General features: G+C 71.2%; 46 protein-coding genes, 6 tRNA genes and 1 pseudogene (1 of these 53 only partly in view). 17 read left to right on the top strand and 36 right to left on the bottom strand.

Annotation, left to right across the window (positions count from 1 at the left end; genetic code table 11):
• The 3 genes in view from asnB to KUF83_RS03940 are tightly spaced (each overlapping or abutting the next) and all read right to left on the bottom strand, a layout consistent with a single transcriptional unit that may run on beyond the window.
• Positions 1 to 1,786, bottom strand: the 5' portion of a protein-coding gene (gene asnB, locus KUF83_RS03950; RefSeq protein WP_217453113.1) for an asparagine synthase (glutamine-hydrolyzing). 89 nt of this gene lie to the left of the window's left edge; only the first 1,786 of its 1,875 coding nucleotides appear in the window; its start codon is at positions 1,784 to 1,786; its stop codon lies beyond the left edge, outside the window.
• The gene (locus tag KUF83_RS03945) at positions 1,783 to 2,361 is read right to left on the bottom strand and encodes a hypothetical protein (RefSeq protein ID WP_217453112.1); all 579 of its coding nucleotides are present in this window, start codon (positions 2,359 to 2,361) and stop codon (positions 1,783 to 1,785) included. The genes asnB and KUF83_RS03945 overlap by 4 nt, the downstream gene beginning before the upstream one ends.
• Positions 2,358 to 2,807: a DUF1772 domain-containing protein gene (locus tag KUF83_RS03940; RefSeq protein WP_217453111.1), complete on the bottom strand. Its 450-nt coding sequence runs from the start codon at positions 2,805 to 2,807 to the stop codon at positions 2,358 to 2,360. The genes KUF83_RS03945 and KUF83_RS03940 overlap by 4 nt, the downstream gene beginning before the upstream one ends.
• 212 nt (positions 2,808 to 3,019) lie before the next feature.
• On the opposite strand from KUF83_RS03940, the gene KUF83_RS03935 reads away from it, so the two are divergent.
• A complete protein-coding gene (locus KUF83_RS03935; RefSeq protein WP_217453110.1) occupies positions 3,020 to 4,603 on the top strand; it encodes an FAD-dependent monooxygenase in 1,584 nt (527 codons plus the stop codon).
• Positions 4,604 to 4,767: 164 nt separating this feature from the next.
• On the opposite strand, the gene KUF83_RS03930 is transcribed toward KUF83_RS03935, so the two are convergent.
• From KUF83_RS03930 to KUF83_RS03900, 7 genes are all read right to left on the bottom strand, one after another.
• Positions 4,768 to 6,399 carry an FAD-dependent oxidoreductase gene (locus KUF83_RS03930; protein WP_217453109.1) on the bottom strand — a complete coding sequence of 544 codons (1,632 nt, stop codon included), beginning with the start codon at positions 6,397 to 6,399 and terminating at the stop codon, positions 4,768 to 4,770.
• Entirely contained in the window at positions 6,396 to 7,439 is a 1,044-nt protein-coding gene (locus tag KUF83_RS03925; protein WP_217453108.1) for a methyltransferase, read from the bottom strand. The genes KUF83_RS03930 and KUF83_RS03925 overlap by 4 nt, the downstream gene beginning before the upstream one ends.
• Before the next feature lie 238 nt (positions 7,440 to 7,677).
• Positions 7,678 to 9,276: an MDR family MFS transporter gene (locus tag KUF83_RS03920; RefSeq protein ID WP_217453107.1), complete on the bottom strand. Its 1,599-nt coding sequence runs from the start codon at positions 9,274 to 9,276 to the stop codon at positions 7,678 to 7,680.
• A 215-nt stretch (positions 9,277 to 9,491) separates the two neighbouring features.
• A complete protein-coding gene (locus tag KUF83_RS03915) occupies positions 9,492 to 10,469 on the bottom strand; it encodes an NADPH:quinone oxidoreductase family protein (protein ID WP_217453106.1) in 978 nt (325 codons plus the stop codon).
• Positions 10,470 to 10,634: 165 nt separating this feature from the next.
• Complete coding sequence (locus KUF83_RS03910; RefSeq protein ID WP_217453105.1) at positions 10,635 to 11,612, bottom strand: zinc-binding dehydrogenase; 978 nt, start codon at positions 11,610 to 11,612, stop codon at positions 10,635 to 10,637.
• Positions 11,613 to 11,867: 255 nt separating this feature from the next.
• On the bottom strand, positions 11,868 to 12,833 hold the full coding sequence (locus tag KUF83_RS03905) for a methyltransferase (RefSeq protein WP_217453104.1): 966 nt from the start codon (positions 12,831 to 12,833) through the stop codon (positions 11,868 to 11,870).
• Between the two features lie 102 nt (positions 12,834 to 12,935).
• Positions 12,936 to 14,456: an FAD-dependent monooxygenase gene (locus tag KUF83_RS03900; RefSeq protein WP_217453103.1), complete on the bottom strand. Its 1,521-nt coding sequence runs from the start codon at positions 14,454 to 14,456 to the stop codon at positions 12,936 to 12,938.
• Between the two features lie 117 nt (positions 14,457 to 14,573).
• Here KUF83_RS03900 and KUF83_RS03895 point away from each other — a divergent pair, with 117 nt between their 5' ends.
• Complete coding sequence (locus KUF83_RS03895) at positions 14,574 to 15,062, top strand: MarR family winged helix-turn-helix transcriptional regulator (protein WP_217453102.1); 489 nt, start codon at positions 14,574 to 14,576, stop codon at positions 15,060 to 15,062.
• 128 nt (positions 15,063 to 15,190) lie between these two features.
• On the opposite strand, the gene KUF83_RS03890 is transcribed toward KUF83_RS03895, so the two are convergent.
• From KUF83_RS03890 to KUF83_RS03855, 8 genes are all read right to left on the bottom strand, one after another.
• On the bottom strand, positions 15,191 to 16,846 hold the full coding sequence (locus KUF83_RS03890) for an FAD-dependent oxidoreductase (protein WP_217453101.1): 1,656 nt from the start codon (positions 16,844 to 16,846) through the stop codon (positions 15,191 to 15,193).
• An 85-nt stretch (positions 16,847 to 16,931) separates the two neighbouring features.
• Positions 16,932 to 17,804 (bottom strand): ester cyclase family protein, encoded by an 873-nt coding sequence (locus KUF83_RS03885; RefSeq protein WP_217453100.1) that lies wholly within the window; start codon positions 17,802 to 17,804, stop codon positions 16,932 to 16,934.
• A gap of 134 nt (positions 17,805 to 17,938) precedes the next feature.
• Positions 17,939 to 18,901 (bottom strand): GNAT family N-acetyltransferase, encoded by a 963-nt coding sequence (locus KUF83_RS03880; protein WP_217453099.1) that lies wholly within the window; start codon positions 18,899 to 18,901, stop codon positions 17,939 to 17,941.
• A 256-nt stretch (positions 18,902 to 19,157) separates the two neighbouring features.
• Positions 19,158 to 19,931, bottom strand: a complete 774-nt coding sequence (locus tag KUF83_RS03875; protein ID WP_217453098.1) for an SDR family NAD(P)-dependent oxidoreductase — start codon at positions 19,929 to 19,931, stop codon at positions 19,158 to 19,160.
• A complete protein-coding gene (locus KUF83_RS03870) occupies positions 19,928 to 21,379 on the bottom strand; it encodes an FAD-binding oxidoreductase (protein ID WP_217453097.1) in 1,452 nt (483 codons plus the stop codon). Before KUF83_RS03870 ends, KUF83_RS03875 begins: the two co-directional genes overlap by 4 nt.
• On the bottom strand, positions 21,379 to 21,747 hold the full coding sequence (locus KUF83_RS03865; RefSeq protein ID WP_217453096.1) for a hypothetical protein: 369 nt from the start codon (positions 21,745 to 21,747) through the stop codon (positions 21,379 to 21,381). The genes KUF83_RS03870 and KUF83_RS03865 overlap by 1 nt, the downstream gene beginning before the upstream one ends.
• Positions 21,747 to 22,064 carry a hypothetical protein gene (locus KUF83_RS03860; protein ID WP_217453095.1) on the bottom strand — a complete coding sequence of 106 codons (318 nt, stop codon included), beginning with the start codon at positions 22,062 to 22,064 and terminating at the stop codon, positions 21,747 to 21,749. Before KUF83_RS03860 ends, KUF83_RS03865 begins: the two co-directional genes overlap by 1 nt.
• Before the next feature lie 78 nt (positions 22,065 to 22,142).
• Complete coding sequence (locus KUF83_RS03855) at positions 22,143 to 22,670, bottom strand: class I SAM-dependent methyltransferase (protein WP_217453094.1); 528 nt, start codon at positions 22,668 to 22,670, stop codon at positions 22,143 to 22,145.
• Between the two features lie 390 nt (positions 22,671 to 23,060).
• On the opposite strand from KUF83_RS03855, the gene KUF83_RS03850 reads away from it, so the two are divergent.
• Positions 23,061 to 23,135, top strand: a tRNA-Asp gene (locus KUF83_RS03850).
• Between the two features lie 23 nt (positions 23,136 to 23,158).
• Positions 23,159 to 23,235: transfer RNA gene (locus tag KUF83_RS03845), tRNA-Phe, on the top strand.
• A 120-nt stretch (positions 23,236 to 23,355) separates the two neighbouring features.
• Here the strand turns inward: KUF83_RS03845 and KUF83_RS03840 are convergent.
• Positions 23,356 to 24,465 (bottom strand): ABC transporter permease, encoded by a 1,110-nt coding sequence (locus tag KUF83_RS03840; RefSeq protein ID WP_217453093.1) that lies wholly within the window; start codon positions 24,463 to 24,465, stop codon positions 23,356 to 23,358.
• Positions 24,466 to 24,578: 113 nt separating this feature from the next.
• Between KUF83_RS03840 and hrpA the strand changes: the two genes are divergently transcribed.
• The 3 genes from hrpA to KUF83_RS03825 all read left to right on the top strand — a co-directional run bounded on the left by hrpA (position 24,579) and on the right by KUF83_RS03825 (position 29,315).
• Entirely contained in the window at positions 24,579 to 28,580 is a 4,002-nt protein-coding gene (gene hrpA, locus KUF83_RS03835) for an ATP-dependent RNA helicase HrpA (protein WP_217453092.1), read from the top strand.
• Positions 28,581 to 28,673: 93 nt separating this feature from the next.
• A tRNA-Asp gene (locus tag KUF83_RS03830) sits at positions 28,674 to 28,748 on the top strand.
• 348 nt (positions 28,749 to 29,096) lie between these two features.
• Positions 29,097 to 29,315: a DUF6274 family protein gene (locus KUF83_RS03825; RefSeq protein WP_217453091.1), complete on the top strand. Its 219-nt coding sequence runs from the start codon at positions 29,097 to 29,099 to the stop codon at positions 29,313 to 29,315.
• Between the two features lie 463 nt (positions 29,316 to 29,778).
• Here KUF83_RS03825 and bldC read toward each other — a convergent pair whose 3' ends face one another.
• Together bldC and KUF83_RS03815 are read right to left on the bottom strand one after the other, a co-directional pair.
• Positions 29,779 to 29,985, bottom strand: coding sequence for a developmental transcriptional regulator BldC (gene bldC / locus KUF83_RS03820; RefSeq protein WP_027749187.1), 207 nt, complete (start codon positions 29,983 to 29,985; stop codon positions 29,779 to 29,781).
• Between the two features lie 489 nt (positions 29,986 to 30,474).
• Positions 30,475 to 31,341 (bottom strand): hypothetical protein, encoded by an 867-nt coding sequence (locus tag KUF83_RS03815; RefSeq protein WP_217453090.1) that lies wholly within the window; start codon positions 31,339 to 31,341, stop codon positions 30,475 to 30,477.
• 232 nt (positions 31,342 to 31,573) lie between these two features.
• On the opposite strand from KUF83_RS03815, the gene KUF83_RS03810 reads away from it, so the two are divergent.
• Together KUF83_RS03810 and KUF83_RS03805 are read left to right on the top strand one after the other, a co-directional pair.
• A complete protein-coding gene (locus tag KUF83_RS03810) occupies positions 31,574 to 32,668 on the top strand; it encodes a Glu/Leu/Phe/Val dehydrogenase dimerization domain-containing protein (protein WP_217453089.1) in 1,095 nt (364 codons plus the stop codon).
• 301 nt (positions 32,669 to 32,969) lie between these two features.
• Positions 32,970 to 33,221 carry a DUF3073 domain-containing protein gene (locus tag KUF83_RS03805; RefSeq protein ID WP_055613827.1) on the top strand — a complete coding sequence of 84 codons (252 nt, stop codon included), beginning with the start codon at positions 32,970 to 32,972 and terminating at the stop codon, positions 33,219 to 33,221.
• A gap of 317 nt (positions 33,222 to 33,538) precedes the next feature.
• Here the strand turns inward: KUF83_RS03805 and purM are convergent, their stop codons facing one another.
• From purM to purS, 10 genes are all read right to left on the bottom strand, one after another.
• Positions 33,539 to 34,609 (bottom strand): phosphoribosylformylglycinamidine cyclo-ligase, encoded by a 1,071-nt coding sequence (gene purM / locus KUF83_RS03800; protein WP_217453088.1) that lies wholly within the window; start codon positions 34,607 to 34,609, stop codon positions 33,539 to 33,541.
• A 52-nt stretch (positions 34,610 to 34,661) separates the two neighbouring features.
• Positions 34,662 to 36,188 carry an amidophosphoribosyltransferase gene (purF, locus tag KUF83_RS03795; protein ID WP_217453087.1) on the bottom strand — a complete coding sequence of 509 codons (1,527 nt, stop codon included), beginning with the start codon at positions 36,186 to 36,188 and terminating at the stop codon, positions 34,662 to 34,664.
• 83 nt (positions 36,189 to 36,271) lie between these two features.
• Entirely contained in the window at positions 36,272 to 37,129 is an 858-nt protein-coding gene (locus tag KUF83_RS03790) for an META domain-containing protein (protein WP_217453086.1), read from the bottom strand.
• A gap of 86 nt (positions 37,130 to 37,215) precedes the next feature.
• Positions 37,216 to 38,013 (bottom strand): maleylpyruvate isomerase family mycothiol-dependent enzyme, encoded by a 798-nt coding sequence (locus KUF83_RS03785; RefSeq protein WP_217453085.1) that lies wholly within the window; start codon positions 38,011 to 38,013, stop codon positions 37,216 to 37,218.
• A 10-nt stretch (positions 38,014 to 38,023) separates the two neighbouring features.
• Entirely contained in the window at positions 38,024 to 39,373 is a 1,350-nt protein-coding gene (locus tag KUF83_RS03780) for a hypothetical protein (protein WP_217453084.1), read from the bottom strand.
• Between the two features lie 163 nt (positions 39,374 to 39,536).
• Complete coding sequence (locus KUF83_RS03775; RefSeq protein WP_217453083.1) at positions 39,537 to 40,460, bottom strand: M23 family metallopeptidase; 924 nt, start codon at positions 40,458 to 40,460, stop codon at positions 39,537 to 39,539.
• Between the two features lie 33 nt (positions 40,461 to 40,493).
• Positions 40,494 to 40,985: a helix-turn-helix transcriptional regulator gene (locus KUF83_RS03770; protein WP_217453082.1), complete on the bottom strand. Its 492-nt coding sequence runs from the start codon at positions 40,983 to 40,985 to the stop codon at positions 40,494 to 40,496.
• 160 nt (positions 40,986 to 41,145) lie between these two features.
• A complete protein-coding gene (gene purL, locus KUF83_RS03765) occupies positions 41,146 to 43,422 on the bottom strand; it encodes a phosphoribosylformylglycinamidine synthase subunit PurL (protein WP_217453081.1) in 2,277 nt (758 codons plus the stop codon).
• A complete protein-coding gene (gene purQ, locus KUF83_RS03760) occupies positions 43,419 to 44,123 on the bottom strand; it encodes a phosphoribosylformylglycinamidine synthase subunit PurQ (protein ID WP_217453080.1) in 705 nt (234 codons plus the stop codon). Before purQ ends, purL begins: the two co-directional genes overlap by 4 nt.
• Positions 44,120 to 44,383, bottom strand: a complete 264-nt coding sequence (gene purS, locus KUF83_RS03755; protein ID WP_009313473.1) for a phosphoribosylformylglycinamidine synthase subunit PurS — start codon at positions 44,381 to 44,383, stop codon at positions 44,120 to 44,122. The genes purQ and purS overlap by 4 nt, the downstream gene beginning before the upstream one ends.
• Positions 44,384 to 44,743: 360 nt before the next feature.
• Between purS and KUF83_RS03750 the strand changes: the two genes are divergently transcribed.
• The 8 genes from KUF83_RS03750 (at position 44,744) to KUF83_RS03715 (ending at position 49,599) form a co-directional block, all read left to right on the top strand.
• A complete protein-coding gene (locus KUF83_RS03750) occupies positions 44,744 to 45,061 on the top strand; it encodes an Lsr2 family protein (protein WP_217453079.1) in 318 nt (105 codons plus the stop codon).
• 237 nt (positions 45,062 to 45,298) lie between these two features.
• Positions 45,299 to 45,370: transfer RNA gene (locus KUF83_RS03745), tRNA-Gly, on the top strand.
• Between the two features lie 79 nt (positions 45,371 to 45,449).
• Positions 45,450 to 45,525, top strand: a tRNA-Gly gene (locus KUF83_RS03740).
• Positions 45,526 to 45,701: 176 nt separating this feature from the next.
• On the top strand, positions 45,702 to 46,664 hold the full coding sequence (locus KUF83_RS03735) for an ABC transporter ATP-binding protein (protein WP_217453078.1): 963 nt from the start codon (positions 45,702 to 45,704) through the stop codon (positions 46,662 to 46,664).
• Positions 46,661 to 47,467 (top strand): ABC transporter permease, encoded by an 807-nt coding sequence (locus tag KUF83_RS03730; RefSeq protein WP_254643329.1) that lies wholly within the window; start codon positions 46,661 to 46,663, stop codon positions 47,465 to 47,467. Before KUF83_RS03735 ends, KUF83_RS03730 begins: the two co-directional genes overlap by 4 nt.
• A gap of 36 nt (positions 47,468 to 47,503) precedes the next feature.
• A complete protein-coding gene (locus KUF83_RS03725; RefSeq protein ID WP_217453077.1) occupies positions 47,504 to 48,886 on the top strand; it encodes a sensor histidine kinase in 1,383 nt (460 codons plus the stop codon).
• Positions 48,883 to 49,503: a response regulator transcription factor gene (locus tag KUF83_RS03720; RefSeq protein WP_217453076.1), complete on the top strand. Its 621-nt coding sequence runs from the start codon at positions 48,883 to 48,885 to the stop codon at positions 49,501 to 49,503. The genes KUF83_RS03725 and KUF83_RS03720 overlap by 4 nt, the downstream gene beginning before the upstream one ends.
• 23 nt (positions 49,504 to 49,526) lie before the next feature.
• Positions 49,527 to 49,599, top strand: a tRNA-Gly gene (locus KUF83_RS03715).
• A 65-nt stretch (positions 49,600 to 49,664) separates the two neighbouring features.
• Here KUF83_RS03715 and KUF83_RS03710 read toward each other — a convergent pair.
• The 5 genes and pseudogenes from KUF83_RS03710 to KUF83_RS03690 all read right to left on the bottom strand — a co-directional run.
• Positions 49,665 to 50,564 carry a phosphoribosylaminoimidazolesuccinocarboxamide synthase gene (locus KUF83_RS03710; protein WP_217453075.1) on the bottom strand — a complete coding sequence of 300 codons (900 nt, stop codon included), beginning with the start codon at positions 50,562 to 50,564 and terminating at the stop codon, positions 49,665 to 49,667.
• Positions 50,565 to 50,668: 104 nt separating this feature from the next.
• On the bottom strand, positions 50,669 to 52,189 hold the full coding sequence (locus KUF83_RS03705) for a N,N-dimethylformamidase beta subunit family domain-containing protein (RefSeq protein WP_217453074.1): 1,521 nt from the start codon (positions 52,187 to 52,189) through the stop codon (positions 50,669 to 50,671).
• A gap of 318 nt (positions 52,190 to 52,507) precedes the next feature.
• On the bottom strand, positions 52,508 to 54,490 hold the full coding sequence (locus KUF83_RS03700; RefSeq protein ID WP_217453073.1) for a hypothetical protein: 1,983 nt from the start codon (positions 54,488 to 54,490) through the stop codon (positions 52,508 to 52,510).
• A gap of 316 nt (positions 54,491 to 54,806) precedes the next feature.
• Complete coding sequence (gene purD, locus KUF83_RS03695; protein ID WP_217453072.1) at positions 54,807 to 56,066, bottom strand: phosphoribosylamine--glycine ligase; 1,260 nt, start codon at positions 56,064 to 56,066, stop codon at positions 54,807 to 54,809.
• 248 nt (positions 56,067 to 56,314) lie between these two features.
• Positions 56,315 to 57,135, bottom strand: a pseudogene (locus tag KUF83_RS03690) (DNA polymerase III subunit gamma and tau); the annotation flags it as partial.

Here is a 57,135-nt window from a genome sequence, read left to right as displayed (position 1 = left end):
CGCCACTGGGCGCCGCCGCCGCGCCCAACGCCGCACGGGTCGCCTCGGCGTCAAGCAGCGGGGCGACCAGGGCCGCCCGGTCCCGCGCCACCTCCTCGAAGCGTTGCCCCACGAACTCCCCGTACGCGGCTTCCTGGACCGTCGGATAGGCGCTCTTGGGCCGGTTGAGCACCCGCTCCGGCAGCAGGTCCGCGACGGCGGCCCGCAGCAGGCTCTTCTCCTGGCCGTTCACCCGCTTCAGCTCGGCCGGGACGTTGTAGACGTACTCGACCAGCGCCCGGTCGCAGAACGGCGGACGGAGCTGCACTCCGTGCGCCATGCTCATCCGGTCGGCCCGGTCCAGATGGGTCGGGGCCCAGCGGGTCAGCGCCAGATAGGTGACCTCACGAGCCCTGCGCTCGGCGGGTCCCTCCCCCGCCAGATGCGGGACCTCGGTGAGCGCGTCGCGGTAGTGCTGGTCGGCGTACTCCATGAAGGCCAGTTCCTTGCGGAGCGTACGGTCCACCAGTGAGCAGCCGAGACCGCCCGCGGCGGCGTCGTGCCCGCGCTCGAAGGAGACCCACGGGAAGGTCGTGGAGTTGCTGTGCCCCGGGTCGTACGCCCAGAAGTAGCCGTTGAACACCTCGTCGGCCGTCTCCCCGGAGAGCACCGCCGTGATGCCCGCGCCGCGCAGCGCCTTGAAGAACAGCAGCAGTGAGACGTCCATGTCCCCGAGCGGGGACGGTACGTCCTGGCTGTGCAGCGCGGCGGCGTGCGTCCGCGGGTCGGCGAGCGCCGCGGTCTCCAGCAGGATCTCGGTGTGCTCGGTGCCGATGTGTTCCGACGCGAGGGCCGCGTAAGGAGCGTCGGGGGTGGCACGCATCGTCGGATGCGGCTCGAAGTTCTCCGCGTATCCGGAGAAGTTCACCGAGAACGAACGGAGCCCGCCGTTGCCCGCCATCCGTGTCTCACGTGCCGCGAGCGCGGTCAGCGCGCTGGAGTCGATCCCTCCCGAGAGCATCGCGCCGACCGGCACGTCCGCACGCAGATGCGAGGCCACCGCCGCGGAGAGCAGTGTCCGCACCGTCTCGACGGTGGTCTCCGGGCTGTCGGTGTGCGGCCGGGCGGGCAGCGACCAGTGGCGCCGGTGCCCGGTGCCCGTCGCGCGCACGGTCAGCGCGTGGCCGGGCAGGACCTCGCACACTCCCCTGAAAACCCCGGTGCCCGGCTTGCGGCTGTGCGCGAACAGCTCCCGCAGCCCGTCGGCGTCGACGACCGGCCGCACCACCGGATGGGCCAGCAGCGCCTTGGGCTCGGAGCCGAAGAGCACCCCGGACGGGGTCAGGAAGTAGCACAGCGGCTTCACCCCCAACCGGTCGCGGACCAACAGCAGTTCCTGCCGCCGCACGTCCCACACGGCAACGGCGAACAGCCCCTCCAGCCGGGACGGGAACGCGGCACCCCACTCCAGGTAGGCGTGCAGCGCCACCTCCGCGTCGCCGTGTCCGGTGAACCGGTGCCCCTTGGCGGCCAGTTCCCGGCGCAGCTCCACATGGTTGGTGACCGCCCCGTCCAGGGTCAGCACGGCCACCGGGCGCCCGGACTCGGACTCCACGACGGCCGGCTGCGCGCCGTTCTCCGCGTCGAGCAGCGCGAGCCGCCGGTGGGCCAGCGCGGCATGCCCCTCGATCCACTCGCCCGAACCGTCGGGGCCGCGGTGCGCGAGCGCCGCCGCCATCGCCCGTACGGTGGGGCCCTCGGGCGTCAGGTCCCGCTCGAAGTCCACCCAGCCGGCGATTCCGCTCATCGTGGTGTCCTCTCGTTCGCTGCGTCTGATGCGTGACTGGTGTCCGGTGCGTGACTGGTGTCCGGTGCGTGGGCGTTGTCCGGTGCCGGGCCGTCGTGCGGTGCCGGGAGGTGGACGATCTCCACCAGGGAGAGCCCTTGGCGGGCGACGGCCTCCTGGAACTCACCGAGCCCCGGCGTGCCGTCACCGTGCACCGCGATGCCCAGCCGGCGCGGTGCCGCCTCCCCGTATCTGCGATACAGCTCCAGATAGCCGCGCGCGGTGCGCTCCGCGTCCGCGACCAGCGCGAAACGCACCGGTCGCCGCTCCCCGCGCCAGGTCAGCGCGCCCTCCGCGCCGCCCGCGAAGTTGTGCCGCCAGCCGCTGCCGGTCGCGACGACCAGCGCGTCACCGAGGGCGTGCACCCCGGCGGGGACGCTGTACGTGTGTCCGCTGCGCCGGCCCGTGAAGTGCAGCAGCGCGATCCGGGCGGCCACCGGTCCGGGGTCGGGGCTCGACAGCATCTCCCGCATCCGGGCGTCGGCCGCCGCGCGGTCCTTCTCGCCGGGCAGGTCACGGACGACGGCGGGGCTCATGACACCACCACCGCGGCGGCCGTCAGCGCGCAGCCGGTGACCGCCAGGCAGGTGCGCACCAGATGCCAGTCGCGCCAGGCCGGCCGCGGGTCCCGCCAGCCGGGACCCAGGTCCTCGGGCCGGGTCCGCTTGACCGTCCGGTTGATCGGCACGTTCCTGGTCTGGGACACCACGGCCACCCCGGCCATGCAGAGCGCGGCGACCGCGAACAGCGTCCGCGGACCACCCGACGCCCGGACCGCGAGCACCACGTCGGCGACCGTGGAGCCGGCGACGATGAACGGCATGATCCGGTCGTAGCGTCGGCCCAGCAGGATGTGCGTGGACACGTACCTCTCCGGCGTCATCGCGATCAGCGCGGGCATCACACTCACCGCGACCGCGAAGAGCACCCCCGCGACCAGGCCGGTGCCCGTCAGCACCAGCACACTCAAAGCCTCCACCACCGCTTCCGCCCTCCTTCGAGTCCGACTCCGCACTTCGGGCCTGGAACAGCTCGAACCTGTCAGGGGCACCTCGGACGGCACTCGAATCCACCTGGGAGCGGAAGGCCCCGCACCGTGCCCCGTTCGCCCGCGGTCCGAGCCCGGTTCGAGGACCGGGGTGTTGCATCGGCCCGCCGAAACCCGAAAGCGTTCCCACAACCCCAGGAGCCGGTATGGCGGACGAGACGACCGAAGTACTCATCGTGGGCGGCAGCATGGTGGGCCTCGCCCAGGCCCTGTTCCTCGCCCGGCAGGGCATCCGGCCCCTGCTGGTGGAGCGGCACGCGGAGATCTCGGCGCACCCCCGGGCCCAGGCCGCCAGTCCGCGCACCATGGAGCTGCTGCGCGCGCTCGGCCTGGAGGACGCCGTACGGGCCCGGGAGAACCCGCACGCCCAGTACGGCGACATCCTCCAGGCGGAGTCCCTCACCGGGGCCGAACTCGGGCGCTTCGACGGCCCGTTCCGCCACGACCCGAACGACGTGGGCACCACCGGCTGGACCCTGATCGGGCAGGACCGGCTCGAACCGGTGCTCCGGGACCGGGCCGAGGAGCTCGGCGCCGACCTGCGGTTCGCCACCGAGATGACGGAGTTCACCCAGGACGCTGAGGGTGTCACCGCCGTACTGCGCGACCTGGGCGACGGCACCGAGCGGACCGTGCGCGCCCGATACATGGTCGCTGCCGACGGCTCACGGGCGCCCGTCCGTACCTCGCTCGGCATCGGCCACCACGGGCAGGGGGTGTTCGGCCGACAGATGAACATCGTCTTCCACGCCGACCTCGACCAGTACGTCGCGGGGCGCGCCTTCTTTCTCTGCTTCGTCAGCAATCCGCAGGTCAAGGGCGTACTCGGCAAGCTCGGCGGCGCGGACTCCGACCGCTGGGTCCTCGCACCCAGCCTGCCTCCCGGCTCCGACCACCGCGTGTACGGGACGGAGGACTGCGTGGAACTGGTGCGGGCCGCCGTGGGAGTTCCCGACCTGCCGGTCGAGGTGGAGTCCGCGACGAGCTGGGAGATCGCCGCCTGGGTGGCCGACCGTTTCCGCTCCGGCCGGGTGCTGCTGGCCGGCGACTGCGCGCACGTCATGCCGCCCACCGGAGGGTTCGGCGGCAACATGGGCATCCAGGACGCGCACAACCTCGCGTGGAAACTCGCGCTGGTGCTGCGCGGGTCGGCGGGCCCCGAACTGCTGGACAGCTACGAACCGGAGCGGGCCCCGGTCGCCGAGTTCACCGTCGACCAGGGCGTCATCCGCTATCTGCAGCGCAGCGGCCTCGACGAGGCCGCCGCCGCCCGGCACCGCCCCGAGACCACCGTCCTCTTCGGCCATGTCTACCGGTCGGACGCCGTAATGCTCGAAGCCGGCAGCGACGAGGGCGCCGTGGTCGAGGACCCGACGGACCCCAGCGGACGGCCCGGCACCCGTGCACCGCACCTCCCGCTGGTCCGGCAGGGCAAGGAGGTGCCGCTGCACGACCTGCTGGACGGCGGCTTCTGGCTGCTCGCCGGACCCGGGGGCGCCCCGTGGCGGGCCGCCGCGAAGGCACTGGACCTCTCCTTCCACCGCGTCGGCGCGGAGGAACCGCCGGAGGTCACCGAACGCTTCCTCGCCCGGTACGGAGTCGAGGGCGGCGGCGCCGTACTGCTCCGCCCCGACGGCTTCATCGCCTGGCGGAGCACCGGTCCGCGGGACAACCCGGTCGAGGCGCTGACGGAGGTGCTCGACACCCTGCTGCGGCGCGCCGCGAGGTAGCGCCCGCCGCCGCACACGCCACGGCCGCGGTGCTCCTTAGAAGGAGCACCGCGGCCTTCCGCGTCCGGCGCGGCGGGATAGCCCGAGATGGGTACGGCGGACCGTGCCGCGGGTGAGCGGGGTCCGGCACACCCCCTCGGTGTGCCGGACCCCGCTCAGCCGCGTCAGCCCTGGGTCCGGTCCAGGATCGCCCGCAGCGCGGTGACCGCGGCCCGGTCGACCGGGCCGGAGCGGCCCGCGGTGGTGCGCCAGCCGACGAATCCGTCGGGCCGCACCAGAACGGCCCCGCCGGCCAGCAGGCCGTAGCGCCTGCGGAAGGATCCGTCCGGGTCCCACACCGTGGTTCCACGGCCGATGCGAACCGCCTTCAGGGCGACGCCCAGCTGCGCGGCCTCCCGTTCCACCGCCCCGGTCCACGGTCCCGCCGCCTCGTCGACGAGCAGGGTGAACCCGTCACCGAACAGGTCGATGACGGCCAGCGGGCCCTCGGGACCGTCGAGTTCCAGGTGCGGGGCCCGTGCTCCGGGCCGGGCACCGGGGTGCTCGGGGTCCTCGACGATCGCGTCGGGGGCGCCCTCCTCCGCGGTGAAGGCACCGGAGCGATAGCAGTAGCCGAAGGTCATGGTCGTCTCGTCCAGCAGTTCGGCGGCGACCTCCTGGTACTGCTTGCCCTCCCGCACCGCGAACCGCAGCATCGCCTGGCGGACGGTCTCCTCGGCCACCGGGCGGCGCTCGGCGTCGTAGCTCTCCAGCAGCCCCGGCCCCGCCGTGCCCGACAGCACCAGGGCCAGCTTCCAGGCCAGGTTGTACGCGTCCTGGATGCCGGTGCTGGCACCGAACGCACCGGTGGGGGGCATCACATGGGCGGCGTCACCGGCGACGAACACCCGCCGGGTCGCGAAGGTGTCCGCCACGCGCGCGGAGATGTCCCACGCCGGCATGTCCACGGACTCGATCTTCAGCGCGAGGTCGGGCACCCCGACCGCGGCCCGCACCAGGGCGGTGCAGCGGTCCTCGGTGAAGTCCTCGGCGCTCTGGCCCTGTTCGGGGGAGAAGGAGACGTTGATGACCCAGCGGCGGTCGTTGTCGATGGGGATGATCGTGCCGCGCACCTCGGGGTTGTTGACGTACGCGGCGATGATCCGGCGGCCGCGCAGCGCCTCGGTGAGGTCGGCCTCGAAGAAGAAGCTGACGAGGTTGGTGATGGTGCCCCGGCCGTGCGCCCCGATGCCCAGCATCTCGCGCAGCGGACTGCGGCTGCCGTCCGCCGCGATCACGTACTGGGCGTCGATCTCCGAACTGCCGCCGGTGGACAGGTCGGTGACGCGCACCAGTACCCCGCCCCCGTACTCCTCGACCGCGTCGACGCGCGTGTGGAAGCGGACGTCGACACCGGCCTCGACGGCGCGTTCCCGCAGGATCGGCTCCAGCTGGTTCTGGTCGATCAGCGTCCACTGGGTGGGACTGATCCGGCCGATGTCCTCGGGGGAGGCGTTCGGCATCCGCACGCGCTCCTTGCCCGCGAGGCTCTCGACGTGCACCAGATCGGTGTTGCCGGAGATGGGGGAACGCCCGGCCCGTACCCGCTCCTCCATCCCGACCGCGCGGTACAGCTCCATCGTCCGCGGGTTGATGGCGCGGGCCTTGGGGTGGGTGGAGGTGTCCGGATGGCGTTCGACCAGGGTGACCCGGACGCCGTGGTGGGCGAGGAAGACGGCCGCGGACAGTCCGGTCAGCCCGCCCCCGACGATGAGCACGGGCGTCCGGTGGCGCTCTGCCGCGCGGTCCTGCTTCATGCTGCCTCCTTGTGGGCGGTGACCAGGGTGTGAGTGCCGAGCAGGGGCTCCGCGGTGCCGTCGGTGAAGCCCGCATCGCGCAGCCAGGAGCGGCAGTCCGCCACCCGGTACTCGGAGCCGTCGGGGCTGACCAGCCTCATGTGGAGGCTGCTGAGGAGCCGCTCCGGGTCGCTGCGGTCGTCGTCGATCATCCGGTCGTAGACGAGCACCGTGCCGCCGGGCCGCACCGCCTCGAAGACCCGGCGGATCAGCTCGCGCCGCCGCCCGGTGTGGAAGCCGTGCAGGATGTGGCCGAGTACGACGACGTCGGCCGACGGGATCGGGTCGGTGAAGAAGTCACCGCCGGCGAAGGCGATCCGGTCGGCCAGGCCCAGACCCCCGACGTGCTCGGTGAACAGCGGCCGCGTCCGCTCCAGGTCGAAGCAGGTCGCCTCCAGGTGCGGATGCGCACCCACCAGCACGGCCGCGAGATTGCCGCGCGCACCGCCGAGGTCGACGAACGAGGAGTGGCGGCTCCAGTCGACGCGCCGGGCGAGTTCCGAGCCCATCCGGTCGCTGTACGCGTCGAGTCCGGCGAGGAACCGCTTCATCTTGGCGGGGTCCGTGTGCCGGCTGCCGACGAAGCCGCCCTTGTCGGGGTCCAGGTGCTGGGGCTCACCGGAGCGCAGCGCCTCGGTGAGCCGGCCCCAGGTCCCGTACAGCGTCTCGTTGGTGAGCTCGACGAAGCCACCGAGGTACGAGGAGGAGTCCGGCACCAGATAGGCCTGGGCCAGCGGGGAGTTGCGGTAGCGGTCCTCCGTGCGCTCCAGCAGCCCCAGACCGACCAGCGCGTCCAGGAAGTCCGGGGCCATCTGGTGGTGCATCCCGGTGTGCCGGGCCAGCTCGGCCGAGTCCGCGGGGCGGCCCTCGGCGAGCGCGCCGAACACTCCGAGGGTCACCGCGCTGTGCAGCACCTTGGCGGCGCAGTCGGCGATGGTCAGCCGGATCAGCGGGCCGGGATCGACCGCCGGAGCCGTCTGCGGGTCTTCGGTCGTTGTCACACGAGCCTCCTGGTCTGCCTCTGCCTGTCGTTCGGCATGCGTCCTGCGTGGTGCGCGCCGTGTCGTGCGTGCCGTGTCGTGCGCGCCGTGCACGCGTCCTTGTGCAGTGCCGACGATGTCCTCGGGACGTCGATTCGGGCTCGAAGGGCGCTGAAGCGACGCCGGGGGCGCGGAGGCCACACACCCGAGAGCCGCCCTCCCTTGCGGGAGGGCGGCTCTCGGGTGGGAGCGGGCCCGGTCAGCTCTTCTCGGCCGGACCGGCCTCCGGGGCGCCGGCGGTCTCGCCGGATTCCTCGTGGCCCCCATGGTCCCAGGAGCGCAGCGGAAGGTTCTTCATCGACAGGGCGGCCAGCAGCCCCAGGCAGAGGACCGGCACGGCGGTGAGGAACACCGGGGTGAGCGCGGCGGCGTACGCCTGCTCGACGGCGTGCCGCACCGGCTCGGCGAGCTTGTCCAGCGCCTCGCTCGATGCCAGTGCGTCGGGGTCCATGCCGCTCAGGGCGTCCGCGGGCACCCGGTCGGCGATCTCCTCGGTGAGCCGGTTGTAGAAGATCGAGGCGAACAACGAGATGCCCACGGTGGTGCCGAGCTGCCGCGCGAAGGACACGGTGGCGTGCACGGCGCCGATGTCGTCGCGGGGCGCGGTGTTCTGCGCGGCCATCGTGAGGACCTGCATGTTCAGGCCCGCCGCGATGCCGAAGACCAGCATGTAGGCGATGACCACGCCTCGGGGCGTCCCGGTGTCCATGGTGGACAGCAGCAGCGCCCCGGCGATGCCGATGACCATGCTGAGCACGGGATACCACTTGTACCGGCCGGTCTGGGTGATCGCCCTGCCGCTGACGACGGAGGAGGCGACCAGGCCGAACATCATGGGCAGCAGCACCACGCCGGACATGGTCGGGCTGGCACCGGTCACCACCTGGATGTACAGCGCCAGGAAGTTGACCGCTCCGAGGAAGACGATGCCGGCCGCGACGCTGACCAGCACGCTGACGCTGAAGGTGGAGTCGCGGAAGAGGTGCAGCGGAATGACGGGTTCGGCGGCCCGGCGCTCGGCGAACACGAACAGTACGGCGAGCAGCACCGCCGCGGCGGCCAGCCCGAGGATGCGCGGGTCCAGCCAGTCGTACTTCACCCCGCCCCAGCCGGCCGCCAGGGTGAGCGCGACGATCGCGGCGCTGAGCAGGGCGAATCCGGTGTAGTCGATGTGCGCGGCCCGGTTGGTGGCGGGCAGATGCAGACAGGTGGAGACCAGCACGAGGATCACGACGCCCACGGGCAGGTTGATCAGGAAGACCCAGTGCCAGCTCAGCAGGTCGGTGAGCGCACCGCCGACGGCGGGCCCGGAGAGCGCGGCGAGGGCGAAGACGATGCCGAAGAGGTTGAAGTACTTGGCTGCTTCACGGGGGTTGAACAGTTCCCCGATGATGGCGAGCACGGAGACGAAGAGACCGCCGGCCCCGATGCCCTGCAGGGTGCGGAACAGGATGAGCTGTTCCATGGTCTGGGCGGCTCCGCTCAGGGCGGAGCCGACGAGGAACACCGTCACGGCGGTCAGGAAGATCTTCTTCCGGCCGAAAAGGTCGCTCAGCTTGCCGTAGACGGGCGTGGTGACACTGGCCGCGATGATGTACGCGGTCGTCACCCAGGCGAAGACGTCGAGGCCGCCGAGGTCCCCGACGATACGGGGCAGGGCGGTGGCGACGATCTGCGAGTCCAGCATGGCCAGGAAGACGGCCAGCAGGCAGGCGGCGATGACGGGCTTGATACGGGTCTCGGGAGCGGGGCCGGCAGCGGTGAGCGGGCCGCCTGCCCCTGTTGTCCGGGAGGGCACGGATTTAGCCTTTCGGGCTTCGGAAGTGGGTGCCATCCCCGTCCCGCCGGCCACGATCGGCCGGCGTCGTCTGCGGTGTGGGGTCCGTAGGGGGATTGCTGCGGGTTCCGCCGTACGGCACGCGACGCGTGCCGTACGGCGGGTGGCCGGTCACGAACGGGGGTGGATCGTGACCGGCCACGTGGGTCAGGAGGCGGCCGGTCGGGAACCGGCGGTCACGGGACGAGCACGACCTTGCCGAGCTGAGCTCTGGCCTCCATCAGTTCGTGCGCCTTGACGGCGTCTTCCAGTCCGAGGCGCTCGTGCACGATCGGGCGCACCTTGCCGGTGGCGATCATGTCGAGCAGATCACGCTGGCCTGCCGCGATGGCCTCGGGCTTGTTGTAGAGCATGGCGTACAGGGCGAATCCGGCCACGGTCTTCATCCGGCTGAGCATCAGCGGGTGGATGGGCTGGATGTCGCCGCTGGCCGAGCCGTAGAAGACCAGCCGGCCGAACTGGGCGGTGAGGGCGACACTCTTGGTGAGGATGTCGCCGCCGACGGTCTCCAGGACGACGTCCACGCCCCGGCCGTCGGTCGCGGCCTTGACCTGCTCGTCCCAGTCGTCGTCCGTGTAGTTGACGGTGACGTCCGCACCGAGCTCACGGACGAAGTCCAGCTTGGCCCGGGTGCTGGCGGTGGCGATCACCTTGCCCGCGCCCATCGCCTTGGCGATCTGCACGGCGAGGTGGCCCACTCCCCCCGAGGCGGCGTCGATCAGGATCGACTCACCGGGTTCGAGCCGGCCGGCCTCCTTGATGGCGTGGTACGCGGTCTGGGCCGGGCTGGGCAGCAGGGTGGCCTCGGCGGCGTCCATGGTGTCCGGGATGGCGATGGCCCAGCCGGCGTCGGCGACCACGTGGTCGGCGTACGCGCTGTGGTCGACGTCGACCACGATGCGGTCGCCGACCCCGAAGGCGGTGACACCCTCGCCGAGTGCCTCGACGGTTCCGGCGACGTCACCACCGGGGGCACCGGGAAGCGCGGCGTGGCCGCCGATCGGGATGCCCTGGCGGCGCTGCACCTCGGCGAACGTGACGCCGACGGCTTCTGTGCGGATCAGCACTTCGCCCGGTCCGGGCTGCGGCTTCTCCGCCTCTTCGATACGCAGCACCGAGGGGGCTCCGTGCTCGTAGTGGCGGACGATTCGCATGGTGTTCTCCCAACTAGGAGGTGTTGTCGAGCCGCAGTTGGTCGCCGCGGCTCCGCCCAGGGATCCGGGTTACGGGGGTACGGGTTACCGAAGACAATTACATGCTTGACAGCATGTGTTTGTCAACCTACATATCAATGCAGAAAATCAAGACCCGGAAGGGGTTCAGGGCACGAGGACCACGCGGCCGAGCTGGGAGCGCGACTCCATCAGCTCGTGCGCCGCCGCGGCGTCCTTCAGCGGCAGCTCGGCGTGCACCACGGGACGGACCTTGCCGGAGCTCACCATGTCCAGCAGCTCCCGCGCACCGCGGGCCATGACGTCCGGCTGGTTGCGCATGACGCCCCACATGCTGAAGCCCATGACCGTGCGGTTGTCGAAGATGTCGCTGACCTCGATGGCCGGCAGCTCGCCGCCCGCCGCGCCGTACACGACCGTCCGGCCGAACTGGGCGGTCAGGTTCACGCACTTGGTGAGGACGTCTCCGCCCACGGTCTCCAGGACGACGTCCACGCCCCGGCCGTCAGTGGCGGCCCGGACCTTCTCCTCCCAGCCGTCCTCGCTGTAGTCGACGGTGACGTCCGCGCCGAGCGAGGCGGCGAAGGCGAGCTTGTCCGCGCCACGGGCCGCCGCGATGATCCGGCCCGCCCCGAGCACCTTGGCCATCTGGACCAGCAGGTGGCCGATGCCACCCGCCGCGGCGGTGATCAGCACGGATTCACCGGCCTGCAGCCGCGCGGCGGTGGTGATCACGTGGTAGGCGGTCTGGCCGGGGATGGGCAGCGACGTGGCCTGGCCGGCGCCGATCCCCTCGGGGACGGCGAACAGCCAGTCGGCGTGGGTGACCACGTACTCGGCGTACCCGTCGGCGGCGACACCGGTGACCACCCGGTCACCGACGCTCACCTGCTCGACGCCCTCGCCGACCTGCTCCACGATGCCCGCCACGTCACCGCCCGGCGAGCCGGGAAGAGTGGCGGGACCGCCGACGGGGATGCCCTGCCGGCGCTGGCACTCGGCGAAGTTGACGCCGACGGCCTCGGTGCGGATCAGCACCTCACCGGGGCCGGGGACCGGCTTGTCCGCCTCTTCGACGTGCAGTACCGAAGGGGCGCCGAACTCGTGGTGCCGGACGATGCGCATGGACGTGCTCCTCTGTGTGTTGCGTGATGCGTCTGGGGTGGGTCGTGCGGTGGTGAGCAGTTGCCGATGGGTGGGCGATGACGGGCGGGCCGGTCGTACGTCGTGCGGCGTCCCGGGGCCGCGGCCCATGGGCGGCGGCGGTGCGTCGGGAGCGCCTCACAGGGCCGCTTGCCGGACGCCGGGACGGGACAGTGCCCGGGGGACGGGTTCTCGCGGGATGGCCCGCGCGGGGCCGGGAGTGACCTTCCGTACGGGTCAGGCCGGTTCGAACTCGGCGAGCGAGCGCACCGGGCCCAGACTGACCACCCGGCGCAGGGAGAGTCCGGCCTTGGCCGCCAGCTCGCGCAGCTGCTCCGTGGTGCGCATCCGCCCGCCCAGATAGACGAGCATCCGCAGGTCCAGGTCGGTCTGGTCCGTCTGCACGTCGAGCAGTCCCTCGAGGACCATGACCCGGCCGCCCGCGGGGACGGCCTCGGCGCACCGCCGGAGGATGTCGGCCGCCCGCTCGTCGGGCCAGTTGAGCAGCACGTTCGCCAGCAGATACACATCGCCGTCGGCGGGCAGCGGATCGAAGAAGCTGCCGACCACGGCGTGACAGCGGTCCTGGAGGCCGGCGGCCGCGAAGTCCCGCTCGGCGGCCGCCGCGGGCCCGGCCAGGTCGAGGAGTGTTCCCTTCGCCCCGGGCGTGGCACCGACCACGGCCGCGAGCAGGTTGCCGCTGCCGCCGCCCACGTCGACGACGTGCCGTACCGACCGCCACTCGCCCTGTGCCAGCAGTTCGGGGATCACCCACTGCATGCTCGCGGCCATCCGCCGGGCGAAGGAGTCCGCGAGCGCGCCGTCCGACTCGACGTCCGTCCAGAACTCCTTGCCGTACAGCGCGGAGTAGACGGGATCGCCGGAACGCACGGCGTCGAGCAACCGGAACACCGCGGTCTCGCCCCGGCCGGTCGGACCGTCGAGCCGAAGCCAGTCCCGGCCCGACCCCGGGACGTCCTCGCGCAGCAGGGCGCCGAGCTCCGTCGGCCCGTATCCCCCGTCGGGCAGCGGCCGGTAGATGCCGGCGTTCACCAGGTGGCCGAGGAGACGGCCCAGCGCGACGGGGTCCACGGCCGCCTCGTGGGCCAGTTCCTCGACGGTGACCGCTCCGGCCGCCATGTGATCCGAGAGTCCGAGCGTGGCAGCCACTCTGATCGCCATGGGGGTGATCAGATCGCTCATCTTCAGCAGTTCCTGTGACCAGGGGGGACTGTTCACTTCGTCCTCACAGTGGGAGACGCGTATGCGTGTGGGGGGCGGGGTGTGCGGGCGGCGGATCCGCCGTCAGACGGTGCCGAACCAGGTGGAGACGGCGGTGTTCAGCGACTCCCGCAGCTCCTGTTCCGGCATGTCCCGGTCCGCGGCCCAGGCGACGTAGCCGTCGGGGCGGACCAGCAGGCCGGCCAGCTGCGGTTCCTGCGCACACTGCGCGCGGACGTGCTGGAGGCGTCCGGACCAGGCGACGCCCGCGGCCCACTTCTCGTGGACCTGGCCGATCTCCGGGCCACCGCTCAGGTCGAGCAGGAGGCCGGTGCCGCGCTTCAGGTACCAGGGGAGGGCCTTCGGGCCGTCCTCGGTGCTCAGTTCCAGGTCGCGGGCGAAGTCGCCGAGCAGCCGGTGCTCGGGGCCGTCGATCGCGTAGCGGACGGTGACGCCGCTGAGCATCTCGGCGAGGTGGCGGTTGACCTGCTCCTTGCGCATGAGATCGGTGAAGAGCTCGCGCAGCGGAGTGACGTACGGGTCCGGGTTCATCAGCGCGATCTGCGCCCGGGTGTTGGCCAGCACCTTGCGGGCCGGCGCCTGGCGCTCGCGGTCGTAGCTGTCGAGCAGACCTTCGGGAGCCCAGCCGTGCACGCTCGCGGCGAGCTTCCAGCCGAGGTTGAAGACGTCCTGCAGACCGAGGTTGACGCCCTGGCCGCCGACGGGGAAGTGGGTGTGCGCGGCGTCGCCCGCGATCAGCAGCCTGCCCTCGCGGTAACGGTCGGCCTGGCACGCCGAATCGGTGAAGACGGAGAGCCAGCGCGGCGAGTGCGCTCCGAGGTCGCTGCCCCAGATCTCGCGCAGGCTCGCGGTCAGCTCGTCCAGGGTGAGCTCCGTGCCGGGCTCGCGCTCGGCCTCGAAGTCGAACGTGGACACACGGTGGTACGTGTCGTCCAGCGGCACACAGAACAGCAGGCCGCGCTCGGTGCGCTCCATGCCCATGGGCGCGTTCTCGCGGTCGGCGAGCTGCACGTCGCCGAGGCGGGCGGTGACCCGGCCGCCGGTGCCGGGGAAGGCGATGCCGGCCTCCGAGCGGACCAGGCTGCGCCCGCCGTCGCAGCCCACGGCGTAACGGGCGCGCAGGGTGTAGGCGCCGTCGGGGCCGGTCACCTCGGCCTCGACACCGTCGGCGTCCTGGCGTATGGCGGTGACCTCGTGACCCCGGCGGATGTCGGCGCCGAACTCGGCGGCGCGCTCCTCCAGCAGCCTCTCGGTCCTGGTCTGCTCGGAGAGCAGGGCATAGCCGTGCGTGCTGTCGAGGGTGGAGAAGTCGACCCACTCGTCGAGCCCGGCGAAGTGGCCGTTGTTCCAGGACCGGGCGCCTTCGCGGAACCGCTTCAGCAGGCCTCGCCGGTCGAGCGACTCCAGGGAGCGGGCGTGCAGCCCGAAGGCCTTGGAGTGCGGGGTGCGCTCGGGCAGGCGTTCGAGCACCACTGCCTGGACGCGGGAGATGCGCAGTTCCGCGGCGAGCAGCATGCCCACGGGCCCGCCGCCGACGATGAGCACGTCGATGTCGGAGTCGTGATCGGGATTCTCGGTTGGCATGGGGGTCCTCTCCCTCGAAGCTATATGTTCGCTGACAGGTATATGCTTTACGTCATGCAGTCGATTGAGAGCATACAGATGCTCGTCTGCCGTAATCAACTCGATTAGGATGCGGACATGGAGACTTCGACTCAGCACCCGTCGCGGACAGCGGATCTGCTCGACGCTGTCGGCCCCGCCTTCTCACGACTGCGGCGCACGCAGGCGCTGAACGTCGAGAAGCAGGTGTCCCGCAAGGACATCACAAGGACCCTGGTCCTCAACATCGTTCAGGACGGGCCTGACCAGGAGGGCCAGGAGATCACCGTCGGCGTGGTGGGGGAACGGCTCGCCGTCGACCCCTCCGTGGCGAGCCGGATGGTCTCCGACTGCATCACCGCGGGGTACCTGATCCGCGCGGCCTCACAGCGCGACGGTCGCCGGACGATCCTCCAGCTCACCCCCGAGGGCCACGAGATGCTGGTCCGTTTCCGCAGCCACCAGCGGGCGGCGTTCGAGCGCATAACACGGGACTGGCCGGAGCAGGAGCGGCTCGAGTTCGCCCGGCTGCTCATCAAGTACGTGGACTCCGTCGGCGAGCTCCAGAGCGACCCCGGTTCCGCCTGACCGGGCGACGTCCCGCCGCGCGGGTCCGGTCGCGCACCGGGTTCGGTGCGCGACCGGGCCAGGACGGGGCCCGGGCCGAAGGGCCCGCGCGCCGGCGCCCACGACCGCGGCGGGACCACGGCCCGCGCTCACTCCCTCGCGAGGATCGTCCGCAGCGCCGCCGTCAGCGCCGCGGCCTCCGCGCTCTCGCGGTCCGCGCCCACCGACCGCCAAGCGACAAAACCATCCGGCCGTACCAGCACGGCCCCTTCGGGGCGCAGACCTCCGTAGAGCTCGGCCCAGCGGCCGTCCGGGTCCGCCAGCGTGCCCGCCCCGCCGTCCGCGCCCGGCACCACCCGGCGCGCGGTGACCTCCAGCCCCAGCTCGGCGGATGCCGCGGCGGCGGCCGACAGCCACGGCCCGCCGCGCTCCGCCGCCAGCAGCACGAAGCCCCGCCCGAACAGGTCGAGCGTGGAGACCGGATCCCCGCCGCGCGACAGCATCGCGTAAGGGGCACGGGTTCCCGGTTCGCCGCGCAGCGCCCGCGGATCGGAGACGACGGGCAAGTCCGCGCCCTCCGGCTCCCCGACGACCGCGGCGGAACGGTACGCCTGACCCGTCGTCACCGTCACCGCGTCCGCGGCGGCCGCCCGCTGCTCCTCGGTGGCGCTCCCGGAACGCACGGCGAGCTGCAGGGAGCCCTGCTCCGCCGTGTATGTCCCCACAGGTCGGCGCTCGGCGTCGTACGTCTCGGCGAGGCCGGCCCCCGCGACGCCCTCGACCACCAGGGCCAGCTTCCAGGCGAGGTTGTGGGCGTCGGCGATACCGGTGTTGGCTCCGTAGCCACCGGTCGGCGGGATGACATGGGCCGCGTCACCCGCGAGCAGCACCCTGCCGTGGACGAAGCCCTCCGCGACCTGCTCCGCCATGTCCCAGGGGAAGCGCGAGCGGATCGTCACCTCGACGCCGGGCGATCCGACGGCGGCACGCACCAGCTCGGCACAGCGGGTGTCGGTGAAGTCCTCCAGACTCTCGCCGTCCTCGGAGCGGTAGCCAACAATCAGCGTGCCTCCGGTGAGAGTGTCATCGTGTACAAGAATCCCGGTGACCTGGTCATTCTTCACATGGACCACGCTGTAGCGGCGCTCTCCCAGCACCGGCCGCAGGTCCGCTCCGAACGCGATGCTCACATGGCGGGACAGGACCCCCCGCCCCTGCCGTGGAACCTTCAGCGCCTCCCGGACGATGCTGCGCGGCCCGTCACAGGCCACCAGGTAGGAGCTGCGGAAGGACCTGGTGCCGCCGGCCCCGTCACCGAGGACGGCGGTGACACCGTCCGGGTCCTCCGCGAAGGACAGCAGCTCCGTACCGAACCTGAGGTCGGCACCGAGTGCCACGGCGCGGTCCCGCAGCAGCGGCTCCAGCCGGTCCTGGGGAAGAAGAAGCAGCCGGGAAGGGGTGAGATCGCCCAGTTCGTCGTCGCCCTCCAGCTCCTCCTTGCTGAACAGCACCTCACCCGCCAGGGACGTCACCCCGGCCCGGGTGCGGTGCGTGCGAAAACCCTCCGCCTCCCGCACGGCGACGTCCTCGACCCCCGCCTGGCGGAGCAGTTCGCCGGTACGGGGGTAGTAGCCGACGGCCCTCGGATGGATCGAGGTGCCGGGGTGGCGCTCCACCAGGGTGCAGGGGACGCCGTGATGGGCGAGGAAGAGGGCGGTGGACAGACCTGTCAGGCTGCCGCCGATGATCAGTACGGGTGCGTCGGGTGCGTCCGGTACGGGTGCACTGCCTGAACTGGAAGTCATCGCGGAGTCCTTCTCTCGTGGAGGATCCCGGCCCGCTGAGCGGCCCGGGTCCCGGTACGGATCTCGGAACGGGCGTCGGGCCTGCTCACGGTGTCGGAAGTCCTGCCTGGCCCAGTGCCAGGTAGTCGACGACCTCCCAGTGCTCCGCCACCTTCCCGTTCTCGATCCGGAACTGGTCGCAGGTGCGCATCTCCAGGGGCCGCCCGGAGGGGCCGCCACCGCTCCAGGCGCCGGTGAGCGTGCCGGTCCAGGTCACGAAGACCATCACCCGGTCGTCGGCGGCGACGATGTGGTCCACGGTGGTGACCAGGTCGGGGAAGGCGGCGATGTTGTCCGCGAAGAACGCCTTGAAGGCGTCGAGCCCGTCCGGCACCGCGTCGGTCCGCATGTTGTGGTGCCGGTAGTCCTGGTGGTAGTAGCGCTCGGCGAGGTCCAGCCGGTGTTCGCTGAAGACGTCGCGGTACGCGCCGAGCACCAGGTCCGCGTTGGCCCGCTCGGTGCCGCTGTGCGGACCGTGCAGGCCGGGAGCGGAGGGCTGGCCACTGACTTCCGGCCCGCCTGCCACGCCGTGCCCGGCGAGGACGTCCCGGTCGACCACGTTCCAGTGCTCGGCGATCCTGCCGTCCCGCGTGCGGTACAGCTCGGCGGTGTGCAGCCTGACATTCTCGCCCGAAGGGCTGCGCCCGGTCCAGGTCGCGAAGAGCATGACCCGGTCGTTGTCGGCCACCAGGTGGTCGATCTCCGCGCGCAGCCCCGGGAACTCCCGGACGAGCGTCCTCCCGGGGAGGGCCGGGCCGTCCCCGGCGGCGGAGGCGGCCATCGGGTCGTGGTCGGTGAAGTCGGGGTGGAAGAAGCGGCCGGCCTCTTCGAAGCGGTGCTCGCCGTAGAGCGTCCCGTACAGATCACGGATCAGCTCGGCGTTGCGCGTGCGCTGCCCCGCGGGAATCACGGTGGTCATTGGTTCCTTTCGGTTCGAATCGGCTCGGACCATCGGCTCGGACGAGCGATGGCTCGGATGAGAGGAGTCGGATGAGAGGAGAAGGAAGGAAGGAAGGCAAGAACGGCCCGCGGGGGCGGTGGTCCGCCGGGCGCTCAGGCCTTGAGCCCGTACGTCGACCAGCGCGAGTCGGCCTCGAAGCCCAGCTTCCGGTTGAGCGCGACCACGGCGGTGTTGGTGGTGTCGTTGAAGACCTGGACCAGCGCGAGCCGGCTGTTCTCCCGCGCCGCCCGGAGCAGCAGCTCGGCCTTCAACCAGGTGCCGAGGCCCCGCCGACGGTGCTGCGGCAGCACCAGCGTCTCGCCCGAGTCCGCCATCGGGCTGTCCCGCACGAACAGGGTGCTGTAGCCGACGATTCGGGTGCCGTCCGCGGGCAGCGCCGCCACCGCGACGGGCCGGTGCCCGGCCCGCTGCGCCTCGGCCTCCCGCGCCCGTACGTCGGCGACGGACGGACGGCGCACCCGTGCCTGGCCGTTGACCCGCTCCTCCAGTGCGCTCCAGGCCCGTGCGTAGGACTCGACGAGGTCGTCGGGGCAGGGGCCGTTCCACGACACCAGCCGGTGTCCGGGCACCGGCCGGGTCACCACGTCCTCCAGCACCGCGCGGGCGGGCCCGGCCAGCAGCAGCCGGTTGCGCACGCTCTCGCCGAGGCGGTGCGCTCCGAGGTGCTCCGCGAAGCGCTCGGCGGCGGCCCCGGCGGGGCTGTCGGCGAGCAGCAGGTCCCGGCCCCGCTCCCGCAGAGCCGACTGGCCCGCGGCCGCCAGCGCCCGGCCGGCCCCTCGCCGGCGGAAGCCGGGGAACACCCACAGCGAACCGTGCCCGGGGCCGGCCGGATCACCGAGATCGAGGCCGAGTTTCAGCACTCCGGCCGGGGTGTCGTCGGCGAACGCGACGAGCACGAGGCGTTCCGTGCCGTGGCGGCGCTGGAACAGTCGCGCGAGGAGCGCCTCCGTCACGGGCGGATCGGCGGGCAGTTCCAGGCTCATGGTCTCCCGGAACCCTGGGAGCAGGGCGGCGATGGTCGCCGGGTCGTCACCGTCGAGGCTGCGAATCTCCATGCCCCACACCCTGGACCGCCGTTCTCGAAGCACCGTCGAGAACAACTCGACCGGCAGCACGGCCGACGGGACCGACGGATTCCCTGGTCACACGGGGTGCGGGCACATCTGTCGGGCCGGCTCCGGCCACCGCCGGCCCGCTCGGAGCCCGACCGTACCTCCGGCCCACGACACCGGCCCCGCCGTTGGCCAGGACAACTCGAAGCTGCCGGGAGAACGGCGGGGCCCGCACGGCGGCACGGGGCCGGGGCGTCTGTCAGGTGCCGCCGGTCACGCGCAGTGTCTCGCCGTTGGTGTTGCCGTTGGCGGCCGAACCGAGGAAGACGACGGCCCGCGCCACATCCTCCGGGGAGGACATCCGCCCCGACGGCAGGGTCTTGCCCTTCTCCTCCAGGAAACCGGGGGGCACGTGCGCCCGCACCGTCTCGGTGCTGGTCTGCCCGGGCACCACCATGTTGACCAGGATCCCCTCGGGGCCCAGCTCCCAGGCCAGACTCCGCATCAGCCCGAAGAGCCCGGACTTGCCCGCGCCGTACGCTCCGGCGCCGGCCTTGCCCGCCTCCGCGAGACCCGCGCCGAGCAGTACGACCCGGCCCCACGGGCGGCCTCGCATCGACGGCAGCGCCGCCTGGAGCGTGTGGAAGACGGCCTCGACGGAGTTGCGCAGCACCTCCTGCCACTGCTTCGCCGGCACGTCCTCGAATCGCGGTACCGGACTTCCGGGCCGCGGGATCGCCTCGCTCCAGACCACGGCGTTGGCCACCAGGACGTCGATGCCGCCCCACTCCTCGGCGACCCGGCCCACCGCGTCCCGTACGCACTGCTCGTCCGTGAGGTCGTACCGCACCACCAGCGGGGTCCCGCCCGCCTCGGTCACCAGCCTCGCCGTCTCCCGGGCGCCGTCCTCATGGGCGTGGTAGGTGATCGCGACCCTCGCTCCCTCCTCTCCGTACGCCACGGCCGTCGCCCGGCCTATGCCCGACGAGGCGCCGGTGACCAGCACCACCTTGTCCCGCAGATCTGTCCTCATGACTCCACCTCGGTCGTCGGGGCGCGATGGCCGATGCTCTGCGCGTGCCGGAAGAAGCCCTCCGGGTCGTAGGCCCTCTTCACCTCGCGCAGCCGGGCACGGTTGTCGCCGTAGTACTCCGTCTCCCAGTGCTCGCTCACCCGGGAACTGGGGAAGTTGATGTACGAGCCGCAGGCGAGCGGCGCGAGGGCCACCGCCGCCCGGTCGGCCAGGGCCGTCAGCCGCCCCTGGGCCGCAGGGTCCGACGCCATGTCACGACAGGCGAACTGATAGCCGATCAGGAACCGCGCGTCCCGGTGCGCGTAGGCGGTCGCCGCCGCCGGCACCCGGTTCGCCGCGCCGCCCAGCGCGATGCACAGCAGATAGCGTTCCTGGCCCACCGCGTCCAGCGCGGGGTCCCAGGCGTCGAGCAGCGCCGCCGACTCCGCACGGGTCGCGGCCCGGCCGGTGAGCCGGTAGCTCTGCCGGGTGTACGGATGGCGGTGTCCCTCGGCCTCGGGGCCGGTGCCGGTGCGGTGGCACTGGGCCACGGTCTTCGAGCCGCACAGCGCCTCGTGCATCACCTCGGCGTATCCGCCCCGCGGGCCGACGGTCCTGCTCAGCGGTTTACTCCCGGCCCGCTCCGCGAGTTCGTCCAGAGCGGCCCGCAGCTCCTCGGCCGAGCCCAGGTGCACACCCCAGACACGCACCACGGGACGCCCGCCGGGCCCGAACATGCCCGGCAGCACCACCAACGAGGTGCCGAGTTCGTCGGGGCCCTCGGCGGCCCACTCCTGCCAGGCCGTCAGCACCTCCACGGCGTCCTCGTACGCCCAGAGCGTCTCGAAGCCGGTCATCGTCGGGGCGTCCACCGGGCGCACCTCGAACTCGGTGACGATGCCGAAGGTCCCGCCGCCCCCGCCGCGCAGCGCCCAGTACAGATCGGGCTCCTCGGTGGCCGAGCAGCGGACCGTCCTGCCGTCCGCGAGCACCACCCGCGCCGCGGTGACCCGGTCGCTGCCCAGCCCGAACTTCCGCGTCTGCCAGCCGATTCCGCCGCCGGTCAGAAACCCGCCGGCGCTGACCGTGGGAAACGTGCCGGTGACGAGCTGGCGGTGCTGGGGCCGCAGGGCGTCCAGCGCGTCCAGGGACTGGGCGCCCGCCCCGAGGCGGACCACGGGCCCCGCGGCCACGGCGTGGTTCATCCGGGACAGGTCGACGACCAGCCCTTCGCCGGTCGACCAGCCGTTGAAGCTGTGGCCGCCGCCCCGGACGTGGACCCGCAGCTCCCGGTCCCGGGCGTGACGCACACAGTGCGCGACGTCCTCCGCGGAGGCGCAGTAGGCGACGGCGTGCGGCTCGATCGTGTCGTACTCGGTGTTCTGGAGCTGCCTGGCCAGGGCGAAGCCCGCATCGTTCGGCAGGACCAGGTCGCCGCCGAGACGGTCCCTCAGCGCCGCCGCCCCCATCAGTCCTCGATGCCGAACTTGCCGGCGGTCACCTTGGAGCCCGCGTGACCACGCAGCTTGGTGCCCTGCGGGTCGAAGAACTCGGCTCCGCCGGTGCCCTGCCACTCGGTGTCCGAGACGAACTCGCCTGACACGCGGACACGGGCCTCACCGACGTGCTTGCCCTCGGGGTCGGCGGCCAGGACGTGGAAGCCGTACTCGAAGGTGTCCCGGCCGGTCGAACGCCAGGTTCCGAGGCCGATGTTCTTCGTATTGAGCTGGGTGGAGACGACGGAGCCGTCCGCCGCGAAAGAGACGAGCCCGGGAACAGCCTTTCCGTCGTCGTCCAGCTGCGTGGTCCAGGTGCCGACCAGACGTGCGTCACTCATCACAGTTCTCCTCGGGAGGTGGGACGGTGCGGCCAGACTTTCGGGGTGCTCTGGAGGCGCACTCGAGAGGTCCTGTAGGAGGGTGGGTCACTCTCCGGCTCGTCCTCCGGCGGGCAGGGCGCGGGGCCGAGCTCCGGATGCCAGAGGGAGGCGACGTGCATGGAGCCGAGCGCGACGAGCCCTCGGTACGTCGGGCGCAGGCAGTAACGCACCAGTCCCCGCCACAGAGCGGCCGGTACGGTGCCGCCGGACCGTTTCGCGATCTTGTCGGGATGACCCTCGGGCAGGAACTCCGGGTTGAACGGACGAAGGGACACGGCGCTCCTCGGTGTGGGTGCTCCTCGATGGGGTGCGTCGGTGCGCCGCTTTTCGGCCGCGCCGCTCCTCGGCACGGGTCAGGCGGCGCGGACGGCCACCTCCAGGCCGCCGTCGAACGGCAGCGGCAGCGAGACATAGCCGCTGCCGGGAACCCGGAGGTGTGCCAGGAAGTCCGCGGACCGGGCCGGGTCGTCACGGACTCCGTGCGCCACGACCACCGCTCCCGGCAGCATCCTGGGCTCCAGCAGCCCCAGCAGCGGCAGGAAGGACTCGGCCGGGCCGGCCAGCAGCAGCAGGTCGACCGGCCCGGGCACGGTGGGCAGCAACCGCGCCGGGCTGCCCACCCGCACCTGCGCGTACCGCCCGAGTCCGGCCTTCTCGACCGCCGCCGCGGCCACCTCGGCGCGTACGGTGTCCGTCTCGCAGCACATGATCCGGCCGCGCCCGTTCTCGCTCAGCGCCGCGGCGATCCGGGCGGTGGACGACTCGTCGGGACAGCCGGCCTGGAGCACGTTGAGCGGTCCGGCCGCCAGCACCAGTTGCCGGAGCAGGGTCGCGGTGGCGGCGTCGGAAGAAGGCACGGTGAAACATGCGGCATCGGGCATGCGGGGCTCCCCGTCACGAGTTTCGAGACATTAGAGATCTCTCGGCCGAGCGTTACAGACACCGCCGCCACGGGCGACGTCCGTGGACGACGCTCCGAGCGGGACTTCAGCCGCCCTCCAGAACCGCCGTGTGGGCCGTCCTGGACCAAGATCGGAGCACGCGGAGCACACCCGCCTGTCTGATACGCTTTTCCAGCGACATCAGCCCGCCAGGAAAGCCCCCGACCGGCCACTGGGAACATCCAGACCGACGGCGGCGAGGCAGTCAGGAAGTCGCAAAGAGCGCAAGCTCGAGTTCACGACGGAATGACTTTCGCGGCATGTCGCGGCTGTACAAAACCCGTTGGGAGCATGCAAAACGGTGTGCGACACTGTTCGCACGCAAAGCTTGGTCCTGTGGAGCAGTTTGGAGTGCTCGCCACCCTGTCAAGGTGGAGGCCGCGGGTTCAAATCCCGTCAGGACCGCTGCGATTCCTCGTGAATCGCGTGGCTGGGTAGCTCAGTTGGTACGAGCGATCGCCTGAAAAGCGATAGGTCGCCGGTTCGATCCCGGCCCCAGCCACCACCCGAAAGCCCCGTCCGCCGGACGGGGCTTTCGTCGTGTGCCTGTCACCGGTCGCCGGTTCGTTCGGCTGCCGGTTCGTGGGGGCCTGTCGCGCAGTTTTCCGCGCCCCTTGAAGGGCTCTCAGGCCGCGGCGCCGCCTCCGGAGGCCTCCTGGGAGGGGGCCGCCGGGGAGCCCGCCGCGTGGGCCGGGCTCTCCTCCCTGCCGCCCGGGTGCCGGTGTCGCCAGATCCAGAAGACCGTGCAGGACACCAGCGCCCAGCCCCCGAGGACCAGGAACGGGAACACGTGCTGGTGACCGGCGAAGTACACCGCCGTGTGCTGGGCGTTGACCGAGCCCCCGGGTGGCAGCCAGCGGCCGATGACGCCGAGCGGCGACGGCAGCAGGGGCCAGGAGACGGCGCCGCCCGAGGAGGGGTTGCCGAGCAGGACCATCAGACCCCAGGTGGGAAGCATCGCCCAGCGCCCGAACAGGGTGTTGAACATCGAGAAGACCATGCCGGACGTGAACATGGTCAGCGAGAGGATCAGCCAGGACTCGACGAACGGCAGATCCAGGGCGTCCAGGAGCCAGTCGACCACCGCCGCGATGACGAACCCGCCGAGCAGGGCGTACGCGGCCGTGAACCCGATGCGTTCCAGCGGGTTCAGCTCCCGCGCGTGCACACTGAGCTGGATCGCCCCGACGAAGCCGATGATCACGGCGGCCAGCGAGATGTAGAAGATCGCGAGCCCGCGCGGATCACCCTCCTGCAAGGGGTTGATGTCCCGGACCGTGACCGCCACCCCCGTGGACCTGCCGACGGCCGGCGCGGTCTTCTCCAGCAGCTCCGCGACCGAGGCCCCGGACGCCCCGGAGACGTCGAGGACGACCGCCCGGCCTGAGTCCCGCACATCGAGGATCGCGAACACCTCCTGGTCGTTCATCGCCTCGACGGCCGCCGCCCCGCTGTCGTAGGGGTGGATCTCCAGGGAGGCGTCGAGCGCCTTCTCCATCCCGGCGAGGAAGGCCCTGCCCCGTCCCTCGTCGTACGCGCCCACCGTCGCGGTCGGCACGTGGCGCGGGGTCGGGTTCGCCATGGAATACGTGTACGAGCCGGCGAAGAGGCCCGCCGCGGCGGCGAGGATCAGGACCAGCACCGACGCGGGAAGGAAAGGGGACGCCTTGAAGGAGCCCCAGCGTTCGCGACGTGTGGGCGGCCGGCCATGGGCACCGTGCGGCATCTCGGACATACGCACACGCTAAAGCCGCGGAAGGGATATTTCTCCGTCGCGGACGCCCTGACCGTCCCGCAGCGCAAAAGCGTTCGCCCCTCGTTTCCCCGAGGTGAGATCCTGGGCCGCGTATGTCTACGCATCCTGCCCCCGCCCTCGGCGATCTCGCCCCCCGTCTGGCCGAGCTGTCACTGCGCGACGCGCACCGGCTCGGGCGCAGGCTCGAGGGCGCGCGCCGGATCCGCAAACCAGAGGCCCGCGCCGCCGTCACCGCCGAGATCGAGGCGGAGGTGGCCGCGGCCGAGCTCCGCATGGCCGAGCGCCGCGGCCGCGTGCCGGCCGTCTCGTACCCCGAGCAGCTGCCCGTCAGCCAGAAGAAGGACGACATCGCGGCCGCCATCCGCGACCACCAGGTCGTCATCGTCGCCGGTGAGACCGGGTCCGGGAAGACGACCCAGATCCCGAAGATCTGTCTTGAGCTGGGCCGTGGCGTCCGCGGCATGATCGGGCACACCCAGCCCCGCCGTATCGCCGCCCGTACCGTCGCCGAGCGGGTCGCCGAGGAGCTGGACACCCCGCTGGGCGAGGCCGTCGGCTGGAAGGTCCGCTTCACCGACCAGGTGAACCAGGACGGCACCTTCGTCAAGCTGATGACGGACGGCATCCTGCTCGCCGAGATCCAGACGGACCGCGAGCTGCGCGCGTACGACACGATCATCATCGACGAGGCCCACGAGCGGTCCCTCAACATCGACTTCCTGCTGGGCTACCTCGCCCAGCTGCTGCCGAAGCGTCCGGACCTCAAGGTCGTCATCACCTCCGCGACCATCGACCCCGAGCGTTTCTCCCGGCACTTCGGGGACGCCCCGATCGTCGAGGTCAGCGGGCGCACGTATCCCGTGGAGGTGCGCTACCGCCCGCTCCTGGAGGAGGAGGGCGACGATTCCGACCGCGACCAGATCACCGCGATCTGCGACGCCGTCGAGGAACTGCAGGGCGAGGGCAAGGGCGACATCCTCGTCTTCCTCTCCGGGGAGCGGGAGATCCGCGACACCGCGGACGCTCTGGAGAAGAAGAAGTACCGGTTCACGGAGGTGCTCCCTCTCTACGCGCGGCTCTCGCACGCCGAGCAGCACCGCGTCTTCCAGGCGCACACCGGGCGCAGGATCGTTCTGGCGACCAACGTCGCCGAGACCTCCCTGACCGTCCCCGGCATCAAGTACGTGATCGACCCGGGCACCGCCCGCATCTCCAGATACAGCCACCGCACGAAGGTCCAGCGCCTCCCCATCGAGGCGATCTCGCAGGCCAGCGCGAACCAGCGCAAGGGCCGCTGCGGCCGTACCAGCGACGGCATCTGCATCCGCCTCTACTCCGAGGACGACTTCCTCGCCCGGCCGGAGTTCACCGACGCGGAGATCCTCCGTACGAACCTGGCGTCCGTCATCCTCCAGATGACCGCGGCCGGACTCGGGGAGATCGAGAAGTTCCCGTTCATCGATCCGCCGGACCACCGCAACATCCGCGACGGCGTACAGCTCCTCCAGGAGCTGAACGCCCTCGACCCGACGGAGAAGGACCCGCGCAAGCGCCTCACGCCGTCGGGCCGCAAGCTCGCCCAGCTGCCCGTCGACCCGCGCCTGGCCCGGATGGTCCTGGAGGCCGACAAGAACGGGTGCGTCCGTGAGGTCATGGTGATCGCGGCCGCGCTCTCCATCCAGGACCCGCGCGAGCGCCCGGCCGAGAAGCAGACACAGGCGGACCAGCAGCACGCCCGCTTCAGGGACGAGACGTCCGACTTCCTCGCGTACCTCAACCTCTGGCGGTACGTGCGCGAGCAGCAGAAGGAGCGCGGCTCGTCGTCGTTCCGTCGCATGTGCAAGCAGGAGTACCTGAACTTCCTGCGGATCCGCGAGTGGCAGGACATCTACACGCAGCTGCGGACCGTCGCGAAACAGATGGGCATTCATCCGAACGAGGACGACGCACCCGAGCAGCAGGTCCACCTTTCGCTCCTCGCCGGCCTGCTCTCCCACATCGGCATGAAGGACGTGAAGGAGAGCGCGACCGGGACCGGGAAGGACAGCGGCCGCGAGGGCGGCAGGAGCACCACGAAGAACGAGTACGTGGGCGCCCGCAACGCGAAGTTCGCGATCTTCCCCGGCTCCGCCCTCTTCAAGAAGCCCCCGCGCTTCGTCATGTCCGCCGAGCTCGTCGAGACGTCCCGGCTGTGGGCCCGCGTCAACGCGCGGATCGAGCCCGAGTGGATCGAACCGCTCGCGGAGCACCTGCTGAAGCGCACGTACAGCGAGCCGCACTGGGAGAAGGACCAGGCGGCGGTGATGGCGTACGAGAAGGTCACGCTGTACGGCGTGCCGATCATCGCCCAGAGGAAGGTCAACTACGGGCGCATCGACCCCGAGACCAGCCGCGAGCTTTTCATCCGCAACGCACTCGTCGAGGGCGACTGGCGTACGCACCACAAGTTCTTCTCCGACAACCGCCGGCTCCTCACCGAGGTCGAGGAGCTGGAGCACCGGGCGCGGCGCCGGGACATCCTGGTCGACGACGACACGCTCTTCGACTTCTACGAGGAGAGGGTGCCCGAACACGTCGTGTCCGGCGCCCACTTCGACTCCTGGTGGAAGCACAAGCACAAGGAGGAGCCCGAACTCCTCGACTTCGAGCGCTCGATGCTCATCCGCGAGACGGCCGGAGCGGTCACCAAGGACGACTACCCGGACGCGTGGCGGCAGGGGCGGCTGAAGTTCCGGGTCACGTACCAGTTCGAGCCGGGCGCCGACGCGGACGGCGTGACCGTCCACGTCCCGCTCCAGGTGCTGAACCAGGTCACCGACGAGGGCTTCGAGTGGCAGATCCCGGGTCTGCGGGAGCAGGTCGTCACCGAGCTGATCCGCTCCCTCCCGAAGCCGATCCGCCGCAACTACGTACCGGCCCCCGACTTCGCCCGGCGGTTCCTGGAGCGGGCGGTGCCCCTCCAGGAGCCTCTGACGGCGACGCTGGCGCGCGAGCTCAAGCGCATGGTCGGCGTGCCGCTAACGGCCGACGACTTCGACTGGTCCAGGCTCCCCGACCATCTGCGGATCACCTTCCGGATCGTCGACGAGCGGCGCCGGAAGCTGGCCGAGGACAAGGACCTGGAGGTCCTGAAGCTGCGGCTGAAGCCGAAGGCGCGCGAGGCGATCTCGCAGGCCGCGGCGGCGACGGCCGAGCGGCAGGGCGGGGAGGCCTTGGAGCGCACGGGGCTGACCGACTGGACCATCGGCTCCCTCAGCCGCGTCTTCGAGACGCGGCGGGCCGGCCAGCCGGTGAAGGCGTACCCCGCGCTGGTCGACGACGGACCGGCGGCGAACACCGTCTCCGTACGCCTCTTCGACACCGAGGCCGAGCAGCAGCAGGCGATGTGGAAGGGCACGCGGCGGCTCATCCTGCGCAACATCCCGGTGAATCCGGCGAAGTTCGCGTCGGACAAGCTCACGAACGCGCAGAAGCTGGCCCTGTCCGCGAACCCGCACGGGTCGATCCAGGCCCTGTTCGACGACTGCGCGATGGCCGCCGCCGACAAGCTGATCGGGGACTTCGGCGGCCCGGCCTGGGACGAGGAGTCGTACCGGAAGCTGTACGACAAGGTGCGCGCGGAGATCGTCGACACGACGGTCCGCACGGTCGGCCGGGTGGAGCAGGTGCTGGCCGCCTGGCAGGCCTGTGAGCGCCGTCTGAAGGGCGTACGCAGCCCTGTGCTCCTCGCGAACCTGACGGACGTACGGACGCAGCTGGACGCCCTCGTGAGGCCCGGCTTCGTCACGGCGACCGGACTGCGGCGGCTGCCGGACCTGATGCGCTATCTGGTGGCGGCGGACCGCCGGCTCCAGCAGATGCCGACGAACGTCCAGCGGGACACCAGCCGGATGGAGAAGGTCCACGAGATGCAGGACGAGTACGCCTGGCTGCTGGAGCAGCTGCCGCAGGGCCGCCCCGTCCCCTCCTCCGTCCTGGACATCCGCTGGATGATCGAGGAGCTGCGGGTCAGCTACTTCGCGCACGCGCTGGGCACGGCGTACCCCGTCTCCGACAAACGCATCGTGAAGGCGATCGACGCCGCCGCTCCGTGACGGCGTCCGCACACGGGGTGAGTTCGCTCGGGAGGCCCACCCTCCTGTAGAGTCCTGTCTCGCAGCGCAACGCAAGATCGCACTGCGAAACCTGGTCCTGTGGAGCAGTTTGGAGTGCTCGCCACCCTGTCAAGGTGGAGGCCGCGGGTTCAAATCCCGTCAGGACCGCACCAGTCGAAGAAGGCCCCGCATCCGCAAGGATGCGGGGCCTTCTTCATGCCGTGTTCCGGCGAGGAGCACGCCCCCTTCCGTTCGCGGCTCAGCGCGGACGCGCTTCCCGGGGGTGCGGGGAACTGCGCGGCCGGCCCCACCGGTCGGCGGCCGACCCCACGCCACGAGCCCGCCGACGAAGCACCGGCGAAGCGCCGGCTCCGGCACCCGGTCAACACCGCCCCCACGAGCCCTCCACAGCCCCGCACGGCGCCGCACGGTCTTGACGCCGTCACATTCCGCCAGTACCTAGAAACCAGGGCCGAGAGCCCTCACCGGAGCCGACAGACCCCACCGGAGGTGACCATGGCGGCGACCGCTCGGCATGAGACGCGAGCCCTGCTCCGCGCCCACCTGTCGGCCGCCTCCGGCCATCGCCACCGGACGAGACACTGCCCGATCTGCCACCGACTCCTGCGACTGGTCACGGAGTCCGCTCCGACCGCCTCCACGGAAGACCCGGAGAACCCGGAGTACCCGGAGGACCTGGAGGACGCCACGGAGGACGAGCGCCCCTCCGCGTGATCGACCGCCGCGCACCAACTGCCCCTCGCGCGGCCCCAGATGAACGCAGCCTCCTTTAACGCAGGAACGTCACACGCAACAAGAAGCAGGACATGTGACGGGTGTCACTGCATAAGTTTTCAAACCCACGGAACTTACCCCTCACCTACAACTGGTCAATTTAATATGTGCAATTGCACCAGCCTCCGAGGGTGACCCACAGCTGATCCCACAGCCTCCCCCAGACTGCGACAAGGCCGCTCACAGAGCGACCTCACCGGCGCGGACACCCCATGACCAGCGCACAAAAAAGATCGCGCTGGACCCGGCGGAGTCCAGCGCGATCTACGACGCACCCATGCTGCTTGTGGTTCTTACTCGGGCGTGGACCCCGTTGGGGCAGGATCCGCGTCGCTCGGAGCTTGGGTTCGGGCGTACCGACAAGTGGGGGACCTGCCGGAATGCCCTGCTATGGAGTTGTTGTTCAGACTTCACTGCGCTGCTGCGGAATGCCCGCGAGCAGTGCACGAACCTCGGCCTCGCGGTATCGGCGGTGGCCGCCGAGCGTGCGGATCGAAGTGAGCTTGCCGGCCTTCGCCCACCGCGTAACCGTCTTCGGGTCCACGCGGAACATCGTGGCGACCTCAGCCGGGGTCAGCAGCGGCTCGGCATCAGGGGTGCGAGCGGTCATGAGCGGCCTCCTCGGGAGAACCGAACCTTCTCGGTTCTTTCCTCTAAATTCTGCACCTTGACCCGCGTTGCCCGAAATGGCGGATGCGGGTCGAGTCGGTTATAGGACGAACGGCTTGTCCTCGGCACTACAACTACACCATCCGTCCAGCCGCGTCGGCCAAACCGATGGAATTGCCCTCCCAGGTGTTCATCAGCGACGGAAGCCGATGGACCATGCCATAGCGGACAGTCACGCCACTGTGACGATCAGTCACAGAGCGATCAGGAGTCACGAGACCCCCCATAGCGTGCAATGCTGAGATTCCACCCATACGTGGGCAGAAGGAGCCCTCCCCGGACTCCTTGTCCTATTTTGGCATGAGGAGGGGCGTTCGGCGCAAGGTCCGCGTTAGTGCCGTCCGTCACGCTTACCCCGTACGACCCGGATCGGGACTTACGTCCTGTCAGATCCCGTGACGCACAGGAATCGTCACCCCCGCGGGCGGCCTCAGTTCGCCGAGCGGCGGTCCAGGACCGACCGCCACCGCTCCACGAGCCGACCGTACGCCTCCCCGGCGCCGGCCCCGTCTCCCGTGCGCAACGCCTCGATGCCCTCGGCGACATCCGCGGCCGAGTGGTCGCCGTCGAGCTCCCCGGCGGGCAGGACGTGCACGAGACCGCCGTAGTCCAGCTCCACCAGCGCGCGCGGGTGGAACTCCTCCAGCCAACGCCCCACGTCCACCAGGCCGTCGATGAGCGGCCCCTCGTCGAGGGTGTCCCGCAGGGTCCGCAGAGCCCGCGCCACCCGCCGCCGCGCCTCCACCATCGGCGTGCGGTAGCGGAGCACGGGCGCGTCCTCCCCGGCCCGCGAACCGCCCCCGGACCCGGCGCCCTTGTCGTACTCGCGCTCCTCGTCCGAGACGAGCACGAACCAGTTCAGCGGCACCTGCCAGACCGCCGTGCGGATCCACGGCCGGGCGTCGGGATTGCGGGCGATCCAGCGCTCGTAGTCCTGGGCCGCCTGACGGCGCACGACCTGCGGCAGCGCCGCGTCCAGGACGGGCTCCGGCAGTTCCTCGTCCAGGTCCTCCAGCGCCTGCCAGCCCCGCAGTCGGGTCCGCCAGGGACACACGACGAGCACGCCGTCCACGTCCGCGACGAACGCGTCGCCGCTCTCGTGCACCGGCACCAGGACCGGCGGAGTGGGCAGCAGGTCGGCCAGCGACCTGCGCAGCTCGTCCTGGTACGAGGGGCGCTCGGGCCGGCGCGCGTAGCGGGCCCAGTGGCCGCGCTCCGGCTCCGGGAACGCCGCGAGCGGTTCGTACACGCGGAGATAGGACGCATACGGGACGATCAACGAGGACACCTTGGGCACGCTTGCTCCCTCCCCCGCGGACCCGCCGGAAAACCGCGGGACCTGCGTGCGGGCGCGCGGGAAACCCCTGCAAATCGTCCCACGTCCCCCCGGGACCGTACTCCGGGGGAGGGTGATCCTGACCACTGGGCGGATGCCGGTCCCGCCCAGGCTCTAATCTCGTGCCACACGGACCCCCGCCACCCGTACGGGGGCCGCCCCGCCCGCCGCTCATTACCTGGGAGTCACCACAGTGACCGACGTAACCAGCAGCGCGGACGACGTACTGCACACCCTGTTCCGGTCGGATCAGGGGGGACATGAGCAGGTCGTCCTCTGCCAGGACCGAGCCAGCGGCCTCAAGGCCGTCATCGCCATCCACTCGACCGCCCTGGGCCCGGCCCTCGGCGGCACCCGCTTCTACCCGTACGCGAGCGAGGCGGAGGCCGTCGCCGACGCGCTGAACCTCGCCCGCGGGATGTCGTACAAGAACGCCATGGCCGGGCTCGACCACGGCGGCGGCAAGGCCGTGATCATCGGTGACCCCGAACAGATCAAGACCGACGAACTGCTCCTCGCGTACGGCCGCTTCGTGGCCTCGCTCGGCGGGCGCTACGTGACCGCCTGCGATGTCGGCACCTACGTGGCGGACATGGACGTCGTGGCGCGCGAGTGCCGCTGGACCACCGGGCGCTCCCCCGAGAACGGCGGCGCGGGCGACTCGTCCGTCCTGACGGCCTACGGGGTCTTCCAGGGCATGCGGGCCTCCGCCCAGCACCTGTGGGGCGACCCGTCACTGCGCGGCCGTACGGTCGGCGTGGCGGGGGTCGGCAAGGTGGGGCACCACCTGGTCGAGCATCTGCGGGAGGACGGCGCCGAGGTCGTGATCACGGACGTACGGGCCGCGTCCGTGCGCCGGATCCTGGACAGGCACCCCTCCGGCGTGACGGCCGTCGCCGACACCGACGCGCTGATCCGGGTGGAGGGGCTGGACATCTACGCCCCCTGCGCGCTCGGCGGCGCCCTGAACGACGACACGGTGCCGGTGCTCACCGCCCGGATCGTCTGCGGGGCGGCCAACAACCAGCTGGAGCACGCGGGCGTGGAGAAGGACCTCTCCGACCGCGGAATCCTCTACGCGCCGGACTACGTGGTGAACGCGGGCGGTGTCATCCAGGTCGCCGACGAGCTCCACGGCTTCGACTTCGACCGGTGCAAAGCGAAGGCCGCGAGGATCTTCGACACCACGCTGGCCATATTCGCTCGTGCGAAGGAGGACGGCATTCCGCCGGCCGCCGCGGCCGACCGGATCGCCGAGCAGCGCATGGCGGAGGCCCGCCGCCCCTGACGTCCGGAAGCCGTCCGGAACGTCCCGCGGGGTACCTGCCGGCGGGTGCGGGAGAGAACTCTCACGTTCGTCGGCGGGTCGCCCGCCGAGAAGAGGTTAAAATCGCGGTTGACCAGCGAGGACAGGGCACCTCGCGGGTTCTGGGCACAGGCGCGTCCTGCGGGCGACGTACCGTATGGGCGTGGGCTCAGGTACCGTGGAAGCCCTACGGACCGGTCTCTCCACGGAGAGCCCGTTCCCGACCATGAACGCGTGTCAAGACTCTGGGGCCGTCGAGCCCCGTATCCGAGGGGGTCGAGCCATGGGGCGCGGCCGGGCAAAGGCCAAGCAGACGAAGGTCGCCCGCCAGCTGAAGTACAGCAGCGGCGGGACTGATCTGTCGCGTCTGGCCAATGAGCTGGGCGCTTCGACTTCGCAACAGCCGCCGAATGGCGAGCCGTTCGAGGACGACGACGAGGAAGACGACCCGTACGCCCAGTACGCGGATCTCTACAACGACGACGAGGACGAGGACGACGAGTCCGGTCCCACGTCGCAACGCCGCGGCGCTTGACGCTTTAGCTGCGCATGTCGTTCTAGCTGCGCTTCACCCGGTCCGGGGCAGTTCGCCGGACCGGGTTTTGCGCGTGGTCGCTCCGCTGGTTGCGGGGCCACTGCGGGGGCTTGGTCGGCTGCGGGTTCGTCGTGGCTGGTCGCGCAGTTCCCCGCGCCCCTAAAAGGATTGCGCCGTTCCCCGCGCCCCCGAAAAGGACTGCGCAGTTCCCCGCGCCCCTAAAAGACTGCGCCGTTCCCCGCGCCCCTTGAACGACTGCGCCGTTTCCCGCGCCCCTTTGAGGCTGCGCGGGTTTTCGCCGTCCTGGTGGTCGTCGGTCAGTGGGGGGCGTAGTCGTTGATCAGGGCCGCGCCCGTCTCGTGGTCGCCTCGGTCCGTGATCTCGCCCGCCACCCAGGCCTCCAGGCCGCGGTCGGCGAGTGTGGCGAGGGCCGCGTCCGTGGAGTCCTCCGGCACGATCGCGATCATGCCGACGCCCATGTTCAGCGTCTTCTCCAGCTCCAGGCGCTCGACCTGGCCCGTGGTGCCGACGAGGTCGAAGACGGGAGCCGGGGTCCACGTCGCGCGGTCCACGATGGCGTGCAGGCCGTCCGGGATCACGCGGGCCAGGTTGGCCGCCAGTCCGCCGCCCGTGACGTGCGAGTACGCGTGCACGTCGGTCGTGCGGGTCAGCGCCAGGCAGTCCAGCGAGTAGATCCTGGTGGGCTCCAGGAGCTCCTCGCCGAGGGTGCGGCCGAACTCGGCGACGTGCTGGTCGAGCTTCAGCTTCGCCCGGTCGAAGAGGACGTGCCGGACGAGCGAGTACCCGTTCGAGTGAAGGCCGGAGGCCGCCATGGCGATCACCGCGTCACCCTTACGGATACGATCCGCGCCCAGCAGCCGGTCGGCCTCCACCACGCCCGTACCGGCGCCGGCGACGTCGAAGTCGTCCGGGCCCAGCAGACCGGGGTGCTCGGCCGTCTCGCCGCCCACGAGGGCACAGCCCGCGAGGACACAGCCCTCGGCGATGCCCTTCACGATGGCGGCCACGCGCTCCGGGTGGACCTTGCCGACACAGATGTAGTCGGTCATGAAGAGCGGCTCGGCGCCGCACACCACGATGTCGTCCATGACCATCGCGACCAGGTCGTGGCCGATCGTGTCGTACACGCCGAGCTGCCGGGCGAGGTCGACCTTCGTGCCCACGCCGTCCGTGGCGGAGGCCAGGAGCGGGCGCTCGTAGCGCTTGAGGGCGGAGGCGTCGAAGAGGCCGGCGAAGCCGCCGAGGCCGCCGAGGACCTCGGGGCGCTGCGTCTTCTTCACCCACTCCTTCATGAGCTCCACGGCGCGGTCGCCCGCCTCGATGTCGACGCCTGCGCTCGCGTAGCTGGCACCAGTTGTCTCAGACATGACGGTGAGAACTTTCGTGTCGTACTGCAGGTGAGCAGGTGGAACGGGCCGCCTACGGACGGCGGATCGCGTCGGCCGCGGCCGTGGCCGCGGGACCCGCGGCGAGCTCGGTCTCCAGGAGCTGCTTGCCGAGCAGCTCCGGGTCGGGGAGGTCCATCGGGTACTCGCCGTCGAAGCAGGCACGGCAGAGGTTCGGCTTGTCGATGGCGGTGGCCTCGATCATGCCGTCGATGGAGATGTACGAGAGGGAGTCGGCGCCGAGCGAGGTGCCGATCTCCTCGATGCTCATGCCGTTGGCGATCAGCTCGGCGCGCGTCGCGAAGTCGATGCCGAAGAAGCAGGGCCACTTCACGGGGGGCGAGGAGATCCGGATGTGGACCTCCGCCGCGCCCGCTTCCCGGAGCATGCGGACCAGTGCGCGCTGGGTGTTGCCGCGGACGATCGAGTCGTCGACGACGACCAGGCGCTTGCCCTTGATGACTTCCTTGAGCGGATTCAGCTTCAGTCGGATGCCCAGCTGGCGGATGGTCTGTGAAGGCTGGATGAAGGTCCGGCCCACGTACGCGTTCTTCACGAGACCGGCACCGAACGGGATGCCGGAGGCCTCCGCGTAACCGATCGCGGCGGGCGTGCCCGATTCCGGGGTCGCTATGACCAGATCGGCGTCGACCGGAGCTTCCTTGGCGAGCTTGCGGCCCATCTCGACACGCGAGAGGTACACGTTCCGGCCGGCGATGTCGGTGTCCGGGCGGGCCAGGTACACGTACTCGAAGACGCAGCCCTTGGGCTTCGCTTCCGCGAATCGGGAGGTTCGCAGGCCGTTCTCGTCGATGGCGACGAACTCGCCCGGCTCGATCTCGCGGACATAGGCGGCGCCGCAGATGTCGAGGGCGGCGGACTCGGAGGCGACGACCCAGCCGCGCTCCAGGCGGCCGAGGACCAGCGGGCGGATGCCCTGCGGGTCACGGGCGGCGTAGAGGGTGTGCTCGTCCATGAAGACGAGGGAGAAGGCGCCCTTGACCTGCGGGAGGACCTTCGCGGAGGCCTCTTCTATGGTCAGCGGCTTGCCGTCGTCGTCGACCTGGGCGGCCAGCAGGGCCGTGAGCAGGTCGGTGTCGTTGGTCGCCGCCACACGCGGGGTGCGGCCCTCCTGCTTGGGGAGGTCGGCGACCATGCCGGCGAGCTCCGCCGTGTTGACCAGGTTGCCGTTGTGGCCGAGCGCGATCGAGCCGTGCGCGGTGGCACGGAACGTCGGCTGGGCGTTCTCCCAGGTGGAGGCCCCGGTGGTCGAGTAGCGGGCGTGTCCGACCGCGATATGACCGAGCAGGGAACCGAGGGACGCCTCGTCGAAGACCTGGGACACAAGGCCCATGTCCTTGAAGACGAGGATCTGCGAGCCGTTGCTGACCGCGATACCCGCGGACTCCTGGCCTCGATGCTGTAGGGCGTAGAGCCCGAAGTAAGTGAGCTTGGCGACCTCTTCACCGGGAGCCCAGACTCCGAAGACGCCGCAAGCGTCCTGGGGGCCTTTCTCGCCGGGGAGCAGATCATGACTGAGTCGACCGTCACCACGTGGCACGCCACCGAGTGTAGGCGAGATCGACCACTGGTCCGAATTGGGGAACCCCCCGAGCGGCGCCGCGGGGGCGCCGCCGTCGGGGATCACTTCGTGGCGACTGCTTCCACGCTCATGCCGTTCTCGCTGGTCAGGGTGAGGGTGCTGCCCTTCAGCTGGTACTTCACCGTGCCGTCGAAGAGCTTCAGCAGGGCCCGCTCGGTGTCCATGAGTGAGTCGGAGCACATCTTCCGGGTGGTGCCCGGCGTGCCCAGAGTGATACTGCCGTCGCCGACCGTGGCCTTCGCCGTCACCTTGTTGCAGCCGAGCTGGCCGCGGACGGCTCCCTCGTCGAAGGTGAGATGGACCTTGCCGTCGGCCTGGGAGGAGAGGGCGACGGGGGATCCGCCCTTCGAGGCGTCCTTCACCATGGCGGTGACGTTCCACTTCGTGCCCTGGAGTTCGGCCGGCTTGTCGGCGGTGAGCTTCACGGTGGTCCCGTCCTGCGTGGTGAGCGTCAGCTTGTCGTCGTCGACCTCGGCCTTGATCGTGCTGTTGGAGATGGCCTTGCCGAGCTGCGCCTCGAAGTCCATCGCCCCCTCGCTCGTACAGGCCATCTTGGTCTTGATGGCGTCGTCGCCGACCGTGATCGTGTCGCCCTTGATCTCGGCGCTCGCCCCGAAGCGGTTGCAGCCGTAGTTGCCGCCCACCTTGCCGTCCTTGGCGAACTCGACGTGGGCGCCGGCCGGGGCGTCGTGCTTGGTGCCGTCGACGGTCACGCTCTCCACGTTCCACTGCTTGCCGGTGATCGCGGTGGCCTGCCGGGTGCCGACGGAACCGGAACCGGAGTCCTTGTCTCCGCTCTCCGTGCCGCAGGCGGCCGTGGCGAGGAGTCCGGTGACCGCCAGGGCGCTGAGACCGGCTCGGGTGCTGAGGACGCTGAGGTTGAGTCGCTGCGTGTGCATGCCGCTTTGACGGGACGGGTGGGGTGCTTGGTTCCCTCGACGGGTAACGGCCGCGCAACGGCCGAGCCGGGGCCCGGAAGCGGAGCTCAGCTCATGAGGGGAAGCAGTCCGCCGAGGTCGGCGCGTTCTCCGCTCGCGCTGACCTTCGCGTCGTCGAGGGCCGACTTCCACTCCGTGCGCCCGGTGGCAAGCCGGATCCACGTCAGCGGATCCGTCTCGACGACGTTGGGCGGGGTGCCGCGGGTGTGGCGCGGACCTGCCACGCACTGCACGACGGCGAACGGCGGCACACGCACCTCCGTGGAGGCGCCGGGCGCCTTCGCGGCGAGCGCGTCGGCGAGGAGGCGGGTGCACGCGGCGAGGGCCTGCCGGTCGTACGGCACGTCGAGTCCCGGGACGGCCGCGTTCAGGTCGTCGGTGTGGACGACCAGCTCCACCGTGCGGGTGACGAGGTGGTCGGTCAGGGTCATCGCTCCCACCCGCGTGACCAGCAGCCGCCCGGCCGGGGCGTCCGGCAGGCGTTCGGTGAGGCGGGCCGACGTGCGCGCGTACAGGGCGTCCAGGTCCGGCTCGGCGGCGGCGAGCGTCCGTACGTCGTCGTCGATCTCACCGGCACGCGGCGCGGTGGCGAACGGCCAGTCGAGCAGCGCGAACGCGGGCCCGGCGGGCTCGTCCTGGTCGAGGCCCCGGCTCACGGCCTCCGCCGCCATGGCGAGATGCACGGCCAGCTCGCGCACGGTCCAGTCGCCGAGCCTCGTGGGCTTGGCGAGCTGCTCGGGCGTCAGGCCCTGTACCGCCGCCCGTACGTTCCCGAGCTGCGCGAGGACCGCCGCTCGTGTCTTCGCCGGATCGTAGGTACGGGTGCGCTTCTTGGCCGGGGGCATGGCGGCGAGCCTAGTCCGCGCGGAACGCGGAAGGCTTGGGATATTTCACGTCGGTGCAGTTCCGGCGGGCGGTGATGTCGTCGACGTAGGCGTGGAAGAGGGCCTTCAGGCGCTGCTCGACGATCTCGTCGTACGGGTAGTCGACGCTCAGGGTGTGGAGGGCCGGCTCACCCCCGCAGGTGGAGGAGGCCCACCAGACGCCCGCGGCCCGGTCGTGGCCCGCGGTGCCGGGACGCACCGGGGTCTGGTCGTCGCCGAGGCCGTCCTCGGAGACGACCTCACGGGCCTCGTCGCCGAAGGCGGATGCGCTCTCCATCCACCAGGGCGCGACCCGCAGCACGTCCCGCAGCTTCGCGCCGTGGTGTTCGTCCTCGGTGAGGCCGGGCAGGACACTCCTGACCTGCTTCTCGCTCACCGCCAGGAGGCACTTCTCGGTGAAGCTCCGCTCGCCGACCGGGGCGTCGAGGGCGCGGTCGGGGAGCCGGCCCCGGCCCTCGCGGGCGGCGAAGTCGCGGAACCAGCGGCAGGTGCCCCGGGCCTTCGCCGAGTCCACCAGCCGCGGGTGCGGGACGTAGAGCCTCGGGAACGAGACCGGCACGGGCTTCTCGGCCGTGCAGCCCAGTTCGTGGGCGGCCTTGAAGGCGGCGTCGTGGGCGAGCTCGATCAGGGCCTGGCGGTCCTGGAACGTGATGTCGTCGTAGTAGCCCTCGGCCATGACGTTCACGGATGTGGCGTGGCCCTTGCCCGTCCCGTCGGCCGTCGTGCACAGGGCCTTCACGGTGGCGCTGTTGTCGTCGTAGTGACCGAGTGCGCCCTCGTCCGGCTCGGCGTCCTCGACCGGATGGTCCGGTGCCTCGTCGGCCTCGCGGGTCAGGTCGCCGTCGGTCTCGCGTATCCGCTCGTCGAACGGGTCGCGCGTCCAGCCGCTGACGATGTTGGCGTACCGGTCGCTGGGGTTCGTGTAGACGGTCAGCACGAAGTGCCCGTACGAGGTGCCCGGTTCGTCGACCCGGTAGATCACGCAGGCGCCGGGCAGCGAGCCGACCGTGAAGCTGTCGTCGGTGTCGGTGCCCGCGCGGGCCCGGTGCGTGCCGCCGTTGAGGTCAAGCACCTTGTCCGGGTCGACCAGACCGCCGCACGCCTCGCTGATCCGCTCCCGGCTCGCGGCCCGGTCCCGCAGGTCGGAGACCTCCAGCCACAGCCCCCAGCCGCCCGCGCCGATGCCGAACACCGCTGTCAGGGCGACGAGTTGGTTGAGCGCGTTGCGCGGCCGGCTGCCCCGGTCGGGGGTCAGCAGGCGGGAGCGCGGGAACGGTACGTACGGGGCGGAGTCCGGGGTGCGCTCGGACTGGAAACTCACGCGCTGCCCTTCGAACGGTCGAGTGGTCGAGTGGTCGAGTGGTCGACGAATGCGGTACGGGGCCGGGACGGTGCGTCCGACGCGGGCGGGAGCGGGCCGACCGCCCGGCTCACGCCCTGCGGGACCGGCACCGGCCCTCCCCCTCACAACCTCGCCGAAGTTATCAGCGGGCCTCGCGGGCGGCGGCGGGCGCTCCCTCGGTCACCTCGGTCGCCCCAGGCACCCCAGGCACCGCGGACGGCTGGTCCGAAGCCGTGAACGCCTCGCCGTCGGACGGAACACCGATGCCCCGCCAGGTGAACGGGACACCGCGGGCCGAGTCCAGGTCCGGACCGTCCATCAGCTGGAAGTGCACATGCGGTTCGGTGGAGTTGCCCGAGTTGCCGCAGCGGGCGATCTGCCGGCCCGCCCGCACGCGGTCGCCGGGCCGGACGGTGACGGAGCCCCGCCGCAGGTGCGCGTACATCGCGTACACCCCGTCGCCCAGGTCGAGGACGACGTGGTTGCCGGTGATCCAGGACGCGCCGCCGGTCTCCCTGACCGCCGCCTCGACCAGCATCAAGTAGGCGAGCGCGGGCAGGGAGTTGCGGCTGAGGTGGTCGCGCATCCGGTCGGACGCGTGCACGACCGTGGCGTCCGCCACCGCGAACACCGGCTCGTCGTACGCGGGGAAGGCACGACCGTGCCGGACGACCGGCCAGAGCTTGGCGAAGGCGGGCCGCCTTTTGCCGTCGGCGCGAGCGGCGCCCGGCTCGGCGGGCTCGGCGGGCTCGGCCACGATGTCGATCGCGTACGTCTGGCCGTAGGCGTGCGTGCCATGGCTCGGCACCTTGGTGGCCGGGCTGTTCAGGGCGGCCCAACGGCCCCTGACCGGCGGCTCCACCTCGACCGGGGTGCGGTCGGCCCACTCGCGCCGGGGTCCGGTCCGGCTCACGGCCAGCCCCAGGGCGAACGACACGAGGAGGGGCACGAAGGCCCACGCCCAGTCGATCGGGTAGCCGGGCACAAAGGCGTCGGCCAGGACCATCCCGAAGAAGGTCAGTTGCAGCGACCGGTACAGGATCATCGCGGTCTTGCGGACGGTCATGGCTCCCCCATGGGCCGAGAGTGGTCGATTGCCTCAGACCGGCTGCGCCGTGGCCAGCGCCACGAGGAGGGGCACGACACGGCTGCCCGGAATCTCGTAGCGCCCGCGCCCCGCCTGCCGCAGCCAGCCCGCCGCGGTCAACTGCCGCAGGTGGTGGTAGATCTGGCCGCTCGTCCCCACGTCGTCGAGCCCGGCCAGCTCGGTGGCCGTGCGCCGGCCGCCGAGGATCTCGCGCAGCAGCCGCAGCCGCATGGCGTGGCCGAGCGCGGCGAACGCCTCGGCCGCCTCGCTCCAGTCGGCGTCGAGCAACTGCCCGGTGAGCAGGCCGTACTGCCACTCGTACCGCTCCTCGGTCGGCAGCCGTACCGAGCCCGTGAACAGCACTCCGCCGTCCGCCTCGTGGGCCAGCTGTGCCTTGAGCCCTTCGAGAGCCCAGAAGTCGCCGGCGCCCACGCGTGGGGAGGGCCCGCCCTCCAGGGCGTCGAGACGCCGCTCCAGTTCCGCGACGCGTTGCTCCAGATCCATGCATCGAGATTACGTAATTACGTAAGAGCGAGCAAGAGGCGGCGGACGGCCGTCGGGGCGCCGCCCTCGCGGGCGCACGCGAAAGGCCCCGCCCGGAGATCCGGACGGGGCCCTCCACCGCGTACGACTGGCTGCGACCGCCGCGGAACCGGCGGACGGCCTACGCGAACAGCGCCGGGATCGTCTCCTCGTGCGCCGTGCGCAGCTCGGCCAGGGAGAGGGTGAACTCGCCCTGGACCTCCACCACCGCGCTCGCGTCCGCCACGCTGCCGTCCACGACACCGATGCGCGTGACGGGCAGGCCGCGCGCACCGCACATGTCGTTGAAGCGGAGCTCCTCGGAGCGCGGGATCGCGACGACCGCACGGCCCGCGGACTCGGAGAAGAGGAACGTGAACGCGTCGAGCCCGTCCGGTACGACGAGACGGGCGCCCTGGCCACCGAGCAGCGCCGACTCGACCACGGCCTGGATCAGACCGCCGTCGGACAGGTCGTGCGCGGAGTCGATCATGCCGTCCCGGGAGGCGGAGATCAGGATCTCGCCGAGCAGGCGCTCCCGCTCCAGGTCGACCTTCGGGGGCAGCCCGCCGAGGTGGTCGTGGACGACCTGCGACCAGGCCGAACCGCCGAACTCCTCGTGGGTGTCGCCGAGCAGGTAGAGGAGCTGGCCCTCTTCCTGGAAGGCGACCGGGGTGCGGCGGGAGACGTCGTCGATGACGCCCAGCACGGCCACGACCGGGGTCGGGTGGATGGCCGCCTCGCCCGTCTGGTTGTAGAGCGAGACGTTGCCGCCGGTCACCGGGGTGCCCAACTGCTGGCAGGCGTCGGCCAGTCCACGGATGGCCTCCGCGAACTGCCACATCACCGCCGGGTCCTCGGGCGAGCCGAAGTTCAGGCAGTCGGAGACGGCGAGCGGCTTGGCGCCGGTCGTCGCGACGTTCCGGTACGCCTCCGCCAGGGCCAACTGGGCACCGTGGTACGGGTCCAGCTTGGCGAAGCGGCCGTTGCCGTCCGTGGCGATGGCGACGCCGAGGCCGGACTCCTCGTCGATGCGGATCATGCCCGAGTCCTCGGGCTGGGCCAGCACCGTGTTGCCCTGCACGAAGTGGTCGTACTGGGAGGTGATCCAGGACTTGGAGGCCTGGTTCGGGGAGGAGACCAGCTGGAGGACCTGGCTCTTCAGCTCCTCCGAAGTGGCGGGCCTCGCCAGCTTGTTGGCGTCGTCCGCCTGGAGGGCGTCCTGCCACTCGGGACGGGCGTAGGGGCGCTCGTAGACCGGGCCGTCGTGCGCGACCGTGCGCGGGTCGACGTCGACGATCTTGCCGCCGTGCCAGTAGATCTCCAGACGGTCGCCGTCGGTCACCTCACCGATGACGGTGGCGATGACGTCCCACTTGTCGCAGATCTCCAGGAAGCGGTCGACCTTCTCCGGCTCGACGACCGCGCACATGCGCTCCTGCGACTCGCTCATGAGGATCTCCTCGGGCGAGAGCGTGGAGTCGCGCAGCGGTACGTCGTCCAGCGTGACGCGCATGCCGCCGGAGCCGTTGGACGCCAACTCGCTGGTGGCGCAGGACAGTCCGGCCGCGCCGAGGTCCTGGATGCCGACGACCAGCTTCTCGGCGAAGGCCTCCAGGGTGCACTCGATGAGGAGCTTCTCCTGGAAGGGGTCGCCGACCTGGACGGCGGGACGCTTCGACGGCTTGGCGTCGTCGAAGGTCTCGGAGGCCAGGATGGAGGCGCCACCGATGCCGTCGCCGCCCGTGCGGGCCCCGTACAGGATGACCTTGTTGCCGGCGCCGGACGCCTTCGCGAGGTGGATGTCCTCGTGCCGCATGACGCCGATGGCACCGGCGTTGACCAGCGGGTTGCCCTGGTAGCAGGCGTCGAAGACGACCTCGCCGCCGATGTTCGGCAGGCCCAGGCAGTTGCCGTAGCCGCCGATGCCCGCGACGACGCCCGGCAGGACGCGCTTGGTGTCGGGGTGGTCGGCCGCGCCGAAGCGGAGCGGGTCCACGACCGCGACCGGGCGGGCGCCCATCGCGATGATGTCGCGCACGATGCCGCCGACGCCGGTGGCCGCGCCCTGGTAGGGCTCGACGTACGAGGGGTGGTTGTGCGACTCGACCTTGAAGGTCACCGCGTAGCCCTGACCGACGTCCACGACACCGGCGTTCTCGCCGATACCGACGAGCAGGGCGTCACTCTGCGGGGCCTTCTCGCCGAACTGGCGCAGGTGCACCTTGGAGGACTTGTACGAGCAGTGCTCGGACCACATGACGGAGTACATGGCGAGCTCGGCGCCGGTGGGCCGGCGGCCGAGGATCTCCACGACCCGCTCGTACTCGTCCTTCTTCAGGCCGAGTTCGGCCCAGGGCAGCTCGACGTCGGGGGTCCCGGCCGCGTGCTCGACCGTGTCCAGAGGCGTCCGGCTCATGCGTTGACCAGCTTCTTGAGGATCGAGGTGAAGAAGGGGAGGCCGTCGGTGCGGCCGGACCCGATGAGCGGCTCGACCGCGTGCTCGGGGTGCGGCATCAGACCGACGACGTTGCCGGCCGCGTTCGAGATGCCGGCGATGTCCCGCAGCGAGCCGTTCGGGTTGCCGTACCCGTCCGCCGAGTCGCCGTCGACCACGTAACGGAAGGCGACCCGGCCCTCCGCCTCCAGCAGGTCGAGGGTGTGCTCGTCGGCGACGTACCGCCCGTCCATGTTCTTCAGCGGGATGTTGATCTCCTGGCCGGACTCGTAGTCGGCGGTCCAGGCGGTCGCCGCGTTCTCCACCCGCAGTTTCTGGTCACGGCAGATGAAGTGCAGGTGGTCGTTGCCGAGCATCGCGCCGGGCAGCAGGTGGGCCTCGGTGAGGATCTGGAAGCCGTTGCAGATGCCGAGTACCGGCATTCCCGACTTCGCCTGCTCAATGAGGGTCTCCATCACGGGCGAGAAGCGCGCGATCGATCCGGCGCGCAGATAGTCGCCGTACGAGAAACCGCCGCACAGCACCACCGCGTCGACCTGCTTGAGGTCCTTGTCCTTGTGCCAGAGCGCGACGGGTTCGGCACCGGCGAGCTTGATCGCGCGCTGCGTGTCCCGGTCGTCGAGGCTTCCCGGGAAAGTGACGACGCCAATACGAGCGGTCACTTTCCGGCCTCCGCGACTTCCTCGACCTTGACGGTGAAGTCTTCGATCACGGTGTTGGCGAGGAAGGATTCGGCGAGTTCATGGATGCGGGCGAGGGCGGCGTCGTCCACCGGTCCGTCCACTTCCAGTTCGAATCGCTTTCCCTGACGTACGTCGGAGATGCCTTCGAAACCGAGGCGCGGCAGTGCACGCTGCACCGCCTGGCCCTGGGGGTCGAGGATCTCCGGCTTGAGCATGACGTCGACTACGACGCGTGCCACTGGCACTCCCGGTGTGTGGTGCTGAGCAGGTTCGTTCAGACTACCCGTACAAAATTTCTACGCGGGTAGATTCGTAGGAATCTACGTGACGGCCATCACGATTCCGCATCGACGGCCTAACCTCGGCCTGCCTTCACGAAAAATCCTGGGAAAGATCCGGATCGAGACCGGGCTCCCTATTGCCTTGGAGACACGCCAACAGATTTAGTCGAGCTTCACATTGGATTGCCCGGCACTGTACAAATGAATTGGCAATAGCCGATACTTTGCCCAATCACTCATAAAAGCAGTCGGACAGTCGGCATCTCCGCACGTCATCGCGCGTCGCAGGAGAGGTGCCGCACGAAGGGACCGATATTCGTGGCGCAGCGTGTCGTAGTCACTCTCTTCGACGACATCGACGGCTCGGAAGCGGCGGAGACGATCGCCTTCGGTCTGGACGGCAAGTCGTACGAGATCGACCTGAATCCGGCCAACGCCGAGAAACTGCGCAAGGCCCTGGAGCCGTACCTGGAGGCCGGCCGCAAGCGGTCGCGCTCCGGCAAGGCCTACCGGCAGACGGCGGTGGCCCCCGACCCGGCGGCCGTACGGGCCTGGGCCCAGTCCAACAAGCTGGAGGTGCCCGCCCGCGGACGCATCCCCAAGAAGGTCTACGAGGCGTTCACCGCGGCTCAGTGAGCGGAGCCGTCCCGCGGAGGTGAGGCAGGGCCTCCGGTTGTCCCGGGCGCGGCCCCCGCGGGCCGGGGGACGCGCTCGGGCGCGGGTGCGTACGGGCCGGTCAGGGTCCTCGGCGCCGGGCGCCGGGGCCCGTCATCGGGCCCTGGGGACAGCCGACTTGCGCTGCACCCCCGCCGATCAGCTAGAGTCTGGAGCACGCCGAGGGGCAAGGCCGAAAGGCCCGGCTCACGGAGTCACGCGGGTGTAGTTCAGTAGCAGAACATCCCCCTTCCAGGGGGAAGGCGCAGTGTGCAATTCCTGTCACCCGCTCTGCATCACCGACCTGGTCGCTCTTTGGATCAGGTAGGCTGGTGCCCGCGCCGATCGGTGAAAGCCGGTCGGAGGCAATGCGGACGTAGCTCAGTTGGTAGAGCGCAACCTTGCCAAGGTTGAGGTCGCCAGTTCGAACCTGGTCGTCCGCTCCAGTGAGAAGCAGTGAGAGAAAGGCCCCGGTCATCGCGACCGGGGCCTTTCTCGTGTGCCTGCGTCCGCACCTCCCGTATGCCTGCGTCGGCACCCGGGCCGGCCGTCTGACATTTGTCATGTACGGCGATGACAGCTCGCACTGCCGGACGCCCCCGACGGCGGGGAGGCTTGTCTCATGAACACGAATGAACACGTGATTGAGGTCACTGATCTACGCCGCGTGTACGGGGGCGAGTTCGAAGCCGTACGGGGGGTGTCCTTCACGGTCGGCCGGGGCGAACTGTTCGCGCTGCTCGGGACCAACGGCGCGGGCAAGACCTCCACCGTCGAACTGATGGAAGGGCTCGCCCCGCCGTCCGGCGGCCAGGTGCGCGTCCTCGGCCACGATCCGTACACCGAACGCGCCAAGGTGCGCCCGCGCATCGGCGTCATGCTCCAGGAAGGCGGCTTCTCGTCCGAACTGACCGTCGCGGAGACGGTACGGATGTGGGCGGGCTGCACGAGCGGTGCCCGGCCGGAGAGCGAGGCGCTGTCACTGGTCGGCCTGACCCGCAGGGCCGGAGTACGCGTGAAGCAGCTGTCCGGGGGCGAGAAGCGGCGGCTCGACCTGGCGTGCGCGGTCCTCGGCCGGCCCGAGGTGCTCTTCCTGGACGAGCCGACGACCGGACTCGACGCCGAAGGGCGCCAGGAGACCTGGGAGTTGGTGCGCCAGCTGCGCGAGACGGGCACCACCGTGGTGCTGACCACGCACTACCTGGAGGAGGCGGAAGGGCTCGCCGACCGGCTCGCCATCCTGCACGCCGGGCGCATCGCCGTCACCGGTACCCCGGCCGAGGTGACCGCCTCCCAGCCGTCCCGGATCTCCTTCGAACTGCCCGACGGCTACTTCCCCGGCGATCTGCCGCCGCTCGCCTCGGTCGGGGTCACCGGCCACGAGATGGAGGGCCGGACGATCCGGCTGCGGACGCTCGAGCTGCAGCGGGCCGCCACCGAGCTCCTCGTCTGGGCCCAGCGGGCAGGCGTCGAGCTGCGAGGGCTCGATGTCCGGTCGGGGTCGCTGGAGGAGGCGTTCCTGCGGATAGCCCGTGAAGCGTCGCAGACGTCGGAGATGACGGCGGAGAAGGAGCGTGTGGCATGAGCGCGGAGACGATGACCACCACCGCACAGGCCGGTCCGACCGCGACCGCCGCACGGCGGATGACGGCCCTCGCGCGGGCCGAACTGACGCTGCTCGCCCGCAGCAAGGCCACGTTCTTCGCGGCCCTGTTCGTGCCGCTGATCATGCCGTTCAGCCTTCGCGGGGTGGTCGAGGACATGGACCTGCAGGAGGCGGGGCTCTCGGTCGGCTCGGTCATCCTGCCCTCCGCCATCGGCTTCTCCCTGCTCTTCGCCGTCTACAGCTCGCTGGTGAGCGTCTACGCCGCCCGGCGTGAGGAGCTGGTGCTCAAGCGGCTGCGCACCGGGGAGCTGCGGGACGCGGAGATCCTGGCGGGCGCCGCGCTGCCGTCGGTCCTGATCGGCCTCGTCCAGTGCGTGGTCCTGACGGTCGCGTGCGCGGCACTCCTCGACCTGGGGGCGCCGGAGGCACCGCACCTCGCCGTTCTGGGCCTGCTGCTGGGACTCGCCATGTGGCCCGCCATCGCGGCCGTCGTCGCGAGCTTCAGCAGGAGCCTGGAAGGCGCCCAGGTCGCGGCGATGCCTTTGCTGCTCGTGTCCATGATGGGTTCCGGCACCTTCATTCCGTTCGAGCTCATGCCCGACCGGCTCGCCGCCGTCTGTGAACTGCTGCCGCTGTCCCCGGTGATCACCCTCCTCCGCGGCGGCTGGACCGGAGACCTCGGCGCGTACGACGCCCTGGGCGCCATCGCCACAGCGGTGGCCTGGCTCGTACTGTCGGTGTTTGCTGTACGGCGGTGGTTCCGCTGGGAGCCACGGCACTGAGACGGCCGGGAACGACGACGAAACACGGAGGCGGGTATGCGCGGGCCGGGGGCCTGGTGGCGGGCTCAGAGCACGCCGGCGAAGGTCGAGACGTACACCCGTTGGTCCTTCCACGTCTTCGCGCTGGTCGAGGTGACGGCGATCGGCCTGCCGGCCTTCGGGCAGGTGGGGGCGCCGCTCGCCCTCTGGCTGTTCCCGCCGCTGGTCGTGCACGCCCTGCTGGGGTCGGTGACCTCGTCACGGGCGCTCGACTGGACGTGCGGCCGCCGTGAGCAACCCGTACGACTGCTCGCGGCGCTCGGTGTCCTCACCGCGCTGCTCGGGATCGGGGCGCTCGCCGTCTCCGAGCACGGGCCGGGCGGCGAGGACATCGACACCGCGGCGGGCACGTTCTTCGTCGTGGTGGTGCCCTTCGGGATCGGCATGATGGCGCTCGGGATGCGTCGGCGGCGCATCCCGGCACTGCTGGGCGGACTGGTCGCGGGTACCTGGGCCGCGGCATTCCTGATCGGACGGCCGGCGGCCACCGCGGCCGCCACTGCGCTCGCGGTGCTGGTCATCGGCGGGTTCCTCTGCTTCACCTCGATGTTCTCGGTGTGGCTGCTGAACGCCGTGCTCGAACTCGACGCGGCCCGCGAGACCCGTACCCGCCTCGCCGTCGCCGAGGAGCGGCTCCGCTTCGGGCGCGACCTGCACGACGTGATGGGCCGCAACCTCGCGGTGATCGCCCTCAAGAGCGAGCTCGCCGTGCAGCTCGCGCGCCGCGAGCGCCCCGAGGCCGTGGAGCAGATGATCGAGGTGCAGCGGATCGCCCACGAGTCACAGCGCGAGGTCCGCGAGGTCGTACGCGGCTACCGCGAGGCGGACCTCGGCGCCGAACTCTCCGGCGCACAGGGCGTCCTGACCGCGGCGGGGGTCGACTGCACGGTGACCGGTTCCGCGACGGGCCTGCCCCCGGCTGTTCAGTCGGCACTGGGATGGGTCGTACGGGAGGCCACCACGAACGTCCTGCGGCACGGGGACGCCCGGCGGTGCCGCGTCTCGCTGGAACCGGCCGGGACCCACGTGGTCCTCACCGTCGAGAACGACGGGGTGGACCGGGGCGCGCAGGAGCGGGCCGGGGAGCCCGGTGCGCCGGGCGAAGAGGGTCCCGACGGGGGCCCCTCGGCAGGGCGGGGCCCTCAGCTCGGCGGCGGGTCCGGGCTCGCCGGACTGCGGGAGCGGCTGGCCGCGGTGGCCGGGACGCTGGAGGCGGGACCCGTCGACAGCGACCTGTTCAGGGTCGTGGCCGAGGTGCCACTGCCTCCGTCCTCCCCCTCCACCTCCCCCGCACGGTCCCGGCCCCGGAAGTACTCCTCCAAGCCGTCCCCCTCCTCGCCTCCCGTTCCCCGCTCAGTGAGTGAAGAGGTCGGTTCATGACGTCCGTACGACCCATCCGGCTGCTGCTCGCGGACGACGAGCACCTCATCCGGGGGGCTCTCGCCGCGCTGCTCGGGCTTGAGGAGGACCTGCTCGTGGTGGCCGAGGCGGCCGACGGACCCGAGGCACTGGCGATGGCCCGGGCCCACGAACCCGACGTGGCGGTACTGGATCTGCAGATGCCCGGGGCCGACGGTGTGAGGGTGGCCACATCGCTGCGGACCGAACTGCCCGTCTGCCGGGCGCTGATCGTGACCAGCCATGGGCGCCCCGGACACCTCAAGCGGGCACTTGCGGCAGGTGTGCGCGGGTTCGTCCCGAAGACGGTCAGCGCACAACGGCTCGCGGAGATCATCCGGACCGTGCATGCCGGAAACCGTTACGTCGACCCGGAGTTGGCTGCCGACGCGATCTCCGCCGGGGACTCGCCGCTGACCGCGCGCGAGGCCGAGGTGCTGGAGCTGGCCGCCGACGGCGCGCCCGTCGTGGAGATCGCGGAGCGGGCAGCGCTGTCCCAGGGGACCGTGCGGAACTATCTGTCGTCCGCCGTGTCCAAGCTCGGCGTCGAGAACCGTCACTCGGCGGTGCGTCTCGCACGGGAGCGAGGTTGGGTATAGTTGCTCTCGCGCCACGGCGCAGCGCGGACGTAGCTCAGTTGGTAGAGCGCAACCTTGCCAAGGTTGAGGTCGCCAGTTCGAACCTGGTCGTCCGCTCAGAGTAAGCAGGCAGGAAGCCCCCGGTCATCGCGACCGGGGGCTTCTTCGTGCCGCTGCCGGGCTCACCTCCAGGTGGTGCCCGTCAGCCGCTCGTACGCCTCCACGTACTTGGCGCGGGTCGCGTCCACGACCTGCTGAGGCAGAGCGGGCGGCGGCTGCTCGCTCCGGCGGTCCCAGCCGGACTCGGCGGACGTCAGCCAGTCACGTACGTACTGCTTGTCGAACGAGGGCTGCGCGCGGCCCGGCTCCCACTGGTCGGCGGGCCAGAAACGGGACGAGTCCGGGGTCAGCACCTCGTCGGCGATGACGAGCGTCTCGCCGTCGAAGCCGAACTCGAACTTGGTGTCCGCGAGGATGATCCCGCGTTCGTGTGCGATGTCCCGGCCGCGCCGGTAGACGGCGAGCGTCGCCTGCCGCAGCTGGGCCGCGGTCTCCGCGCCGACCTGGCGGGCCACCTCCTCGTACGCGACGTTCTCGTCGTGCTCGCCGACGGCGGCCTTGGTGGCCGGGGTGAAGATCGGGCCGGGCAGCTCCGAGCCGTCGGTCAGCCCCTCGGGCAGGCCGAGACCGCAGACGGTACGGGTCTCGTGGTACTCGGCGAGGCCCGAGCCGGTGAGATAGCCGCGGGCGACGCACTCGACCGGGACCATGCGCAGCGACTTGCAGATCAGGGTGCGGCCCTGCCACTCGGCGGGGGCGCCGGGCGGCGGCTCGGTGCCGAGGACGTGGTTCGGCAGCAGATCGGCGATCTTGTCGAACCACCAGAGCGAAAGCTGCGTCAGGACGCGGCCCTTGTCGGGGATCACCGTGGGCAGCACCCAGTCGAACGCGGACAGGCGGTCGCTGGCGACCATCACGAGGTCGCCCGCCTCGTTCTGGTACAGGTCGCGCACCTTGCCGGTGTGCAGGTGCACCAGGCCCGGAACCTCGACGGGCTCGGGCTTTTCTACGAATCCGGACACGGTTCCTCCCCGTGGTTCTGACTGAATGGCTCGATTCTCCCGTATGCGGAGGTCGGGCTCGGCCAGGGGGCCGGGGGGAGGTGTGCGGACGGTGCGGGGCGGCCTCAGTCGCGTTTGCAGATGCGGTCCAGGAGGTTGGCCGTGGCGCGCTGGACGCGGGTGTCGACGTGGCCCGGGCGGTCCAGGGCCGGGGACCAGGCGAAGGTGCCCGCCGCGAAGACGAGGGCGCCGGAGTGCGCGCGGTACAGGGACGTCTCCTGGTGACGGATCGCTCCCTCCGTGTCCCGGTACGGGGAGTGGGAGAGGAGGATGCGGCCCTGGTGCTCGGGGAGCGCGATACGGGGGAAGTAGCGGTCGGCCTCGCCCGCGACCATGCCCTCCAGCTCGTCACCCTCGTGGGCCCCGGTCGCCTCCCACAGCCAGTGGTCCCCGTTGCGGACGACGAGCGGGTGAGCCTCGGGGACCCGGCCCGCGTACTGGATGCCCAGGACTTCCTGCTCCGGACGGTCCACCTCGCGCCACAGGGCCGGTTTTCCGGGCCCGCGGCGTTTTCGGCAGGTGAGCAGCCGGTCGGGCACGCCGGACGGGGAGGGGCCCAACTCCACCTGCCAGTACATGGTGTTGGCGGAGAGGAAGACGAGTGAGGTGCCGTGCTCGCGGGCGACGTCCACGGTCCGGCGCATCGTCGTCGACCAGTACTCGTCGTGCCCCGGGAAGACCAGGCCGCGGTAGCGCGTGGGATCGACGCGGCCCGCGTGCAGATCGCGGGCGTCCGCGTACGCGAGGTCGTAGCCGTAGCGCTCTGCCCAGCGGATGAAGTCGTAGGCGTGACCCACGTGCAGGGGCAGCCCCGCGCCCGCGTACGGGCGGTCGAAGGAGACCGTCGTCGCGGCGTCGGCCTCACCGAGCAGCCGGCCGCTCTCGTCCCACGCGTGGTAGAGGCTCGCGCCCGTGTGGCCGTCCTCCGGGTAGAGGTTGTACGCCTGCCAGGTGATGTCCGGCAGAAGGAGCAGCAGGTCGGCGGGGTGGTCGTCGCGGACCGTGAACGGGATGTGGGAACGATGGCCGTCGTCGGTGGTGAGCACGGCGACGTACGCGCCGACGCTCCAGTACGACGGGATCTGCAGCCGCCACGAGAGCCACCAGTGGTGGCAGGAGACGGTGCGGTCCGCGGTGAGCGGGGGCGGCTGGACGATCCCGGAGAGGCGCGGACTGGTGGTGATCTTGCTCGCGCCGTCGCCGCCGTAGTGACCGATGCGGTAGATGTCCACGCTGAACTGCTGCGGCGGGTCCACCGTGATGTGGAAGTCGATGGCCTCACCGGGGGCGGCCGCTCCGGTGGAGGCGAAGCCCTTGATCTGACGGTGGACGTCGTCGGCCGAGCGGGGGTCTCCGGCGGTGGTGCGGGGCGTGGGGATCCGCGGGCCGGTACTCCGGTGCTGGTCGCCGGGGCGCGTCGCGCCGGGCGGCGGCGCGTGGTCCACGTACCAGGGGACGACGTGCCCCGTGTCGTCGAAGTAGTGCTCACTGCCGCGCAGCCACGGAACGGGGCCCTGCCCGAAGGGGTCGGTGACGGCATGCGCCAGCGCCCCCGACTCCCACCGGCGAATCTGCTCCGACCCCATGCGACGTTCCCTCCCTCGTGCCCCCGTCAGCCCTTGCACGCCACGCCTGTGACGGGCTCCAGCACATCACATTACGCATGCACGCGGTCACCGTTCGTCGCGAATTGCCTCCGGCGGTCGGGGAGGGACGGGGGCAGGTGGGGATGAATGGGGCTTGGGGGCGGGGTCGATCGAGGGCCGGGGGGGGTGATCGGGGGCGAACGGCCGGGGGCGGGGAACCGATCGGGGGCGGCCGGCCCTGAGGGCGGACGGAGCCCGGAGAGGGCTCCGGTCAGGGACGAGACGGAGAGGGGCGGCGGGGCGGATCGCGCCCCCGCTTCAGACCAGCCGAACCGGCTTCTCCGGGCGTACGCCGAGGTCGAGAAGCCACGCTCGGAGCGGCGCCGGATCCCCGTCTTCGATGAGACTGAGAACCCGTGGTCCCAGATCGACGGACCGCTCACCGCCGACGAGGAGCGAAGGGCCGTCCAGCCAGTCGAGCCCCGGCACTGCCCCCGCCGTGTCCATCGCCGCACAGCAGACCATCGCCGTCACGTGGTCGCCCAGCAACTCCCGCCCCGTCCGCGGTGGTTGCAGCGGGAAGAGTGGCAACGTGCCGTCGTCCCAGAGCGCCAGGTCGGGGCCGCCCTGACCCACGGACCCTGCCGACGACGCCCCCGCTCCGGCCGCCGCCGCGGCCTCCTCACGCGCCAACTCGGCGCTCAGCACCGCCGCGAGCTCCGCGCTCCGCTCGGTCGCCGGCCCGCCGTCCTCGTCGATCTCGTCGATCTCCGGCCCACCGTCGTCGCCGTACTGCGGCGCTGCCGCCTCTCCGCTCTCCGCGTCGGCCGGGTCGTGCGCGCGGTCCGTGCCGCCTGTGCGGTCCGTGCGGTCCGTGCTCTCCGGGCTGTCCGGACTGTCCGCATCGTTGCCGTTGCCGTCACTCTGGCCGTTGCTGTGGCCGCTGGCGCCGACGGTGTTCGCGATGCTCGTGTTGTTCCTGTTGTTCGTGTTCCGCGCGAGCGGGGGCGGCTCCGAGGTCAGGTGGTCCATCACCCGAGCCAGCGTCGGGCCCTCCGGGTCCGGCGCCTCCTGCTCCGACGCACGGCTCACACCGAGCGTGTCCAGTACCCGGTGCAGCCGCGCCGCGTCCGTGCGCCACTTCCGGTCGACGACCTCGTCCGGGTACTCGGCCCAGTCGACGGGGGCCCAGTCAGGTCCCGTCTCGGCAGGCCCGCCGTGGAAGAGACGCGCGGCCAGCAAGGACGTCGCCTCGTCGATCGCGCCCGGCTCCTCCAGAAGATCGCAGGCCGGCCGCTCGCCGAGCCGGGAGGCGAAGCCCTCGGCGAGCCGGTCCCGCCGGGAGAGCTCGGTGAGGGCCGCGACGACGCCCGCGTCGAGCCGGGACGGCCACCGCCCCATGCGCCAGGCGGGCAGCGCGACCCTGGTCAGCAGCCGGTCCCAGCCCGCGTACGCCAGACCCACCTGCTCCTGGGCGACGATCCGCAGCCCGTAGTCCACAGCCTGTGCACGCTCCGCCGCCGCGGCCGCCACACCCCGCTCCATCTCGGCCGCATGCCCGCGGCAGCTGCGCAGCAGAATCCTCGTCACCCAGCCGGCCCCGCCGAGCACCGCGCGGACCAGGGGCCCGCGCGTGGGCGCCGACGTCACGGCCACGGCCGCGTCGAGCCCTCGTACGAAGCGACGGGCCGCGGCTATGTCCGGGTGCGCGGAAGGGCCCGTACCCGCGACGACCGGCGCGAGGACCGCGCGCAGCTCGCCGACCCGCATCCACCACAGGAAGGGCGAGCCGATGACGAGGACGGGCGCGGCCGGTGTGCGCCGCTGTGCCGACGGCAGGCCCCGGACGCCCTCTATCTCGTCCCCGGGCTGCGTACGGGGCGGACCGTGGGCCGGATGCGTGCGGTCCTCCAGCCAGCTGTCGCAGTCCGGGGTGAGCGCTATCGCGGAGGGGGCGGGCACTTCGAGGCGGTCGGCCAGGTCCCGCACCATGCGGTACAGGTCCGGCGCCGACTCCTCGGCGACCGGCACCGTGGGGCTCACGGCGGGCCGCGAACGGGCGACGACCAGCGCGATGCCGGCCGCGGCGAGAAGCACGAACAGGGCGAGACCCGACACGGTCCAGCGCACCACGCCCCAGCCGGGACCGTCGATGTGCCCGGTCGACCCGCCGACGAGCAGGACGACGGCGACGGCCGCGGGCAGCAGGGCGACGGCCAGGGCCCTGCTGCGGATGCGCAGCACGGCGAGGGCCCGTGAGCGCGCGGCCTGCGCACCCACCTCGACTCCCATACCGGACACGACCGGTGTCACCCCCTACTGGCCGCCGGGCGCATGTGTACCCGGCAGCTGTCGACGGACGTCCATGGCGTTGCTCACTCCCCCACTGTGGCACCCACGACCGACATCGCAATGCCGGTGGGCCAAGTGCCGGAACGCTTGCGCCGCACCCTAGTTGGGGCCCCGGCCCTCGTCAGCCGGATGGGGGATCGGTCACTCGATGGAATGGCTTTGGCTAGAGGTGGCTGACGAAAAGGCCCCGGATCCTGTGCTGGATCCGGGGCCCGGTGTGATCGTTCGATGGGTGATGGCGCAGGTGGCAGGCCGTAACCGAGGGTTACTCCCCGGTGGCTTCCGCCACCTTCGCCGCGATGTCCGTACGGTGCTGGGCGCCGTCGAGGCGGATTCGGTTGACCGCCGTGTACGCGCGGGTGCGGGCCTGGGTGAGATCCGTGCCGCTGGCGGTGACCGAGAGGACCCGGCCGCCCGCGCTGACGACCGCTTCACCGTCACGCTTCGTACCGGCGTGCAGGACGTACGCGTGCGGGGCGTCCTGCGCGGCCACCTCGTCGAGACCCTCGATGGGGTCGCCGGTACGCGGGGTGCCGGGGTAGTTGTGCGAGGCGATGACGACGGTGACGGCCGCGTCGTCGCTCCAGCGCAGCGGCGCGAGGTCGGCGAGGGTGCCCTCGGCCGACGCGAGGAGGACGCCGGAGAGCGGGGTCTTCAGGCGGGCGAGGACGACCTGGGTCTCGGGGTCGCCGAAGCGGGCGTTGAACTCGATGACCCGCACGCCGCGCGAGGTGATCGCCAGACCGGCGTAGAGGAGCCCGGAGAAGGGGGTGCCGCGGCGGCGCATTTCGTCGACGGTCGGCTGCAGGACGGTCTGCATGACCTCCTCGACCAGCTTCGGGTCGGCCCACGGGAGGGGCGAGTACGCGCCCATGCCGCCGGTGTTCGGCCCTTCGTCGTCGTTCAGGGCCCGCTTGAAGTCCTGGGCCGGCTGCAACGGGACGACCGTCACGCCGTCGGTGATCGCGAAGAGGGAGACCTCGGGACCGTCGAGGAACTCCTCGATGACCACGCGGTCGCAGGCGTTGGCGTGAGCCCTCGCCGCGTCGAGGTCATCGGTCACGACGACGCCCTTGCCGGCCGCGAGACCGTCGTCCTTCACCACGTAGGGAGCGCCGAAGGCGTCGAGCGCCACGTCGACCTCGTCGGGGGTCGTGCACACGTACGAGCGGGCGGTGGGCACGGCCGCGCCCGCCATCACGTCCTTGGCGAAGGCCTTGGAGCCCTCCAACCGGGCGGCCTCCTTGGAGGGGCCGAACGCCGGAATGCCCGCCTCCCGCACGGCGTCGGCGACCCCGGCCACGAGGGGGGCCTCCGGGCCGACGACCACCAGCTCGGCGTCGAGTTCCGTGGCCAGCGCGGCCACGGCCTTGCCGTCGAGGGCGTCGACCTGGTGCAGCTCGGCCACGTCGGCGATGCCCGCGTTGCCTGGAGCACAGTGCAGCGCGGTGACGTCGGGGTCGAGGGAGAGGGAGCGGCACAGGGCGTGTTCGCGGGCACCGCTGCCGATGACGAGGACCTTCACGGGGGCCAGCCTAGCTGTCGTGTGGGGAGGTGCGGACGTGGTGGGGCGTGCGCCCCGCGGCCCGCGCTCTCGGCGGGTGCCGGGGCCGGAAGCCGGGACCGGAAGCCGGGACCGGTTCGAGGAGTCCGATCCTACGGACCCTCTGAGGCCTGCCTGCGGCTGACCGGTGTCTGACTGCGACCAACGCAAGAAGGCCTCCGGCCACTTGTGCGAGAACGCCTCCGGCTACTCGTGGGAGACGTCTCCGGTTACTCGTGGGAGAACTCCTCCAGCACCGTCGCCCCCAGCTCCCGCACGATCAGCTCATGGCCCGACAGTGCCGACTCGTCGAGGTCGGGATCGTCGTCCGCCGCGATGTCGTCCTCCAGGGAGACGGGGGGCGGCTCCGGAGCGGAGGGGCGGGGCTGGTGCGGCGACGCGGACGAGGAGGCGGCGCCCCCGGACGCCGGCCGGCTCTGGGATGCCGGGGCGTCACCTCTCGAAGCCGGAGCCTGAGCCGTGGGCTGCTGCGGGCCGGGGCCTGGCGCACTCGGGGCGGCGCCACCGGACGCGTAACCACCGCCACCGCCACCGCCGGGCGCGTAACCGCCGCCACCGCCGAAACCGGAGCCGGGCGCGGGCGGCGGTGCCGAGCCGCCGGACGGATCGATGACCGCCTCGACCCTCCACTGCACGTTGAACTGCTCGGACAGGGCCTGCCGCAGGACTTCCTCGCTGCCGCTGCTCGCGAAGTTGTCCCGAGCGCCCACGTTGACGAAGCCGAGTTGGAGGGTCGTGCCGTCGAAGCCCGTCACCTGGGCGTTCTGGCTGAGCAGGATCCAGGTGAAGCGGCGGCGGTTCTTCACCGCCTCCAGGATGTTCGGCCACAGGGTGCGGGGGTCGGGCCCTCCGCCCGCGGAAGCGAAGGCCCCCGCGGGAACCCCGGCCCCCTGGGACGGGGCGGGGGCGGAGGACGGGGCAGAGCCAGGAGCTTGGGTGTGCGCGGAGGCGGGAGCACCCTGCGCACCGGCGGGCGCGGGCGCCTCGGATGCCCTGGCTGCGGGCTGGCCTCCACCGGCGGCTGCGGCGG

This window comes from Streptomyces sp. BV286, from assembly GCF_019090165.1.
Taxonomy (GTDB): Bacteria; Actinomycetota; Actinomycetes; order Streptomycetales; family Streptomycetaceae; genus Streptomyces.
The sequence above is the reverse complement of the archived record's forward strand: the minus strand, read 5'-3'. Positions and strand labels throughout refer to the sequence as shown.

Coding starts and splice junctions, on each gene's coding strand:
- KUF83_RS03785 (WP_217453085.1), bottom strand. CDS start 38,013: ATGCCCCCGGCCAAGAAGCGCACCCGTACCTACGATCCGGCGAAGACA.
- KUF83_RS03915 (WP_217453106.1), bottom strand. CDS start 10,469: ATGCGAATCGTCCGCCACTACGAGCACGGAGCCCCCTCGGTGCTGCGT.
- KUF83_RS03770 (WP_217453082.1), bottom strand. CDS start 40,985: ATGGATCTGGAGCAACGCGTCGCGGAACTGGAGCGGCGTCTCGACGCC.
- KUF83_RS03895 (WP_217453102.1), top strand. CDS start 14,574: ATGGAGACTTCGACTCAGCACCCGTCGCGGACAGCGGATCTGCTCGAC.
- KUF83_RS03865 (WP_217453096.1), bottom strand. CDS start 21,747: ATGAGTGACGCACGTCTGGTCGGCACCTGGACCACGCAGCTGGACGAC.
- KUF83_RS03880 (WP_217453099.1), bottom strand. CDS start 18,901: ATGGAGATTCGCAGCCTCGACGGTGACGACCCGGCGACCATCGCCGCC.
- purL (WP_217453081.1), bottom strand. CDS start 43,422: ATGAGCCGGACGCCTCTGGACACGGTCGAGCACGCGGCCGGGACCCCC.
- KUF83_RS03930 (WP_217453109.1), bottom strand. CDS start 6,399: ATGAAGCAGGACCGCGCGGCAGAGCGCCACCGGACGCCCGTGCTCATC.
- bldC (WP_027749187.1), bottom strand. CDS start 29,985: ATGACCGCTCGCACCCCTGATGCCGAGCCGCTGCTGACCCCGGCTGAG.
- KUF83_RS03725 (WP_217453077.1), top strand. CDS start 47,504: ATGCGCGGGCCGGGGGCCTGGTGGCGGGCTCAGAGCACGCCGGCGAAG.
- KUF83_RS03735 (WP_217453078.1), top strand. CDS start 45,702: ATGAACACGAATGAACACGTGATTGAGGTCACTGATCTACGCCGCGTG.
- KUF83_RS03905 (WP_217453104.1), bottom strand. CDS start 12,833: ATGAGCGATCTGATCACCCCCATGGCGATCAGAGTGGCTGCCACGCTC.
- KUF83_RS03705 (WP_217453074.1), bottom strand. CDS start 52,189: ATGGGGTCGGAGCAGATTCGCCGGTGGGAGTCGGGGGCGCTGGCGCAT.
- KUF83_RS03935 (WP_217453110.1), top strand. CDS start 3,020: ATGGCGGACGAGACGACCGAAGTACTCATCGTGGGCGGCAGCATGGTG.
- KUF83_RS03855 (WP_217453094.1), bottom strand. CDS start 22,670: ATGCCCGATGCCGCATGTTTCACCGTGCCTTCTTCCGACGCCGCCACC.
- KUF83_RS03730 (WP_254643329.1), top strand. CDS start 46,661: ATGAGCGCGGAGACGATGACCACCACCGCACAGGCCGGTCCGACCGCG.
- KUF83_RS03720 (WP_217453076.1), top strand. CDS start 48,883: ATGACGTCCGTACGACCCATCCGGCTGCTGCTCGCGGACGACGAGCAC.
- KUF83_RS03875 (WP_217453098.1), bottom strand. CDS start 19,931: ATGAGGACAGATCTGCGGGACAAGGTGGTGCTGGTCACCGGCGCCTCG.
- KUF83_RS03790 (WP_217453086.1), bottom strand. CDS start 37,129: ATGCACACGCAGCGACTCAACCTCAGCGTCCTCAGCACCCGAGCCGGT.
- KUF83_RS03840 (WP_217453093.1), bottom strand. CDS start 24,465: ATGTCCGAGATGCCGCACGGTGCCCATGGCCGGCCGCCCACACGTCGC.
- KUF83_RS03945 (WP_217453112.1), bottom strand. CDS start 2,361: ATGAGCCCCGCCGTCGTCCGTGACCTGCCCGGCGAGAAGGACCGCGCG.
- KUF83_RS03825 (WP_217453091.1), top strand. CDS start 29,097: ATGGCGGCGACCGCTCGGCATGAGACGCGAGCCCTGCTCCGCGCCCAC.
- KUF83_RS03870 (WP_217453097.1), bottom strand. CDS start 21,379: ATGGGGGCGGCGGCGCTGAGGGACCGTCTCGGCGGCGACCTGGTCCTG.
- purM (WP_217453088.1), bottom strand. CDS start 34,609: ATGTCTGAGACAACTGGTGCCAGCTACGCGAGCGCAGGCGTCGACATC.
- KUF83_RS03775 (WP_217453083.1), bottom strand. CDS start 40,460: ATGACCGTCCGCAAGACCGCGATGATCCTGTACCGGTCGCTGCAACTG.
- KUF83_RS03890 (WP_217453101.1), bottom strand. CDS start 16,846: ATGACTTCCAGTTCAGGCAGTGCACCCGTACCGGACGCACCCGACGCA.
- KUF83_RS03805 (WP_055613827.1), top strand. CDS start 32,970: ATGGGGCGCGGCCGGGCAAAGGCCAAGCAGACGAAGGTCGCCCGCCAG.
- KUF83_RS03885 (WP_217453100.1), bottom strand. CDS start 17,804: ATGACCACCGTGATTCCCGCGGGGCAGCGCACGCGCAACGCCGAGCTG.
- KUF83_RS03900 (WP_217453103.1), bottom strand. CDS start 14,456: ATGCCAACCGAGAATCCCGATCACGACTCCGACATCGACGTGCTCATC.
- hrpA (WP_217453092.1), top strand. CDS start 24,579: ATGTCTACGCATCCTGCCCCCGCCCTCGGCGATCTCGCCCCCCGTCTG.
- KUF83_RS03910 (WP_217453105.1), bottom strand. CDS start 11,612: ATGCGCATCGTCCGGCACCACGAGTTCGGCGCCCCTTCGGTACTGCAC.